This is a genomic window from Ruegeria sp. HKCCE4148 (genome assembly GCF_017872495.1).
In the GTDB taxonomy this organism is placed as follows: Bacteria; Pseudomonadota; Alphaproteobacteria; order Rhodobacterales; family Rhodobacteraceae; genus Ruegeria.
The window spans coordinates 1-57,325 of the sequence record NZ_JAEDOS010000015.1 but is presented as its reverse complement, the minus strand read 5'-3'; the positions used below and the strand labels follow the sequence as shown (position 1 = coordinate 57,325).

The 57,325-nt window shown below is 57.3% G+C and carries 52 protein-coding genes and 1 tRNA gene (1 of these 53 cut by a window edge); 29 read left to right on the top strand and 24 right to left on the bottom strand.

The window, feature by feature from the left end; genetic code table 11:
* From iolG to I9187_RS20940, 10 genes are all read left to right on the top strand, one after another.
* Positions 1–761 carry the 3' portion of an inositol 2-dehydrogenase gene (gene iolG / locus I9187_RS20985; protein WP_171179321.1) on the top strand. It extends 253 nt beyond the left edge of the window, so 761 of the gene's 1,014 nt are visible here — the last part of the coding sequence; the start codon falls outside the window, past its left edge; the stop codon is at positions 759–761.
* Between the two features lie 124 nt (positions 762–885).
* A complete protein-coding gene (locus tag I9187_RS20980) occupies positions 886–1,806 on the top strand; it encodes a sugar ABC transporter substrate-binding protein (RefSeq protein WP_171239051.1) in 921 nt (306 codons plus the stop codon).
* A gap of 68 nt (positions 1,807–1,874) precedes the next feature.
* Positions 1,875–2,981, top strand: a complete 1,107-nt coding sequence (locus tag I9187_RS20975; protein WP_171179325.1) for an ABC transporter permease — start codon at positions 1,875–1,877, stop codon at positions 2,979–2,981.
* Between the two features lies 1 nt (position 2,982).
* Positions 2,983–3,804, top strand: a complete 822-nt coding sequence (locus I9187_RS20970; RefSeq protein WP_171179327.1) for an ATP-binding cassette domain-containing protein — start codon at positions 2,983–2,985, stop codon at positions 3,802–3,804.
* A 153-nt stretch (positions 3,805–3,957) separates the two neighbouring features.
* Positions 3,958–5,790, top strand: coding sequence for a 3D-(3,5/4)-trihydroxycyclohexane-1,2-dione acylhydrolase (decyclizing) (gene iolD / locus I9187_RS20965; protein ID WP_171179329.1), 1,833 nt, complete (start codon positions 3,958–3,960; stop codon positions 5,788–5,790).
* Positions 5,787–6,686, top strand: a complete 900-nt coding sequence (iolE, locus tag I9187_RS20960) for a myo-inosose-2 dehydratase (RefSeq protein WP_171179331.1) — start codon at positions 5,787–5,789, stop codon at positions 6,684–6,686. Before iolD ends, iolE begins: the two co-directional genes overlap by 4 nt.
* Positions 6,687–6,734: 48 nt before the next feature.
* Positions 6,735–7,916 (top strand): phytanoyl-CoA dioxygenase family protein, encoded by a 1,182-nt coding sequence (locus I9187_RS20955; RefSeq protein WP_171179332.1) that lies wholly within the window; start codon positions 6,735–6,737, stop codon positions 7,914–7,916.
* Between the two features lie 48 nt (positions 7,917–7,964).
* Positions 7,965–8,771: a 5-deoxy-glucuronate isomerase gene (gene iolB / locus I9187_RS20950; RefSeq protein WP_171179334.1), complete on the top strand. Its 807-nt coding sequence runs from the start codon at positions 7,965–7,967 to the stop codon at positions 8,769–8,771.
* Positions 8,768–9,526, top strand: a complete 759-nt coding sequence (locus I9187_RS20945) for an SDR family oxidoreductase (protein WP_171179336.1) — start codon at positions 8,768–8,770, stop codon at positions 9,524–9,526. Before iolB ends, I9187_RS20945 begins: the two co-directional genes overlap by 4 nt.
* 26 nt (positions 9,527–9,552) lie before the next feature.
* Complete coding sequence (locus tag I9187_RS20940) at positions 9,553–10,332, top strand: TIM barrel protein (RefSeq protein ID WP_171179338.1); 780 nt, start codon at positions 9,553–9,555, stop codon at positions 10,330–10,332.
* A 15-nt stretch (positions 10,333–10,347) separates the two neighbouring features.
* On the opposite strand, the gene I9187_RS20935 is transcribed toward I9187_RS20940, so the two are convergent.
* The 3 genes from I9187_RS20935 to iolC are packed head-to-tail and all read right to left on the bottom strand — an operon-like array spanning position 10,348 to position 13,010.
* Complete coding sequence (locus I9187_RS20935; RefSeq protein ID WP_171179340.1) at positions 10,348–11,187, bottom strand: class II fructose-bisphosphate aldolase; 840 nt, start codon at positions 11,185–11,187, stop codon at positions 10,348–10,350.
* Entirely contained in the window at positions 11,184–12,020 is an 837-nt protein-coding gene (locus I9187_RS20930; RefSeq protein WP_171239049.1) for a 5-deoxy-glucuronate isomerase, read from the bottom strand. The genes I9187_RS20935 and I9187_RS20930 overlap by 4 nt, the downstream gene beginning before the upstream one ends.
* Positions 12,021–12,029: 9 nt before the next feature.
* On the bottom strand, positions 12,030–13,010 hold the full coding sequence (gene iolC / locus I9187_RS20925) for a 5-dehydro-2-deoxygluconokinase (RefSeq protein ID WP_171179345.1): 981 nt from the start codon (positions 13,008–13,010) through the stop codon (positions 12,030–12,032).
* Positions 13,011–13,121: 111 nt separating this feature from the next.
* On the opposite strand from iolC, the gene I9187_RS20920 reads away from it, so the two are divergent.
* The gene (locus tag I9187_RS20920; protein WP_171179347.1) at positions 13,122–14,225 is read left to right on the top strand and encodes a Gfo/Idh/MocA family oxidoreductase; all 1,104 of its coding nucleotides are present in this window, start codon (positions 13,122–13,124) and stop codon (positions 14,223–14,225) included.
* A 38-nt stretch (positions 14,226–14,263) separates the two neighbouring features.
* Complete coding sequence (locus I9187_RS20915) at positions 14,264–15,397, top strand: Gfo/Idh/MocA family oxidoreductase (RefSeq protein ID WP_209940326.1); 1,134 nt, start codon at positions 14,264–14,266, stop codon at positions 15,395–15,397.
* Here I9187_RS20915 and I9187_RS20910 read toward each other — a convergent pair whose 3' ends face one another.
* The 8 genes from I9187_RS20910 to xdhA all read right to left on the bottom strand — a co-directional run bounded on the left by I9187_RS20910 (position 15,398) and on the right by xdhA (position 26,469).
* Complete coding sequence (locus I9187_RS20910) at positions 15,398–16,396, bottom strand: LacI family DNA-binding transcriptional regulator (RefSeq protein ID WP_171179351.1); 999 nt, start codon at positions 16,394–16,396, stop codon at positions 15,398–15,400.
* Positions 16,397–17,053: 657 nt separating this feature from the next.
* On the bottom strand, positions 17,054–18,127 hold the full coding sequence (locus I9187_RS20905) for a BMP family ABC transporter substrate-binding protein (RefSeq protein WP_171179353.1): 1,074 nt from the start codon (positions 18,125–18,127) through the stop codon (positions 17,054–17,056).
* Between the two features lie 31 nt (positions 18,128–18,158).
* A complete protein-coding gene (locus I9187_RS20900) occupies positions 18,159–19,079 on the bottom strand; it encodes an ABC transporter permease (RefSeq protein ID WP_171093445.1) in 921 nt (306 codons plus the stop codon).
* Entirely contained in the window at positions 19,079–20,161 is a 1,083-nt protein-coding gene (locus I9187_RS20895) for an ABC transporter permease (RefSeq protein ID WP_171179355.1), read from the bottom strand. Before I9187_RS20895 ends, I9187_RS20900 begins: the two co-directional genes overlap by 1 nt.
* Before the next feature lie 62 nt (positions 20,162–20,223).
* Positions 20,224–21,741: an ABC transporter ATP-binding protein gene (locus tag I9187_RS20890; RefSeq protein WP_171179358.1), complete on the bottom strand. Its 1,518-nt coding sequence runs from the start codon at positions 21,739–21,741 to the stop codon at positions 20,224–20,226.
* Positions 21,738–22,673: a xanthine dehydrogenase accessory protein XdhC gene (gene xdhC, locus I9187_RS20885; protein WP_171179360.1), complete on the bottom strand. Its 936-nt coding sequence runs from the start codon at positions 22,671–22,673 to the stop codon at positions 21,738–21,740. The genes I9187_RS20890 and xdhC overlap by 4 nt, the downstream gene beginning before the upstream one ends.
* The gene (gene xdhB / locus I9187_RS20880) at positions 22,673–25,075 is read right to left on the bottom strand and encodes a xanthine dehydrogenase molybdopterin binding subunit (RefSeq protein ID WP_171179362.1); all 2,403 of its coding nucleotides are present in this window, start codon (positions 25,073–25,075) and stop codon (positions 22,673–22,675) included. Before xdhB ends, xdhC begins: the two co-directional genes overlap by 1 nt.
* Entirely contained in the window at positions 25,072–26,469 is a 1,398-nt protein-coding gene (gene xdhA / locus I9187_RS20875; protein ID WP_209940325.1) for a xanthine dehydrogenase small subunit, read from the bottom strand. Before xdhA ends, xdhB begins: the two co-directional genes overlap by 4 nt.
* Before the next feature lie 343 nt (positions 26,470–26,812).
* Here xdhA and dnaE point away from each other — a divergent pair, with 343 nt between their 5' ends.
* The 3 genes from dnaE (at position 26,813) to I9187_RS20860 (ending at position 31,029) form a co-directional block, all read left to right on the top strand.
* Positions 26,813–30,340: a DNA polymerase III subunit alpha gene (dnaE, locus tag I9187_RS20870; protein WP_171179366.1), complete on the top strand. Its 3,528-nt coding sequence runs from the start codon at positions 26,813–26,815 to the stop codon at positions 30,338–30,340.
* 85 nt (positions 30,341–30,425) lie between these two features.
* Positions 30,426–30,644, top strand: coding sequence for a hypothetical protein (locus I9187_RS20865; protein WP_171179453.1), 219 nt, complete (start codon positions 30,426–30,428; stop codon positions 30,642–30,644).
* A 16-nt stretch (positions 30,645–30,660) separates the two neighbouring features.
* The gene (locus I9187_RS20860; RefSeq protein WP_171179368.1) at positions 30,661–31,029 is read left to right on the top strand and encodes a hypothetical protein; all 369 of its coding nucleotides are present in this window, start codon (positions 30,661–30,663) and stop codon (positions 31,027–31,029) included.
* Between the two features lie 4 nt (positions 31,030–31,033).
* Here I9187_RS20860 and I9187_RS20855 read toward each other — a convergent pair whose 3' ends face one another.
* Positions 31,034–31,228 carry a SlyX family protein gene (locus I9187_RS20855; protein ID WP_170352274.1) on the bottom strand — a complete coding sequence of 65 codons (195 nt, stop codon included), beginning with the start codon at positions 31,226–31,228 and terminating at the stop codon, positions 31,034–31,036.
* 128 nt (positions 31,229–31,356) lie between these two features.
* Here I9187_RS20855 and hisS point away from each other — a divergent pair, with 128 nt between their 5' ends.
* From hisS to hisG, 3 genes are read left to right on the top strand one after another with little or no spacing between them, the layout of a single operon-like run.
* Positions 31,357–32,844, top strand: coding sequence for a histidine--tRNA ligase (hisS, locus tag I9187_RS20850; protein WP_171179370.1), 1,488 nt, complete (start codon positions 31,357–31,359; stop codon positions 32,842–32,844).
* A gap of 3 nt (positions 32,845–32,847) precedes the next feature.
* Positions 32,848–33,936, top strand: a complete 1,089-nt coding sequence (locus tag I9187_RS20845; protein WP_171179373.1) for an ATP phosphoribosyltransferase regulatory subunit — start codon at positions 32,848–32,850, stop codon at positions 33,934–33,936.
* Complete coding sequence (gene hisG, locus I9187_RS20840; protein WP_171179375.1) at positions 33,933–34,622, top strand: ATP phosphoribosyltransferase; 690 nt, start codon at positions 33,933–33,935, stop codon at positions 34,620–34,622. Before I9187_RS20845 ends, hisG begins: the two co-directional genes overlap by 4 nt.
* On the opposite strand, the gene I9187_RS20835 is transcribed toward hisG, so the two are convergent.
* Complete coding sequence (locus I9187_RS20835) at positions 34,619–35,050, bottom strand: DUF1489 domain-containing protein (protein WP_171179377.1); 432 nt, start codon at positions 35,048–35,050, stop codon at positions 34,619–34,621. The genes hisG and I9187_RS20835 overlap by 4 nt on opposite strands.
* Positions 35,051–35,179: 129 nt before the next feature.
* Between I9187_RS20835 and I9187_RS20830 the strand changes: the two genes are divergently transcribed.
* From I9187_RS20830 to I9187_RS20820, 3 genes are all read left to right on the top strand, one after another.
* Positions 35,180–37,462 carry an adenosylcobalamin-dependent ribonucleoside-diphosphate reductase gene (locus I9187_RS20830; RefSeq protein ID WP_171239043.1) on the top strand — a complete coding sequence of 761 codons (2,283 nt, stop codon included), beginning with the start codon at positions 35,180–35,182 and terminating at the stop codon, positions 37,460–37,462.
* A 323-nt stretch (positions 37,463–37,785) separates the two neighbouring features.
* Positions 37,786–38,064 carry a hypothetical protein gene (locus tag I9187_RS20825; protein WP_209509890.1) on the top strand — a complete coding sequence of 93 codons (279 nt, stop codon included), beginning with the start codon at positions 37,786–37,788 and terminating at the stop codon, positions 38,062–38,064.
* 324 nt (positions 38,065–38,388) lie between these two features.
* The gene (locus tag I9187_RS20820; RefSeq protein WP_209509889.1) at positions 38,389–39,120 is read left to right on the top strand and encodes an NAD(P)-dependent oxidoreductase; all 732 of its coding nucleotides are present in this window, start codon (positions 38,389–38,391) and stop codon (positions 39,118–39,120) included.
* A 790-nt stretch (positions 39,121–39,910) separates the two neighbouring features.
* Here I9187_RS20820 and I9187_RS20815 read toward each other — a convergent pair.
* Positions 39,911–40,870: a helix-turn-helix domain-containing protein gene (locus tag I9187_RS20815; RefSeq protein WP_170425589.1), complete on the bottom strand. Its 960-nt coding sequence runs from the start codon at positions 40,868–40,870 to the stop codon at positions 39,911–39,913.
* Between the two features lie 324 nt (positions 40,871–41,194).
* Between I9187_RS20815 and I9187_RS20810 the strand changes: the two genes are divergently transcribed.
* Together I9187_RS20810 and I9187_RS20805 are read left to right on the top strand one after the other, a co-directional pair.
* On the top strand, positions 41,195–42,919 hold the full coding sequence (locus I9187_RS20810; protein ID WP_170425592.1) for an amidohydrolase: 1,725 nt from the start codon (positions 41,195–41,197) through the stop codon (positions 42,917–42,919).
* A gap of 44 nt (positions 42,920–42,963) precedes the next feature.
* Entirely contained in the window at positions 42,964–43,470 is a 507-nt protein-coding gene (locus tag I9187_RS20805; protein ID WP_209509887.1) for a hypothetical protein, read from the top strand.
* Between the two features lie 218 nt (positions 43,471–43,688).
* Here I9187_RS20805 and I9187_RS20800 read toward each other — a convergent pair.
* Positions 43,689–43,764, bottom strand: a tRNA-Val gene (locus I9187_RS20800).
* 307 nt (positions 43,765–44,071) lie between these two features.
* On the opposite strand from I9187_RS20800, the gene modA reads away from it, so the two are divergent.
* Genes modA through modC form a run of 3 tightly spaced genes read left to right on the top strand, consistent with a single transcriptional unit; the run spans position 44,072 to position 46,646 of the window.
* Positions 44,072–44,851 (top strand): molybdate ABC transporter substrate-binding protein, encoded by a 780-nt coding sequence (gene modA / locus I9187_RS20795; protein ID WP_245223345.1) that lies wholly within the window; start codon positions 44,072–44,074, stop codon positions 44,849–44,851.
* A gap of 5 nt (positions 44,852–44,856) precedes the next feature.
* The gene (modB, locus tag I9187_RS20790; protein WP_209940324.1) at positions 44,857–45,549 is read left to right on the top strand and encodes a molybdate ABC transporter permease subunit; all 693 of its coding nucleotides are present in this window, start codon (positions 44,857–44,859) and stop codon (positions 45,547–45,549) included.
* Complete coding sequence (gene modC / locus I9187_RS20785) at positions 45,546–46,646, top strand: molybdenum ABC transporter ATP-binding protein (RefSeq protein WP_171179396.1); 1,101 nt, start codon at positions 45,546–45,548, stop codon at positions 46,644–46,646. Before modB ends, modC begins: the two co-directional genes overlap by 4 nt.
* A gap of 2 nt (positions 46,647–46,648) precedes the next feature.
* On the opposite strand, the gene I9187_RS20780 is transcribed toward modC, so the two are convergent.
* Entirely contained in the window at positions 46,649–47,575 is a 927-nt protein-coding gene (locus I9187_RS20780) for a Hint domain-containing protein (protein ID WP_348540169.1), read from the bottom strand.
* Positions 47,576–48,088 carry a toxin-activating lysine-acyltransferase gene (locus I9187_RS20775; protein ID WP_171179397.1) on the bottom strand — a complete coding sequence of 171 codons (513 nt, stop codon included), beginning with the start codon at positions 48,086–48,088 and terminating at the stop codon, positions 47,576–47,578. It abuts the gene before it with no gap.
* Positions 48,089–48,273: 185 nt separating this feature from the next.
* Between I9187_RS20775 and I9187_RS20770 the strand changes: the two genes are divergently transcribed.
* Complete coding sequence (locus tag I9187_RS20770; protein WP_171179399.1) at positions 48,274–48,681, top strand: hypothetical protein; 408 nt, start codon at positions 48,274–48,276, stop codon at positions 48,679–48,681.
* A gap of 3 nt (positions 48,682–48,684) precedes the next feature.
* Here I9187_RS20770 and hemF read toward each other — a convergent pair whose 3' ends face one another.
* From hemF to clpS, 4 genes are read right to left on the bottom strand one after another with little or no spacing between them, the layout of a single operon-like run.
* Positions 48,685–49,569: an oxygen-dependent coproporphyrinogen oxidase gene (gene hemF, locus I9187_RS20765; protein WP_171179401.1), complete on the bottom strand. Its 885-nt coding sequence runs from the start codon at positions 49,567–49,569 to the stop codon at positions 48,685–48,687.
* A gap of 5 nt (positions 49,570–49,574) precedes the next feature.
* On the bottom strand, positions 49,575–50,375 hold the full coding sequence (locus tag I9187_RS20760; protein ID WP_171234850.1) for an SDR family oxidoreductase: 801 nt from the start codon (positions 50,373–50,375) through the stop codon (positions 49,575–49,577).
* A gap of 36 nt (positions 50,376–50,411) precedes the next feature.
* Positions 50,412–51,377 carry a class I SAM-dependent methyltransferase gene (locus tag I9187_RS20755; protein WP_171239130.1) on the bottom strand — a complete coding sequence of 322 codons (966 nt, stop codon included), beginning with the start codon at positions 51,375–51,377 and terminating at the stop codon, positions 50,412–50,414.
* A 47-nt stretch (positions 51,378–51,424) separates the two neighbouring features.
* Positions 51,425–51,766, bottom strand: a complete 342-nt coding sequence (gene clpS, locus I9187_RS20750) for an ATP-dependent Clp protease adapter ClpS (protein ID WP_171179408.1) — start codon at positions 51,764–51,766, stop codon at positions 51,425–51,427.
* Between the two features lie 93 nt (positions 51,767–51,859).
* Between clpS and I9187_RS20745 the strand changes: the two genes are divergently transcribed.
* Complete coding sequence (locus tag I9187_RS20745) at positions 51,860–52,561, top strand: HAD family hydrolase (protein WP_171179410.1); 702 nt, start codon at positions 51,860–51,862, stop codon at positions 52,559–52,561.
* 299 nt (positions 52,562–52,860) lie between these two features.
* Positions 52,861–54,228 carry a D-alanyl-D-alanine carboxypeptidase family protein gene (locus I9187_RS20740; protein WP_171179459.1) on the top strand — a complete coding sequence of 456 codons (1,368 nt, stop codon included), beginning with the start codon at positions 52,861–52,863 and terminating at the stop codon, positions 54,226–54,228.
* 89 nt (positions 54,229–54,317) lie between these two features.
* Here I9187_RS20740 and I9187_RS20735 read toward each other — a convergent pair whose 3' ends face one another.
* The 3 genes from I9187_RS20735 to I9187_RS20725 are packed head-to-tail and all read right to left on the bottom strand — an operon-like array spanning position 54,318 to position 56,836.
* The gene (locus I9187_RS20735; protein WP_171179412.1) at positions 54,318–55,079 is read right to left on the bottom strand and encodes a 5-oxoprolinase subunit PxpA; all 762 of its coding nucleotides are present in this window, start codon (positions 55,077–55,079) and stop codon (positions 54,318–54,320) included.
* Between the two features lie 12 nt (positions 55,080–55,091).
* Positions 55,092–56,090, bottom strand: coding sequence for a biotin-dependent carboxyltransferase family protein (locus tag I9187_RS20730; protein ID WP_171179414.1), 999 nt, complete (start codon positions 56,088–56,090; stop codon positions 55,092–55,094).
* Positions 56,087–56,836 (bottom strand): carboxyltransferase domain-containing protein, encoded by a 750-nt coding sequence (locus I9187_RS20725; protein WP_171179416.1) that lies wholly within the window; start codon positions 56,834–56,836, stop codon positions 56,087–56,089. The genes I9187_RS20730 and I9187_RS20725 overlap by 4 nt, the downstream gene beginning before the upstream one ends.
* Between the last annotated feature and the right edge of the window lie 489 nt (positions 56,837–57,325).

Below are 57,325 nucleotides of genomic sequence, written 5' to 3'. Positions count from 1 at the left end.
GCAAGGCGGTTCTGTGTGAAAAGCCAGTTGACCTGAGCCTGGACCGTGCCGTGCAATGTTTAAAAACAGTGTCCGGGCGGGGTAAGCCTGTGATGATTGGGTTTAACCGGCGATTTGACCCGCATTTTTCGGCGCTGAAAGAAAGTTTGGAGGCGGGCGAAGTCGGCACAGCCGAGCTGCTGTCGATTACATCATTTGATCCTGCGCCTCCGCCGGTCAGTTATGTAAAAGTTTCAGGCGGGCTGTTTCGGGACATGATGATTCATGATTTCGACATGGCGAATTTTTTGATGGGGGATGTGCCGCATACCATCTCGGCCGTCGGATCGTCGCTTGTCGACGCCGAGATTGGTGCAGCCGGCGATGTGGATACCGCTGTGGTGACAATGACTTACGCAGATGGTCGTATTGCTGTCATTAAAAACTCGCGCCGCGCGGCCTATGGGTATGATCAACGGGTCGAGTTACTGGGTTCCAAGGGCTTGTTGCAGGTACATAATGCGCTTGAAAATACCGTGGTCAAATCAACGGCCGAGGGCGTTGTTGGGGCGAAGCCAACCTATTTCTTTCTGGAACGCTATATGCCCGCTTACCGGGTAGAATGGGCTGCTTTTGTCAAAGCTGTTGCGAATGGGTCGGACGTGCCGGTTTCGTTGAAGGATGGCGTTGCCGCGCTTGCCATGGCCGAGGCCGCCACCCTGTCAATGCACTCCGGGAAACCGGTTCGGATGGAAGAAGTTTTGAAACCGGTTGCAAAATGATCGAAATTCTTCAAACTTACGTCAGCTCGGTTTTGCGCCGCAGCCAATCAGATTCGGCACAGCCGGATGATCGGGGCTGGTTCCCCGACGGAAGATCAGACTGAAATCATGGGAGGAACCTGAAATGAAGAAATTTGTGAAAGGCGCGCTTGCTGCCGGGGCTCTGGCCCTGGCCACTCCTGCGTTTGCGCAGGAAATCGTGGTTGTGTCACACGGCCAGGCCAACGATGCGTTTTGGAACGTTGTGAAAAACGGGGTCGAGCAGGCCGGTAAGGACGTCGGCGTGAATGTGGAATATCGCGCGCCGGAAACCTTTGACATGGTGGCCATGTCGCAATTGATAGATGCAGCGGTGAACCAGGAGCCTGACGGCCTGATCGTCTCGATCCCGGATGCGGATGCGCTTGGCCCCTCAATTGAACGCGCGGTTGCCGCCGGTATCCCGGTGATCTCGATCAACTCGGGTTCGGATGTCTCGAAAGACCTAGGTGCGCTGCTGCATGTGGGTCAGGACGAATTTGACGCCGGCAAGGCCGCTGGTGAAGAACTGGCAGCTATGGGTGGCAAAACGGCGATCTGTGTGAACCACGAAGTGGGCAACGTTGCGCTGGACCTGCGGTGTGCAGGTTTTGCGGAAGGTTTCGGTGGTGATGTCGAAGTTCTTCCGACCTCGAATGACCCGTCGGAAATCGAGTCGAAAGTTGCCGCTGCTCTGGCTGCAAACGAAGCGGTCGACACTGTGATGGCATTGGGTGCAAGCTCGGCCGGTGAGCCGACCGTTGCAGCCGTCAAAGGCTCGGGCCGGGATGTAAATGTTGCGTCCTTCGACCTGTCGGCCAACTTCCTGCAGTCGATCGCGGACGGCGATGCAGCATTTGCCATCGATCAGCAGCAGTATCTGCAGGGGTACCTGTCGGTGAACTTTATGGGCCTGCACGCGAAATATGGCCTGATGCCCGGCGGCAACGTTCCTTCGGGTCCCAACCTGGTGACTCAGGAGAAGGCCGCTCAGGTGATCGAACTGTCTTCGCAGGGCATTCGCTGACCCATTCCGGAACCTGAACAAATCGGGGCGGCGCAGCAGCGCCGTTCCCACCCAAATGGGAGGAAACGATGAGTGACTCAGCTCAAGTCGCCGGGGACGAAAGGGTCAAAAAAGAACCTTTCATGACCAAACTCATGAAACGGCCCGAACTCGGTGCGATGGCCGGTGTTGTCCTGGTGGTTATCTTTTTTGCCATCACAGCAGACGACTCGATGTTTACCCTGGCCGGGATCATGAACTTCATGACACCTGCGGCGCAGTTGGGAATTCTGGCCATCGGTGCCGCGCTTCTGATGATCGGAGGGGAGTTTGACCTGTCCATCGGCTCGATGGTGGCGTTTGCGGGCCTGTTCTTTGGCGTCTGTGTGGTCACTTGGCAGTTGCCACTGATCGTTGCGATCCCAATGACTTTTATCTTTGCAGCTTTTGTCGGGGCAATAAACGGAAACATCGTGATCCGGTCAGGTCTGCCATCCTTCATCGTGACCCTGGCTTTCCTATTCATTCTGCGCGGTCTGTCGTTGGTTGGCCTGAAGGCCGCCACCGGAGGATCGACGCAGTTGCGTGGCGTTCGTGACGTGGTTGAGAACGACTGGCTGGCTCCGTTCTTTTCAGGCGAGGCTTTCGGCGGCCTGTTTACCTGGCTGGCCGAGAAAGGCATGATCGATACCTTCAAAAGTGGTGCGCCCAAGGTGCCTGGCATCCCGGTTGAAATCCTGTGGTTCATTGTTCTGGCGCTTGCAGCAACTTACGTGCTGCTGCGAACCCCGGCAGGGAACTGGATTTTCGCGTCGGGCGGCGACAGCACGGCGGCGTCAAACTCTGGTGTGCCGGTGAACCGGGTCAAAGTTTCGCTGTTTATGCTGACCGCCTGCTGTGCCGCACTGGTCGCCATCATTACCGTGATCGACGCAGGCTCGACCGACGCACGTCGTGGCTTCCAGAAGGAATTTGAGGCGATCATCGCCGCAGTGATTGGTGGCTGTCTGCTGACAGGCGGTTATGGTTCGGCCATTGGCGCGTTTTTTGGTGCGATCATCTTCGGTATGGTTGTCATCGGTCTGACCTATACAGACTTCGATCAGGACTGGTTCCAGGTTTTCCTTGGCGCGATGCTGTTGATTGCGGTTCTGTTCAACAACGCGATCCGTAAGCGCGTAACCGGGGAGCGCTGATATGACCGAAGATACCAAGTTCCACCACGGCGATGCGGCAGCGGATGTGGCGCCCATCGTCGAAATGAAGAACATCGAAAAGCACTTTGGCAACATCATCGCTTTGGCGGGCGTCAGCTTTGACGTCAAACCGGGAGAATGTCATTGCCTGCTGGGCGACAACGGTGCAGGTAAATCAACCTTCATCAAGACCATGTCGGGCGTGCACAAACCCACCAAGGGCGAGATCTTCTTTGAAGGCAAGCCGCTGCATTTCGACACGCCTCGGGATGCGATGGAGGCGGGCATTGCGACCGTGTTCCAGGATCTGGCCATGATCCCGCTAATGAGTGTCACGCGCAACTTCTTCATGGGTCGCGAACCGACCAAGGGCAAAGGCCTGATGAAGCGGTTCGATGTCGAACAGGCGAATGATGTTTGCATGGAAGAGATGCGCAAAATGGGCATCAACCTGCGTGGGCCGGATCAGGCCGTGGGCACTTTGTCTGGCGGTGAGCGGCAGACCGTCGCCATTGCCCGCGCCGTGTATTTCGGTGCCAAGATTCTGATCTTGGACGAACCGACCTCGGCCCTTGGGGTGCGTCAAACCTCGAATGTTCTGGCAACCATCGACAAGGTGCGCAGCCAGGGGGTTGGTGTGGTCTTCATCAGCCATAACGTGCGCCACGCTTTGGCGGTGGGTGACCGGTTTACCGTGCTGAATCGCGGCAAAACGCTGGGCACGGCGACCCGTGGTGAGATTACCCCCGAACAGTTGCAGGACCTGATGGCCGGTGGTCAGGAAATGGCCGAGCTGGAAGGGTCTTTGGGCGGTACAGTCTAAACTTTGAAAACATGGATGCCCCTCGGGGGGCATCCGACCGGGCGGTGACACCTGAGCTCACACTCAATTCAGGCTTGAGGCATTGGCCTGACATCTTCGTAAAAAAGCAACCTGTGGGCCGCTGGCAGCGGTTTCAAGTTGAAAGGGATCATGATGAGCAAGACAGTCCGACTGACCGCGGCGCAGGCTCTGGTGCGCTATCTTGGGGCGCAGATGAACGAGGCCGGAGAGCCCTTTATCGCAGGTGTCTGGGCCATTTTCGGCCATGGCAATGTTGCCGGGTTGGGTGAGGCGCTGCATGGTGTGAAAGACAGCCTGCCCACCTATCGTGGCCATAACGAACAGACCATGGCGCATTGCGCGATTGCCTATGCCAAGCAACTGGGCCGCAAACGGGCGATGGCTGTGACCTCGTCGATCGGACCGGGGGCGACCAATATGGTTACCGCTGCCGCTCTGGCCCATGTGAACCGCCTGCCTGTTTTGCTGCTGCCCGGCGACGTGTTTGCAACCCGTGGGCCCGATCCAGTGCTTCAGCAACCCGAAGTATTCTCGGATGGAACCATCAGCGCGAATGATTGTTTCCGACCGGTCAGCCGATATTTCGACCGCGTCACGCGCCCGGAACACCTACTGACGGCCCTGCCGCGTGCCTTTCGTACCATGACAGACCCGGCCGACTGCGGCCCGGCCACCTTGGCCTTTTGCCAAGATGTGCAGGCCGAGGCATATGATTATCCCGAAAGCTTCTTCGAGCCGCGCGTCTGGTATCAGCGTCGCATTCGCCCGGATGAGGGTGAGCTGGCGCGGGCTGTGGCGGCAATCAAGGCGGCCAAACGCCCTGTGATCGTCGCGGGAGGCGGCGTGCATTATTCGGACGCAACCGCCGCGCTACAAAGCTTTGCCGAGGCGCACAACATCCCGGTGGCCGAAACACAGGCGGGCAAATCCGCATTGGCATGGGATCATCCGCTGAACGTCGGACCCATTGGTGTGACCGGTGGCGAACCCGCCAACAACATCTGCGCCGAGGCTGACCTTGTGCTGGGCGTTGGTACCCGTTTTCAGGATTTCACCACCGGGTCTTGGGGCTTGTTTGCCAACCCCGAGCGGGCTCTGATCAGTTTGAACACCGCGGCCTACGACGCCGAAAAGCACGGGGCGATGCCGCTGCAATCTGACGCGCGCGTTGGTCTGAATGAACTGGCCGAAGCGCTGGGTAACCATCGTGCGCCGGACCTGCCTGCGACGTTGAAGTCCGATTGGTTTGGCAAGGTTGATGCGCTTACCGATGCACCAAAGGACAGCAACGCGCTGCCGACGGATATGCAGGTGATCGGCGCGGTACAGCGGGCGGCCGATGCAAACACCGTTGCGATGTGTGCCGCAGGCACAATGCCGGGTGAGTTGCACAAGCTTTGGAAAGCACCGGGCCCTGGGGCTTATCACATGGAATACGGTTTCAGCTGCATGGGCTATGAAATCGCGGGCGCGATGGGGATCAAAATGGCCCACCCGGACCGGGATGTGATCTGCTTTACCGGTGACGGCACCTATATGATGGCGAATTCCGAAATGGCGACGGCGGCGATGATGGGGATTTCCTTCACCGTTGTTGTTACCGACAACCGAGGTTTCGGCTGCATCAACCGCTTGCAGATGGGCACGGGCGGGGCGGAGTTTAACAACCTTCTCGACCACACAGTCCACGAAACGGCTTCTGCCATCGACTTTGCAGCCCATGCGGCAGCGATGGGGGCGACCTCGGTCAAGGTCAGCTCGATTGCCGAGCTTGAGGACGCGCTGGCCAAACGTTCAGACGTCAAAGGCCCATACGTTGTGGTGATCGACACCGACCCGTACCCCTCGACCGAATATGGCGGAACGTGGTGGGAAGTGGCTGTGCCCGAGGTCAGCATCCGACCCGAAGTGAATGAAAAACGCGCGGCTTATGAGGTCGCCATCAAGGAAAGAAACACGAAATGAGCGTGAAGATCGGTATCTCTCCGATTGCTTGGCAGAATGACGACCTGCCTGATCTGACTGCGGCCTATACGATGGAGCAGGCGCTGAAAGAAGCGCGCGAGATTGGCTATACCGGCGTCGAGCGCGGCCAGCGGATGCCCGGCGACACCGAAGGCTTGCGTGCCTATCTGGACGCCAACGACATCGCGCTTTGTGGCGGATGGTGTTCGGGCGCAACCTTAGTCAACGACTTTGATGCAGAGGTTGCGGCTGTTCGTGAGCAAGTTGAGCAGTTTGTTGCGCTGAACAGCCCGTGCATCGTTTATGCCGAATGCTCCAATACCGTTCAGGGGCAGATTGGAACGCCGGTTAATGCCCGCCCCAGATTGTCCAAAGACGAGGTTCTGGCCTATGCGGCCAAGCTGAGCGAGTTGGCCAAGTGGACGGCAGATCAGGGTATGCCGATGGCGTATCACCATCACATGGGCACGATCATCGAAAGCGAGGATGAGGTAAACTGGCTGATGGAAGGCTCGGGTCCCGAACTGAAGCTGTGTTTCGATACCGGCCATTTGCTGTTTGGCGGTGGCGACGTGATGGCTACGCTGAACCGCTGGGGTGACCGGGTGCATCACGTTCACTTCAAAGACATCCGCCCTGACGTTGTGCAGGACACGCGTGAGAACAACCGCAGCTTCCTTGATGCAGTGATCGCAGGTGCCTTTACGGTACCCGGCGATGGCTGCATCGATTTTCAGGCTGTGGCCAATGCATTGAAAGCGATGGATTACAACGGTTGGATCGTGGTCGAGGCAGAACAAGACCCCGCCAAGGCGCCGCCCTACGAGTACTCCAAAATGGGATACGATCACATCGTCGAGGTTTGCGGCAAAGCAGGTTTGGAAATCAGCGCTTAAATCATCGCCCCACGGGGCAACACCGAAGCCATGAGAGAGGAGTATGTCATGGTCCATCAAGAACTTGGGTATGTCGGCTATTTCGACCGGGAATCCTGCGATCTGGATGAATTCAAGGTGTTGACCTCACAAAACCTGACAGCCGATGCGGTCCCACACACGGCGTCGGTGGAAAAGAACGTGCCAGTCTACGATATGCACGCTCTGCGTCCTGCGTTGGAGAGGGCGGATGAAAGAAGATCTCTGCTGGCAGAATGGGCGCGCGTGCTGGACAAGTCGGCGGGCGTAGTTGTTCTTAAGGGCGCTTTTGCGGACACGTCCGTGATCGATCGGGCGACTGACGTTTTCCAACAGATTATTGAAGAAGAACGTCAGGGCGCGGGTGGGGAAGGTGACCATTTTGCGGCCTCGGGCGCAAATGACCGAATTTGGAATGCGCTGCAAAAACAGTGCTTTCGCGACCCCGAAGGCTTTGCACTTTATTTCGGGAATGTGGCCATTGCTGCGGCCTGTGAAGCATGGCTGGGGCCAAATTACCAAGTGACCGCGCAGGTCAATCAGGTGCGCCCGGGCGGTAAAGCTCAGCAGGCGCATCGGGATTACCATTTGGGCTTCCAAACGGCCGAGAGCGCTGCGCGGTATCCGGCGCATGCCCATCTGGTGACAGCGTCGCTGACCTTGCAGGGGGCAGTTGCGCATTGTGACATGCCAGTGGAAAGCGGACCAACCAAACTGTTGCCGTTCTCTCAGCTTTACCCACCGGGATACCTGGCTTTTCACGACGCAGCTCACCGCGCATATTTCGAGGAAAACTACATTCAGTTGCCGCTTGAAAAGGGTGACGCCGTTTTCTTCAACCCGGCGTTGTTTCATGCGGCGGGTGAGAACAGCAGCGCGGATATTCAGCGGATGGCGAACCTTCTGCAGATATCATCCCCTTTCGGGCGCGCGATGGAGATGATTGATCGGCATGCCATGTCGCTGGCAGTGTTCTCGTCCCTTGCCGCTCTGAAGCAACGTGGAGAGCTGGGCACGGCAGAGTTGGATGCAGCGATTGCCGCAACTGCTGAGGGCTATCCGTTTCCGACCAACCTGGACACGGACCCACCGGTTGGCGGCAACGCGCCCGACAGTCAGGCTGATATTTTGCACCAAGCTGTATCGGATGGCTGGACCAAGGCACAGCTGTCTGACGCGCTGTCCGCCTTGCAATCACGACAGGCCGCCTAAGGCCTAAACGGGCGGGCCTGAAAGCCCGCCCCAATAAGGAGAAAAAGAATGGCTGACCTGCTCAAGAAACCTTTCGGAACCCGTGGCAAGGTGCATGACATCACGCCTGCCAGCGCCGGATGGCGGTACGTGGGTTTTGGGTTGTATCACCTAAAGGCCGGGGACCGGGCAGCCGAGGTCACGGGGGACCGCGAAGTCATTCTGGTGATGGTCGAAGGCAAGGCGAAAATCACCGGGGCAGGTCAGGATTGGGGTGTGTTGGGCGAGCGGATGAACGTATTCGAAAAGACGCCACCGCATTGTCTGTACCTGCCCAACGGCACCGAATGGGAAGCTGTCGCCGAGACCGATTGCGTTTTGGCCGTCTGCTCAGCGCCGGGCAAGGGCGGTCATCAAGCGCGCCGGATCGGGCCTGATGGCATCACGCTCACCGAACGTGGCAAGGGTGTGAACACGCGATATATCAACAACATCGCGATGGAGAACGAGGACTATACCGATAGCCTGCTGGTGACAGAGGTCTTCACACCAAACGGGCACTGGTCTTCGTACCCCAGTCATCGCCATGACGAGGATGATTTCCCCAGGATCACCTATCTGGAAGAGACCTACTACCATCGGCTCAACCCTGCGAACGGGTTCGGGATACAGCGCGTTTATACCGATGACGGTCAGCTGGATGAAACGATGGCCGTATCCGATGGCGATGTTGTGACCGTCCCGCGCGGTCATCACCCTTGCGGCGCACCCTATGGGTTTGAGATGTACTATCTGAACGTCATGGCGGGACCTCTGCGGAAATGGCGATTTGTACCGGCCCCCGAGGTCGAATGGATCATGGAGCGTGACGGATGAGCAAAGATTTCGCCAATTACCCATGCCTTGCAGGAAAGACGGTTTTCATTACAGGAGGGGCCGGGGGGATTGGTGCGGAAACTGTTCGGGCCTTTGCCGAACAAGGGGCAAAGGTCGGGTTTCTGGACCTCAATGCGGATGCCGGACTTGCCTTGTTGTCGGATCTAGAGGGCGAGCACGCGTTTGCCCAATGCGATTTGCGCGACATTGAGGCGATGAACGCCGCGATGGGGCAATTGGTTGAAGAGTTGGGCGAAGCGGATGTGTTGGTCAACAATGCCGCCCATGATGACCGCCACGACTGGCGCGATGTGACGCCCGAGTATTGGGATGAGCGTATGGCGACCAATATTCGCCACATGTTTTTTGCCATTCAGTCGGTGGCTCCCAGCATGATTGCGAAGGGTGCGGGTTCGATCATAAATATCGGGTCGAATTCATGGTGGGAGGCCGGAGCGGGTTTTCCCGCTTATGCCACCGCCAAATCCGCAGTCCACGGCCTGACACGGACCATGGCGCGCGAGTTGGGGGATCACCGCATTCGCGTGAATGCGGTCGTGCCCGGCTGGATCATGACCGACCGTCAGAAAGACCTGTGGGTCACGCCCGAAGCGCTGGCCAAGCAGGTGGACCGGCAGTGCCTGCCGGACCCGATTGAACCGGTTTATGTCGCCCGAATGGTTCTGTTTTTAGCTTCAGACGACGCAGCCATGTGCAGCGCCGGGAACTTCATGGTCGAGGGCGGTTCGATCTGAACCTTTTGGGAAATTGGAGCGTTCACATGTCTCAACCCTTTCAGCTTGCGGCATGTGCCGAGATGCTGTGGCCGGACAAACCCATGGACTGGCGTGCCGCGCGCCTGACCGAGATGGGGTTTGGTGTGGGGCTTTGGAACTGGCCAGATTGGGATCTGGGCAAGCTGGAACGCGTTGGTGCGAACTATACGATCATGAACGGGTATCTTCAGGGTCGCCTTGCGGACCAAGAAGGCGCTGACATGTTGCTGCGATCCGCGCGCGAGACAGCTCAGATCGGTAAGCGCCTGGGCGTGGATCGTCTGAACCTGCACGGTACAGGCTTGGGAGATGGTGGAATTCCAATCCGGCAGTACGAGGTCGTGACCGGAGACATGTGGCTGAAGGCACGGGACACATTGCAACGCATCTGTGATCTGGCAGAGCAGGAAGATGTTGTTTTTACGTTGGAAAATCTGAACCCGCTGGACCATCCCGGCTGTCCTTTTGGGTCGACCGGGGATGTTCTGGCGCTTGTGTCCTCGGTCAATCATTCACACCTGCGCATCAATCTGGATCTATACCATACGCAGATCGGTGAAGGGGATCTTGTCCGTTGGTGCAAGAAATGCCTGCCATGGATCGGTGAAGTTCAGGTTGCTGACAATCCCGGCCGGTGTGAACCCGGAACTGGAGAGATCAATTATGCCGCCGTTGCACGGGCGTTGGATGACATGGGGTATCGCGGACCTGTCGGCCTAGAGGCTTTTGCGGCGGGCGACCCGGAAACGGCGCTTGAGGCCTTCCGGGCTGCCTTTACAATTTAAGCATGTTTGGGCGCTTTATCTTTGAGGTGGCGCGCCAAAGGCACGGATCACGGTGCGGGCAGCGGCCTCGACCGGGTCGTGGGTTTCCTTCAGTATGGTGACCCGATCAAACCTTTCAGGATCACGATTGACGGCGTCACGCATGGCGTGACCAAACGCCATGCGCAGTTCCGTTCCGATGTTGAACTTGCAAATCGAGGTCTCTCGCGCCAGTTTCATGCGCTGTTCCACCGGCACGCCTGACCCGCCGTGAATGACCAAAGGCACCTCGGTCAAGGCATCAATCTCGGCGATGCGCGCCTCATCCAAGCCCCCTTCTTTGTTCTGCTGCAAGTGAACATTGCCGACTGAAATCGCCATCGCGTCCACCCCGCTTTCACGAGCAAATATAGCGGCTTCCTCGGGGTCCGTTCCGTTCGATCCTTCGCCGCCAGAATATCCGACAAAGCCGATTTCGCCCTCGCAGGAAATCCCCGCTGCGTGGGCCATTTCGGCAATCGCGGCGGTCTCGTCGATGTTCTGTTGAAGCGGCTTGCGCGACCCATCGAACATCAGGGACGTAAACCCACTGTCCAGCGCGATCTTGCAGTCTTCATATGTGTAACCATGGTCCAGATGCGCAACGACTGGAACCGAAGCGTTTTCGGCCAGATAGCGGAACATTTTGCCCAGAATGGGCAGTGGTGTGTATTCGCGACAGCTGGGTCCGGCTTGCAGGATCACTGGCGCATTCTCGGCTTCGGCAGCGGCCACGTAAGCGCGCATGTCCTCCCAACCGAGTGTAACCAGCCCGCCAACGGCGTAACCCTGTTCATAGGCAGGTTGCAGGACGTCTTTCAGTGTGACCAGGGTCATTTGAACTTCGCGATCATGTCTTTGATGCCTGGGATTGTTTCGATCTGATAGGCATGTGTGGGTTGGAAATACTGCACCAGCGAGCGTTGGCTCAGCCCGCCGAGGATGGTGAAGTAATACATCTCATACCCCGGCAGAACGCAGCAGGGATGGTAGCCCTTGTCGATGCAGATCGTGGAGCCATCGACGATGTGATAGGCGTCGCCGGGCTCGTTGTCCTCGCGTTGCAGCATCTGTAGCCCCGAACCCCAGTTGGGTTTGAAACGGAAATTATAGGTCTCGTCGTGTCGCGTTTCGTCCGGCAGGCGGTTGGTGTCGTGCTTGTGGCTGGGAAACCCCGACCAGCCGCCCTGACCGACGGTAAACAGCTCACTCACCAACAGGCGACCGACTTTGTCGTGTTGCTTTTGGCCTAGTATGTGCTTGATCTTACGGTGTGTTTTGGTGTCGTCGCTGCCGTATTGTACAAGGTCATGATCACGCACATCGAACGGGTCCAGGACCTTGTCGTATTTGGCGCCGGCAATGAACACTTCGGTTTCATCCGACACGCAGGCCATCTGCACTTTCGCACCGACGGGCACATAAACGCCCTCGGGTTCTCCATCCCAGACATCTTCGCCCCGGTTGCCCAGCTTCGGGAAGGCAACGCCTTCGACGTCCACATCGACGCTGCCGGTGGCTGGCACGATGCAGGTCTCGTAGCCGGGAACCTGATATTCGAACGCCTCGCTCTTTTTCAGTTTGACGATGTTGAAATAGTTCAGCGGGACCGCTGGGTCATCGATGTCAACGATGGGTTTGTTCTGATTGTCAAAGGGCGCGATGTGCATGGGAGTCTCCTATGTGGTCGGGCCGGGGTGTGAGGCAAGGAACGCGTCCAGTTCAGCGGTCGTGGGCATGGCGGGCGCACAGCCCGGTTGAGACACCACAATCGATGCGCAGGCTGAGCCGCGCATGACAGCATCCTTCAGGTCATGGCCCGCGGCAATAGAGGCCAGCAGTCCCGCCATAAAACTGTCGCCTGCCCCATTGGGTTTGACAGCGGTGACCGGATAGATGCCGGTTTCAATCTCTTGCCCGTCCACCAACGTGACGGCACCTTTTTCGCCCATTTTGTAGATGACGATCCGACCGGGTTTTTCCGCCAGCTCTTTGGCCTTGGCAAAGCCCTTGTCGATACCGCCAGCCATGAACCCGAACTCTTCGTCATTGCCGACGATCAGATCGCTGGCTTCACCGGCCCGTGACAGGACCTCGGCGGCCACCTCGGGCGAAGGCCAGCTATAGGGGCGGTAGTCGATATCGAAGATGATTGGCAGGTCAACGGCTCGGGCGTTTTCGAACGCACGGAATGTGGCGCTGCGCGATGGTTCGGAGGCAAAGACTGTGCCTGCCGATATGACTGCCGAAAAGGACGAATAATCAACCTTGTCCATGTCCTCTTCAGTGACCTGAAAATCGACAGCCCCATTGCGGTAGATGACATTCTGAAAGTTCTCGATCCGGCTTTCGTAGACGGCCAAAGACATGCGGTATTCGCCGCCCAAAACGCGGATATAGGTGGTGTCTACGCCATAGTGGCGCAGACGGTTCAGGCAGAAGCGACCGACCGCATCGTCTGAGACTGACGTGATCAGAGAGGCCTGACTGCCCAGTTTAACCAATCCGGCGCAAATGTTCGCGGATGAACCACCCAGATCGGCATGGAACGTGTCGGCATCCTCGCTTTTGACGCCGATCGGATCTGCATACAGGTCCATTCCTGCGCGTCCCAGAACGGCAAAGCGGTTTCCTTTGATACCGTCTATCAGAGCGCTCAAGTCATGTCCTCCGGTAAAGTGGGTCGGCAAAGTTTGGACCTTGCGTTGAATCGATTCACACGATACTCATTTTGCAACCGGTTGCAAATAATATGTTCGGAGCCGTTGCAGATGCCTGAAATCGGAATTGGAATTGTGGGTGGCGGCTATATGGGCAAGGCTCATTCCGTTGCCATGTCGGCCGTTGGCGCGGTTTTTAACACCGCATTGAGGCCCCGGCTTGAGGTCATTTGTGCATCCAGCCCCGAAAGCGCCGAACGTTACCGGACGGCCTATTGTTTTGCGCGCGCGACCGACGATTGGCGCGTTTTGGTGGAAGACCCGAGGGTCGAGGCCATTGTGATCGCTTCACCGCAATCCACGCATCGTCAGATCGCCGAAGCAGCCTTTAGTCTGGGCAAGCCCGTGTTGTGTGAAAAGCCTTTGGGTGCATCACTTGAAGACAGTCAGGCCATGGTAGCAGCGGCCGATGCTGCAGGCGCTGTGAACATGGTAGGGTTCAACTATATTCGCACACCCGCCAGCCAGTATGCCCGCCAGCTTATAGTCGATGGAGAGATCGGCGACATCACGTGGTTCCGGGGTGAGCACACCGAAGACTTTTACGCCGATCCTCAGGCACCAGCCACGTGGCGGACAACGGGCATGGCCAATGGCACAATAGGAGATCTTGCGCCGCATATGGTGAACGGAGCGATGGCCCTGGTTGGTCCGATTGCGCAGGTGATGGCCGATGTGGAAACCGTGCATAAAACTCGGCCAGGTGGTGAGGTCACAAATGACGACCATGCCCAGATGATGTGCCGGTTCGAAAACGGCGTTATGGGCAACCTGTATTTCAGCCGCGTCGCGACGGGCCGTAAAATGGGCTATGCTTATGAAATATCAGGCACAAAAGGCGCAATCCGGTTCGATCAGGAAGACCAGAACGCGCTTTGGCTGTATAAGCGAGAGGGGCCCGAAGCTGCGCGCGGGTTCACTAAGATCCTGACAGGTCCTGCGCACCCGGACTACGAACCTTTCTGTCAGGGCCCTGGTCATGGCACCGGCTATCAGGACCAGATCATCATCGAGGCTAAGGACTTCCTTCAGGCTATCCATACCGGAGAAGCGATTTGGCCAACCTTCCGTGATGGGCATGAGGTAAACCGCGTTCTGGCCGCCGCCTTGGCGTCGTCAGACCAGCGGCAATGGAAAGACATCAGCGATTTCTGATCGCTCAATCTATGAAATTCTAAAGAGAGACGATGACCATGGCTAAGTTGAGATGGGGCATGATCGGGGGCGGTGAAGGCAGCCAGATTGGGCCTGCCCATCGCTTGGGTGCTCAGGCTGACGGACTGTTTGAATTTGCTGCTGGCGCGCTGGATCACCGGCCCGAAGCGGGCCGCGAGTATGCGCAACGACTGGGCGTTGCTGCCGATCGCGCCTATGGCAACTGGCAAGAGATGCTGGCGAGCGAGAAAGACCGGGATGATCGAATTGATCTGGTGACCATCGCCACGCCAAACTCGACCCATTTCGAGATCGCCAAGGCGTATCTCGAGGCGGGCTTCAACGTGTTGTGCGAAAAGCCGATGACCATGACGGTAGAAGAGGGCGAAGAGATCGTCCGCGTCGCTGAAGCTTCGGGCAAGATCTGCGCGGTGAACTACTGCTATTCCGCGTACCCAATGGTACGTCAGGCCCGCGCGATGGTGCGTGCAGGCGACATCGGTAAGGTGCGTCTGGTCGTTACCAATTTCAGCCATGGTCATCATGGCGATGCGACCGACGCAGACAACCCGCGTGTTCGCTGGCGCTATGATCCTGCGATGGCAGGTGTCTCGGGGCAGTTTGCCGATTGCGGTATCCATGCACTGCACATGGCCAGCTTTATCTGCGATGACGAGGTGAAGACCCTTTCCGCCGATCTGACCTCGACCATCGCCAGTCGTGAACTGGAAGACGATGCAATGATCAACTTCCGGATGGAAGGCGGCACAGTCGGGCGTCTCTGGACGTCATCGGTGGCAATCGGGCGGCAACATGGCTTTGATATTCAGGTTTTTGGGGAAACCGGCGGGCTGCGCTGGGCATCCGAGCAACCTAATCAGTTGATCTATACCCCGGTGGGTGGGCGTACCCAGATCATCGAAAAGGGCGAGGGCGGTCTTCACGACGAGGTTCAGCGATTGTCTCGGGTCGCAATCGCGCACCCAGAAGGGTTCCCTTTGGCCGTAGCCAACATCTATTTCGATCTGGCCGATGCAATTCGCGGTGAAAGCCGGGATGGCTTGCCCGGAGCCGCAGATGGTGTCAGGTCCATCGCAGCTGTCCATGCGGCTGTTGCTTCGGGCAAAGCGGATGGTGCGTGGCAGGATGCCCGTCCACCAATGTTTCGCTGATCAGGGGCGGGGCCGCAACGTGCCCCGCTCAATCACCCGGCAAGGGAAAATACGGGCCTCGGGATAGCGCTGGGGCTCTTTCAACATCTCGACAACCAGATCGACGGATGAGGTAATGATCTGCTTGATCGGCTGGTGAATCGTCGTCAGATCGATGCTTTCCCAGCGCGACATTTCCATGTCGTTCAGGCCGATGATTCCGACATCTTTGCCCGGCCGCAAACTGTGATCTTTCAACGCTGACAGTGCGCCAATCGACAGGATGTCGTCGCCACAGAAATAAGCTTGGGCCGGATTATTGGCCAACAGCCCCAGCATCTCGGTCCGCCCTGCCTCGAAAGAGTAAGCCCCTGCGAAGCAATAGCTTACTTCAATCTCCGGGTGGTCTGCCAGTTCCTCCATGAAACCGCGATGCCGATCCAGGGCCGATGTTGCATCCTCAGGTCCGCCCAGATAACCGACACGCGTGTACCCACGCGCCACAAATTCGCGGGCGGCCATACGTCCGCATTCCACGTTGTCGATGCCCACGACATGCACTTCGGGCGAAGTGGCCGAGCGTCCAAATGTATGCACCACCGGCACGCCGGCATCATGAAACGCCTTGGCAAAGCTAGGTGGCAGCGTCGACGACGCCACGATGGCCGCATCCACCGAATATTGCCGCAGCATTCGGACCGAATTGGCGGGCTCGGTCTCGTCCGTCAGGTTCACGATCAACGGACGCAGGCCGCGTTCCTGCAAGGCACGCGTGAACTGATCGAAGACTTCAAGAAAAATGGGGTTGTGAAAGTTGTTCGAAATCAACCCGATCAGTTTAGTGCGCCCGGTGGTCAGCGACGAGGCAAGTGCATTCGGGCTGTAGCCAAGTTCGCGGGCTGCTTTTTCGACCTTGCTGCGTGTTTTTGCCGAGACCGAAGCGCCTTCGGTGAACGTGCGCGAGACAGCAGATCGCGATACGCCTGCAAGGGCAGCGACGTCTTTTAAGGTCACGCTCACGGGTGGCGTCTCCAACGGCAAAAGGAAAGGGATTTTGAGGTGGTTTTCATTGCCAGATCATTATGCAGTTTCGGTCAACTCCCGCAACCGGTTGCAAAGCAGCGCAGAGCGGACCCGAAATGAGTAAATCTTTTGATGGAACTTGAACACCTTGATCTGAACCAGTGCAGACAATCATATCCCATTGTCTGTTCGTTTGCGTCGGCTCAATTTGCCATCAACGCCTTCACATTTGCGGTGGCCTACCCGATTGGCGGAGAATCCGCATGCCAGAGCTTAGCCATTGGTTCTAAGGGTTCATATGAAGAAACAACCGCAAAACAGGGCCGATAAGTTACAGCATAACTCTTTCAGCTGGCTAATGTTAAAACTGTAGTGCAACAAGACCGCTCTGCATGCGGCAGGCCTTGTCGTTCCAACAACGTTGATTGAGGTGGAAGAGGCGGCACGTGCGCTAAAAGCCAGCGATATTGAAAAGCCGTTTCCTTCGGCTGGCTGTTGGGTGATACCCGCGGCGATTGCGTATCCCATTCTGGAGATCTGGGCCGATGCCCTTCATCAGATTTCAGAACGGTACACCTGACCTGCGTTTTCTAGACACTGCGATGAAAAAAGGCCCGCGTTCGTCGGGCCTTTTCTTTTAGTTATGCCCGCAGCTTACTGCGGAATTTCGCCTTCCAGCCCTTCGACATAGAAGTTCATGCCGGCCAGCGTGCCATCATCAGCCACTTCACCTTCAGCCAGCCAGTCGCTGCCGTCCTGCCTTTTCAGCGGACCGGTAAAGGGGTGGTACTCGCCCGCCGCCATGGCGGCTTTCAGTGCCAGGGCTTCTTCCTTCACATCAGCCGGTACGGCGTCTGAAATCTCGCCGATTGCAACCATGCCTTCGCGGATGCCATCCCAAGTGTTGGCGCTTTCCCATGTGCCATCCATGACGGCTTGGGTCCGGGCAATGTAGTAGGGGGCCCAATCATCGATGATCGACGAGACGCGCGGGAACGGGGCGTATTCGCTCATGTCCGACGCCTGACCAAAGGTGACAACATTGCCAGCCTCTTGTGCAGCCGCCTGCGGCGCGGTCGAGTCGGTGTGTTGCAGGATCACGTCTGCACCCTGTTCGATCAGAACAGTGGCGGCGTCAGCTTCTTTCGCAGGATCAAACCAAGTGTAGGCCCAAACGATCTTGAACTCGACATCCGGGTTCACCTTCTTGGCGTGGATATAGGCCGAGTTGATGCCGCGGATCACTTCGGGGATCGGATACGAACCGATATAGCCGATGATGTTCGACTTGGTCATATTGCCCGCGATGTGGCCCTGAACAGCGCGGCCCTCGTAGAAACGTGCTGAATAGACCGAGACGTTGTCGGCTGTTTTATAGCCGGTCGCGTGCTCGAATTTTACGTTCGGGAACTTCTTAGCCACGTTGATGGTCGGATCCATATAGCCGAACGACGTGGTAAAGATCAGATCAGCGCCTTCCAGCGCCATCTGGGTCATTACACGCTCAGCATCGGGACCTTCGGGAACCGATTCAACAAAGACGGTTTCAACCTTGTCGCCAAAGTGATCCTCGACGGCCAGACGGCCCTTGTTGTGCTCATAGGTCCAGCCGCCGTCGCCCACCGGACCGACATAGACGAAGCCGACCTTGGTTTTGTCTTCGGCCATAGCGCCTGTGGCTAGGCCCAGTGCCATGGCGGCACTTGCCAGAAGTGTAGTGAATTTCATGTGTTACTCCCCAAGTTGGTTCAGTTGGCCCCTAGTGCGAGGCATGGAAGGTCCGGCCCAGTGAGGCAGGTGCGCTGCTCTTGTCGGCCGAAAGGATCACAAGCACAAGGATCGTGATGATATAAGGCGACATTGCCAGATACTCGACAGGAATGGCAACGCCCGCTGCCTGCAAATTAAGCTGCAACACAGTGATGCCGCCAAACAAGTAAGCCCCCAGCAAGGCGCGCCATGGTTTCCAGCTGGCAAACACCACAAGCGCCAGAGCGATCCAGCCCACACCCGCGGTCATTCCTTCGGTCCACTGAGGCACGCGGATCAAGCTGATATAGGCGCCACCCAGACCCGCACAGGCCCCGCCGAAAAGGATCGCCATGATGCGGATCTTGATGACCTTATAGCCAAGTGCGTGTGCGGCATCGTGATTTTCGCCGACCGCGCGCAGAATCAGACCGACGCGGGTGTATTTCAGCGTCGCCCAGACCGCTGCGGTCAAAGCGATACCGACATAAAGGATCGGGTCATGCTGGAACAGGATTGGGCCGATGACCGGGATATCGCTGATCACCGGGATATGAATGTCGCCCATACTCGGGGGTTTGACGCCTACATAGCTCTGCCCCATCAGTGCGCTGAATCCCAGCCCGAACAGGGTCAGTGCAAGGCCACTTGCCACCTGATTGGCCAAGGCCACCTGTGTCAACAAAACAAACAGCAAAGACAGAACCGCGCCGCCAATGGCCGCCGCGACAAAGCCCAGCCAGGGCGACCCGGTCTCGACCGAGATCGCAAAGCCACTGATCGCGCCTACGATCATCATGCCCTCGACGCCAAGGTTCAGAACACCTGCTTTCTCAACGACCAGTTCTCCGATCGCGGCCAGCAGCAGGGGAGTTGCGGCCACCATCAGCGAAGCGACCAGAAGGACGGGGTTGATTTCACCAAGGTCCATTATGCTACCTCGCTACGCGCCGCACGGATGCGGTAGTTGGTCAGAAGATCGAAAGCCAGAAGGAAGAACAGCAGCATCCCCTGGAACACCTGAATGGCAGCGGCTGGCAGGCCCAGCTGCGATTGCGCGATTTCCCCGCCGATATAAGTCAGCGCCATCAGGCCACCGGCCAGCAGGATACCCACCGGATGCAGGCGGCCCAGAAAAGCAACGATAATCGCGGTGAAGCCATAGCCAACGTTGAAATCGATGCTGACCACGCCCGAAGGCCCTGAGACCTCGAACATCCCTGCCAGCCCGGCCAGTGCCCCGGAGAGGCCCAGACAGAACAGAATCAGCCGCGCCGGATTCACACCCGCGAATTTCGCCGCACGAGGTGCCTCACCAGTCAAACGGATGTGAAAACCCAGCATGTGCCGGTTCAGCAGGATATAGGCAAAGATCACGGCAATCAGTGCAGTGACGACGCCCCAATGCATACCTGACCCGGCGATCAACTCGGCGTTGTGCGCACTGTCATATTGCTGCAGGTTGCGCGAACCGGGAAAGCCAAAGCCCTCTGGGTTCTTCAGCAGACCCAGTGAGACCGAGGCAAGCATCTGCTCGGCCACATAGACCAGCATAAGCGACACCAGGATTTCATTGGTGCCAAAGCGCACTTTCAAAAAGGCCGGGATCATCGCCCAAAGCCAGCCGCCGAACGCGCCTGCGATTACCATGATCGGGAAGATGAAAAACGCATCCATAGGAAAAAAGGCCAGCCCAGCACCAGCGCCGAAAATGGCACCCATGATGTACTGACCTTCGGCCCCAATGTTCCAGATGCCAGCCCGAAAGCCCAGCGAAAGACCAATGGCGATCAAAACCAACGGCGCGCCTTTCACCAACAATTGGGGACGGTAGTAGAAGGCGAACTCGCCAAACAGTGGTTCCCAGAAAATGGTGCCAATGGCTTCAATTGGGTTCTTGCCCAGAATGGCGAACAAGATGCCGCCAAACACCATCGTCGCCAACACCGCAACCAAAGGGGTGGCATAAGACCACGCCTTGGACGGCTGTGGCCGTTTCTCCAACACAATCATCTGCTCACACCCCCAACTCTTCTTCTTGTTGCAAATACGGCCGCCGGAGGCGGTTCAACGCGTCACACATGCGCCACCTCCATGCCGTGGGCTCCACCCATCATCAGCCCGATCTCGTCCACCGTCAGACCCGTTGTTGGGCGCGGTGCGCTTAGCCGTCCTTCATTCAACGCCGCAAAGCTGTCCGAGATTTCCATCAGCTCATCCAGATCCTGGCTGATGCAGACCACGGCAGTCCCTTTGGCGGCCAGATCCAGAATGGCCTGCCGGATAGATGCCGCAGCAGCAGCATCCACGCCCCAGGTGGGCTGGTTTACAACCAGAACATCGGGGTTTTGCAGCACTTCACGACCGATCACGAATTTCTGCAGGTTCCCGCCAGACAAAGACCGGGCGGCATTTTCAGGACCCGGCGTGCGGACGTCAAAAGCGCTGATGATCTTTTCGGCAAAGCTCTTGGTTTCGGCCCACTTGAGGAAACCGTTGCTTTCCAGCCCTTCCCGCACCGATCCGGTCAGCAAGGCGTTTTCCGTCAGGCTCATATCCGGGGCTGCCGCATGACCCAGCCGCTCTTCGGGGGCCGTCAGCACACCCAGCTTGCGCCGCGCGGTGGGGCCGAGCTTGCCGATCCGCTGGCCGTTGAACTTGATCGCATCCGCGGCGGTCAGGATTTCACCGGACAACACGCCCAGCAATTCATCCTGCCCATTCCCGGCAACGCCACCGATGCCCAAAACCTCACCCTTGCGGACGGTCATGTGAATGTTCTTCAACGCAGTGCCGAATTCCGAGGGCGACGGGACGGACAGTCCACTGACATCCAGCGCAACTTCACCAAATTCACGCCCCGACCGTTCAGGCGTTTGCAGGGTTGATCCCACCATCATCTCGGCCATGTCCCGCGCGGAAGTTTCAGCAGGCACGCATTCGCCCACATTCTTGCCCAGCCGCAGGATCGTCGCGTGATCACACAGCGTGCGGATTTCTTCCAGCTTGTGCGAGATGTACAGGATCGACGTCCCTTCGGATCGCAGTTTGTTCAGCGTTTCAAACAGAATATCAACCTCTTGCGGGGTCAGCACGCTCGTCGGTTCGTCCATGATCAGCAGTTTAGGGTCCTGCAACAGGCAACGGATGATCTCGACGCGCTGCCGCTCACCCGCCGACAGATCGCCAACCGTGCGGTATGGGTCCAAAGGCAATCCGTAGGTCTCGGACACTTCGCGGATTCGCGAGGCCAGATCGCCCATCGGCGGCGGGTTCTCCATCCCCAACGCAATATTCTCGGCCACGTTCAAAGCGTCGAACAACGAGAAGTGCTGGAACACCATCGCGATCCCGTCCGCCCGCGCGGAGCGCGGCTCGGGCGGCGCAAAAGGCTGACCGCGCAGCAGCATCGTGCCGCTGTCGGGCTTCACCAACCCATAGATAATCTTGACCAGCGTGGATTTGCCCGCGCCGTTTTCCCCCAGCAGGGCGTGAACTTCGCCCTCGCCGATGTCAAAAGACACCTGATCATTGGCCACGACACCGGGATAGGCTTTGGTCAGCCCTTGCAGGCTCAGAAGTGGAGTGGTCACGCGCTCAGGTCCTTCTTCAACTCGTTCTGCCGGGCCGGGCGCAACAGCTGCGCGGCGACGCCGACGGCGATCATCTGCGGGTGTTTGCCCAGGTTCGGATCACCAATTGGACAGGTGATCCGGCTGATCCGCTCGGGCGAGTGCCCAAGGGCCGCCAGCCGCGACCGGAATCGCGCCCATTTCGTAGCCGAGCCGATCAGTCCCGCAAAGCGGAAATCATGTAAAAGCAGCCTGTTGCACAGCTCCAGGTCCAAATTGTGTGAATAGGTCAGCACAAGATGCTCGGCATCGGTCGGTGCGTGTCGAACCAGTTCGGCCGGTTTGGTAGCTGGAACCGAGGTAACTCCGGCGGCAATCGTGTCGGGAAACCGATCCAAGCCGGTGTCGATCCAGGTGATCGCAAGGTCGGGCAGCGGTGAGAGAACATCCACCAAAGCCCGTCCGACATGACCGGCACCCCAAATCCAAAGGTTCCGGTTTGGTTTGTGCACTGGCTCAATCATCCAGCCGTCAACCATCTGGGGTTCAGGTGTGATCCCCTGACCACGCGCGGTTGCCAGCACTCGTTTGACCGACAGCGGCATCTCTTCGCCAGATGTGGCACGTGCGATGAGTGTTTCATCCAGCGTTTCCAGCGCCGCGCGGTCATAGACCTCGCTGAGCAGCGAAACCGCGCCACCGCAACATTGTCCCATCCCAGGCCCAAGCGCGTGATGGGTTAGACGCGAAGACCGGGTTTGCGCCCGCGCCGCTTCGGCCGCCTGATATTCCAGCGTCCCTCCGCCGATGGTGCCGGACTGTCCGTCCTTCCAGACAAGCATGGCTGCGCCAACCTCGCGCGGGGACGATCCTTTGATGCCGGCAATAACCACCCGGACCACTCGTCCATGGGTTTCGACCGCCTCCCTCAAAGCCTCCAGGTCAAATCCCATCAGATGCCTCCCTTCATCCTTTGGACACCGCGCCAGACTTCTTCAGCCGTGGCAGGTGCGTCGAGCGCGGGGTAGGTATCGCCACATGCCGCAACCGCGTTGGACAGGGCCAACCATGCTGAGATGCCCAACATGAAGGGCGGTTCGCCAACCGCTTTCGAGCGATAGATCGTGTCTTCGCGGTTCTCGCCATCCCAAAGCGCGACATTGAAAATGTCAGGCCGGTCAGAGCAGGCAGGAATCTTGTAGGTCGAAGGCGCATGTGTGCGCAGGTTGCCCTTGTCATCCCAGACCAGTTCCTCGGTCGTCAGCCAACCCGCGCCTTGCACGTAACCGCCTTCGACCTGCCCGATATCCAGCGCCGGGTTCAGCGATGCGCCCGCGTCATGCAGGATATCCGTGCGTAGAATGCGGTTTTCACCGGTCAGAGTATCGACGGCTACCTCGGTGACCGACGCGCCATAGGCGAAGTAGAAAAACGGGCGTCCGCGCCCTGCGATTCGGTCCCATTCGATCTTGGGCGTTTTGTAAAAACCGGTTGCCGACAAGCTTATCCGGCCCTGATAGGCCAGCGCTGCGGCTTCGGCAAAAGTGTACTTTTCTTCCCCAACCATTACGTGACCATCGGAGAAACTGACCGTCGACGGATCAGCCTGATGCCGTTCCGCCAGATAGTCTGCCATCCGGTCGCGGATCGTATCACAAGCGGCTTTCACTGCCATGCCGTTCAGATCACTGCCCGAGGACGCCGCCGTGGCCGAGGTATTGGGCACCTTGGCTGTATCCGTGGCGGTGATTTTCACCATCTCCAATGGGATGCCAAAGCGCGAGGCTGCGACTTGCGCCACTTTCTGGAACAGTCCCTGACCCATTTCGGTGCCGCCATGGTTTAGGTGGACCGAGCCGTCCTGATATACATGCACCAGCGCACCCGCCTGATTGAGGTGAGTCAGAGTGAAGGAAATCCCGAACTTGACCGGAGAGAAGGCGATGCCTTTTTTGATAACGCTGTTTTTGGCGTTCCACTCTCCAATAGCCGCCTTGCGCGCGGAGTAGTCGCTGGATTTCAGCAGTGCATCGGTCATTTCGTGCAGTTCGAAATCGCTGACCTCCATGCCGTAGGGCGTCGTGTTGCCACCAGCAGGAAGGGGACGCACCGGCGCGTTCCCGGTTTCAACCGCGCCGCGGCTGGTCAGGTCCTCATGCGGGTCGGGATGGCCCAGAAGCTTCTCTGTTGGTGCGACCTCAGCAACCGCATGCGCGGGTTCATAGTAGTTCCGGCGGCGCAGCTCGACCGGGTCCAGCCCCAGTTTATGCGCGGCGTGGTCCATCACCCGCTCTATCCCGACCATCCCCTGCGGGCCGCCAAAGCCGCGATAGGCGGTGGCGGATTGGGTGTTGGTTTTCAACCGGTGGCTTTCGATCCTTGCGTTGGGCAGCAGATAGGCATTGTCCGAATGCAGCATGGCGCGGTCGGCGACGGGCAGAGACAGGTCCTGCGCCCATCCGCAGATGGCGTAATGAAGGAACGATACGCCCTGAATATGCCCATGCTCATCGAACCCGGCCTTATAGGAAATGCGGAAGGCATGGCGCTTGCCGGTGATGATCATGTCATCGTCGCGGTCATAGCGCATCTTGCAGGCTTTGCCTGTGGCGCGCGCGGCTATGGCGCAAGCGACAGCCAGCGCGTTGCCTTGGCTTTCCTTGCCGCCAAAGCCGCCGCCCATCCGGCGGGTTTCAACCCGGACAGCGTGCATGGGGACACCCAAAGCGTCCGCTACTTTGTGCTGAATTTCGGTCGGGTGTTGTGTGGAACTGTGCACCAACATATCCGCGCCTTCATTTGGCACGGCCAGTGCAGCCTGGCCTTCGAGGTAGAAGTGCTCCTGCCCGCCAAGTTCGAACGTGCCTTCGATCACATGTGCTGCACCTGCGATGGCGGCATCCGCATCGCCTTTGGCGTAAACACGTGGGCCATCCTCGAACCGGCTATCCGCGGCCAGCGCCTCTTCAACCGTCAGGATCGGTGTGTCCTCGGCATAGTCGATCTTGCCCAGGCGCGCGGCCTTGCGCGCGGCCAGATGGCTGGTGGCGACGACCAGAAATACGGGCTGGCCGATATAGTGAACCGTGCCGTCCGACAGCAGTGGTTCATCATGGATCGAGGGCGAGACGTCGTTGGCGAAAGGCAGGTCCTCGGCCGTCATCACCATCACAACACCTTCGGCGGCCTTTACTCCCGACAGATCCATTGCGGTGATATTACCCTTGGCAATCGGGCTGATACCAAATGCCAGATGCAGCGTGCCTTTGGGTGTCGGGATGTCATCCACATATCGCGCCGAGCCGGACACATGCAGCGGCGCCGCGTCGTGGGGGAGGGGTTTGGTCACGCTCATGCCGACACCTCCAGCACGTTGGTGATCTCGCCCTGGTCTTCGAGGAAATAGCGTTCCAGCATCGCTTTGGCCGTTTCCAGACGATAGATGGCCGAGGCGCGCATGTCCGTGAGTGGTGAATAGTCCTCGGCAAAATATGGCAGCGCGGCCGCAACGGTCTCGCGTGTCCAGGGTTTGCCGATCAGTGCGGCCTCGACATGGGTTGCCCGTTTCGGAATACCGGCCATGCCGCCAAACGCGATACGCGCCTGTGTGACGGTGCCGTCCGAAACAGTGATATTGAAACAGCCGCAAACGGCCGAGATATCCTGATCGAACCGTTTGCTGAGCTTGTATGCCTTCAGCCTGTCAGGCTGACGTGGGAAGCTGACGGATTCGACGAATTCACCCGGGGCACGATCCTGCTTGCCATAGTCAATGAAGAACTCTTCCAAGGGGATCGAGCGCCGCTCATCGCCTTTGCGCAGGTGTAGGTTTGCACCCAGCGCAATAAGCGCAGGTGGATTGTCCCCTATGGGCGAACCATTTGCGATGTTGCCGCCGACGGTCGCTGCATGGCGCACCTGAACGCTGGCGTAGCGTCGGATCATTTCGGCATAGGACGGGTGAAGGTCGGCCAGGGCCTCTCCCATGCGGTTCATGTCGACCATTGCACCGAAGCGGGCTTCGGTATCGGTGATCGTGATTTCTTTCAAGTCATCACAACGGTTGAGGAATATGACCGGGTCCAGATCACGCAGCTGCTTGGTGACCCAAAGACCTACATCGGTTGCGCCGGCAACCAGGGTGGCGCTAGGGTGCTCGGCAAACAGAGACGCCAGTTCGTCAGCGCTGTTGGGGAGGAAGGGGGGCTCTGCCCCCTGGCCTGCGGCCTCCCCCCGAGGTATTTGTGAACAAGAGAAGGACCGGTCGTCAGTGATCCATTTTGGGGTTGGTTCAGCCTCGGCGGTTTTGGCAGCGCGGATGATTGGGGCGTAACCGGTGCAGCGGCACAGGTTCCCTGCAAGCTGGGTGTCGTGATCTGTTGCGCCATTTGCATGACTGGCGACCATCGACATTACAAAGCCGGGGGTGCAGAACCCGCATTGAGATCCGTGCAGGTCCACCATCGCCTGTTGTACCGGGTGGGCTTCGCCATTCGGGCCCCTGGCACCTTCGACGGTGCGGACGGCTTTGCCGTGCAATTGCGGAAGAAACAGAATGCAGGAATTCAGGGCCTTATGGCCGTCTACATCCGTGACCATGACGTTGCAGGCCCCGCAATCGCCTTCGTTGCAGCCTTCCTTGGTGCCGGTCAGGCCGCGATCCTCGCGTAGCCAATCCAGCAGGGTCGCCGTTGGATCGATATCCGCCAGCTCCACTGTCTCTCCGTTCAGAAGAAACGTGATATTCATTCGAGAAACCCGTCGCGTTACCCTGTTGCGCCCATTGGACCCTCCTTCGATGCGACGTAGAAAGAGCGGCGGGCGAAGTGCTTGCCGTAAGATGTTAGAAACTGCGCGGCTTATCTGGCAAGAAAAACTGCCTATATGATGTACCATTTGGAACGCGCAGCATGCTTTTCCTGCTTTTGTGTAAAAGGCAGGCGCTTGTAAATAAAGTGCTTTTTGAATGCGACGGGCACTCAATCCCGAAGCACCTTCTGAAAAAGCCGAATAATCAGCGCCGATTTTTTATGCATTCCAAAGCCACGGTTCCCGCTTTTGCAGCGCGCCTGGCTGAGATAGCGTAGGCGGCATGAGCAGCAATCCTCGATTCATTCACCTCCGCGTTCACACCGAATACTCCCTTTTGGAGGGCGCCGTGCGGCTGAAAAAGCTACCTGCCCTTTGCGAGAAGATGGAGATGCCCGCCGTCGCTGTGACAGACACCAATTCGATGTTCTCGGCCTTGGAGTTCTCGGTCACGGCAAGCGGAGCGGGTGTTCAGCCGATCATGGGTTGTCAGGTTGACTTGACTTACGTGCAGGCTCAGCCCGGCGAAAAGCCCAAAGTACCCGCGCCTTTGGTTTTGCTGGCGCAGTCCGAGGCTGGGTATGAAAACCTGATGAAGCTGAGTTCCTGCCTTTACGTGGACAAAGGTGGACAGCTGCCGCAGGTCACTTTGGACGAGCTTGCGGATCGGTCGGACGGTTTGATTTGCTTGACCGGCGGTCCAGACGGACCGGTTGGGATGCTGCTGCAACAGGGTCAACGTCCGGCGGCTGAGGCGCTGGTGGATCGGTTGGCGGGCATGTTCCCGGATCGCCTTTATATCGAACTTCAGCGTCATCCGGGTGAAGATGGCCAGCCGGAAGCAGAACGGCTGACCGAGCGTGGCCATGTTGAGATGGCTTATACCAAAAACCTGCCGTTGGTTGCTACCAATGACGTCTATTTCCCAACCTCGGATATGTATGAAGCGCATGATGCGCTGATCTGTATCGCCGAAGGGGCTTATGTCGATCAGCAAGAAGGCCGCCGCCGACTGACCGCGCAGCACTATTTCAAGTCGCAGCAAGAGATGGTGACTCTGTTCGCAGACTTGCCGGAAGCGATCGAGAACACGGTTGAGATCGCCAAACGCTGCGCCTTTATGGCCTATCGCCGGGATCCGATCCTGCCAAAATTTGCAGATGACGAGGTGGCCGAACTGCGCCGTATCGCCAACGAGGGGTTGCAGAAACGTCTGGCTGTGATCCCGCACGCTGTGACGCCAGAGGAATATCAGGAACGTTTGGAATTCGAACTTGGCATTATCGAAGGAATGGGCTTTCCCGGCTACTTCCTGATCGTTGCGGACTTTATTCAATGGGCAAAGGATCACGACATTCCGGTTGGTCCGGGGCGGGGCTCGGGTGCGGGCTCATTGGTGGCCTATGCGCTCACAATCACCGACCTTGACCCGTTGCGCTATTCGCTGCTGTTCGAACGCTTCCTGAACCCCGAGCGGGTGTCGATGCCGGATTTCGATATCGACTTCTGCATGGACCGCCGAGAAGAGGTGATCCGTTACGTGCAGCAGAAATACGGGCGCGACAAGGTGGGGCAGATCATCACCTTTGGTGCGCTATTGTCGAAGGCCGCCGTGCGCGATATCGGGCGGGTTTTGCAGATGCCTTACGGGCAGGTGGACCGTTTGTCCAAGATGATCCCAGTTGAGGGCGTCAAACCTGTTTCCATTGAAAAAGCGCTGAAAGACGAGCCACGCCTGCGGGAAGAGGCGCGGAACGAAGAGGTGGTAGATCGCCTTCTGACCTACGGCCAACAGGTCGAAGGATTGCTACGCAACGCGTCGACCCACGCAGCGGGCGTTGTAATCGGGGATCGGCCTTTGGACGCGCTGGTGCCTTTGTATCAGGACCCGCGCTCGGACATGCCGGCGACCCAGTTCAACATGAAATGGGTGGAACAGGCCGGTTTGGTGAAGTTCGACTTTCTGGGTCTGAAAACGCTGACCGTGATCCAGAACGCCATGGACCTGATCTTCAAGTCCGGTCGCCCACTGCACATTGCTGCTGATGGCACCGAGCTTTACGAACCCGCTGAAGGGGCTGAGAACCAGATCAACGCTATCCCGCTGGACGATGAGGCGACGTATAAGCTCTACTCGGCAGCCAAGACGGTGGCAGTGTTCCAGGTGGAATCCTCGGGCATGATGGACGCGCTCAAGCGTATGAAGCCCACATGTATCGAGGATATCGTGGCCCTTGTGGCGCTGTACCGTCCGGGTCCGATGGAAAACATCCCGACCTATTGCGAAGTTAAGAACGGTCTTCGCAAAATCACTTCGGTTCACCCACTGATCGACCATATCCTTGAGGAAACGCAGGGCATCATCGTTTATCAGGAACAGGTGATGCAGATCGCACAGGTCATGGCGGGATACAGCCTAGGCGGTGCTGATCTGTTGCGTCGTGCGATGGGTAAGAAGATCAAGGAGGCGATGGACGCTGAGCGCCCCAAGTTTGAAAAAGGCGCGGGCGAGAATGGCGTGGATGCCAAGAAGGCCAGCGAGGTTTTCGACCTGCTGGAGAAATTCGCCAACTACGGCTTCAACAAGTCCCACGCGGCCGCGTATGCGGTGGTCAGTTATCAGACCGGCTGGCTGAAGGCGAACCACCCGGTCGAGTTCATGGCGGGTGTCATGAACTGCGATATCCATCTGACCGACAAGCTGGCGGTTTACTTCGAAGAAGTTCGCAAGGGGCTGGAACTGCCCTACGTGCCGCCATGTGTGAATCGTTCCATCGCGACGTTCGATGTAGTGAACGGTGAATTGGTTTATGCGCTGGGCGCGCTGAAAAACGTGGGCGTCGAGGCGATGAACCTTGTGGTCGAGGGGCGTCGCGCCGGAGGCGCGCAGGATGAAAAGAGCGAAAAACCGTTCGTCAACCTGTTCGACTTTGCGCGGCGTGTGGATCTGAAGAAAGTCGGCAAACGCCCGTTGGAAATGTTGGCGCGGGCCGGGGCGTTTGACGAGCTCGACAAAAACCGCCGCCGTGTGTTCGAAAGCCTTGATCGTCTGGTGCAGTATTCGGCGGCGATTCATGAACAAAAGAACTCGAACCAGGTGTCTCTGTTTGGTGAAGCCGGTGATGACCTGCCTGAACCTCGCCTTTCGCCGACGCCGGACTGGCTGCCTGCTGAACGGTTGAGCGAGGAATTTAAGGCGATTGGATTCTACCTATCGGGACACCCGTTGGACGATTATATGCCCGCGCTGAAGCGAAAACAGGTCCTGACGTTGGATGAGGTGATGGAAAAGGCCCGCTCTGGCCCACTGATCGCCAAGATGGCCGGTGTTGTCGCCGGACGGCAGGAACGGAAATCGGCCAAGGGCAACCGCTTTGCTTTTGCGCAGCTCTCGGACCCAACTGGCGCTTATGAGGTCACGCTGTTTTCAGACACCTTGGAGAAATGTCGCGAGTTTCTGGAAACCGGCGCTCAAGTGGTGCTGACCGCCGAGGCAACGATGGAAGCTGATCAGCTTAAGCTGCTGGGGCGTTCGGTGGGACCTGCGGATTCTCTTGTGGCCGAGGCTGGGGCAACCGGGTTGCGTATCTTTGTCGACGAAGCGCAGGCTGTACCAACCGTCGCCAAGGTGTTGGAAGACGCAGCCGCCGCTACCAAAGGTGCTGCGCGGGGCCCAATCCAGTTGCTTTTGATGGATCCAAGCCTGCCGGGTGAAGTTGAAATGGATCTGGGGCGCGCGTTCCCGATCAACCCACAGATCAAGGGCGCGATCAAATCCCTGGAAGGCGTTATGACCGTCGAAGAGATCTGACGCCGTTTTGTTGCCAGATAGTTGGCGTCTGGGTAGGCTGAACTGACAGAGATGTCTTTAAGTCATGCTACGGGAGGGCGTTGATATGGCGATTGCAGGTCTCACGTTAAGAAAAGTTGTATTTGGTGCCGCTGCGTCGCTGGCTTTGGTTTCAGCCTCAGCCAGCTTGGCGGATGACAAGAAAAAAGAAAACACGATCAAGGGCGCTGTAATCGGCGCGGGTGTCGGTGCCTTGATTGGTGACGGCAAGGGCGCCGCCGCAGGCGCGGTGGCTGGTGCGCTGATTGGCGCAAATTCCAAGTGAGTGGAGGAGCAAAAAGATGCGTTTTAACTCGCTTAAAGTGATTGTCGCCGCCGGAATCTTCACAATCCCCGGGATGGCTTTCGCCGACGAAGAGGCTGAACAGATGATGCAAGAAGCGCTGCCGCTTATGTATCACACTTGTACCTCGGTCATTGAAGAAGCCGACGGGAACGAAGAATACATTCTGGAGGTTGTTGGTAAAATGACGGCCCTGTCGCTGTACAACCGTCAGGTCGATATCGAGGCACATGCCGCGTCGGATGAGGATAAGGCCGCGCTGCGCGAAACTTTTTTGGCAGCTTTGAAAGACGGCTGCGCCGGTGATGAAAACGCGCTTTTGGGTGGTGTCGTGGACAACGCCGTCAAGACGACGCTGGGACTGTAGGATTTTAGTAGTGCGGCGGTCGTTCGTCACCAAAGACAACGCCGCCTGAACCTTCTTGCGCGCGCTCTGCTTCGCGTTGCAACAGCATTTCGACCCGACGCGTCAGGCGATCGATCTCGGACTGTTGCGTGGTCACAACCGTGTTCAGTTCTTCCACGGTACGGGTCAGATGGGCGATCTGCTCTTCCAGATGCTGCATGGGGCTCTCCTTGATGCGCCGGTCATAGCGACCCTGTGCCGCCATGGCCAGAGAAAGCGCGCCTTGCCCCGATGCGGGCCATGGGATAGACCGCGCGCGGAACAAGGACACTCCCGAGGACGCCCCACATGGCCAAGCCCAAGAAACAGCCCCGCCCCAAGGCCGTAACGCCAAAAGGGTTCCGCGACTATTTCGGCGAGGAAGTCACGCAGCGCACCGAGATGCTGCGGACAATTGCGGGTGTCTATCATCGTTACGGGTTTGACGCCTTGGAAAGCAGCGCGGTTGAGACAGTCGAGGCGCTGGGCAAGTTCCTGCCCGACGTGGATCGCCCAAACGAAGGCGTCTTTGCCTGGCAGGAGTTTGACGAGGGCGGCAATGGCGATTGGATGGCCCTGCGCTACGACCTGACCGCTCCGTTGGCCCGCGTCTACGCACAACACCGCAACGATCTGCCGACGCCCTATCGCCGTTATGCGATGGGTCCGGTCTGGCGCAACGAAAAGCCGGGGCCGGGGCGCTATCGTCAGTTTTATCAGTGCGACGCGGATACGGTCGGCACGGCCTCGATGGCTGCAGACGCTGAAATCTGTGCGATGCTGTCGGACACGCTCGAGACTGTAGGTATTCCGCGTGGCGACTATCTGGTCCGGGTCAACAACCGCAAGGTTCTGAACGGCGTGTTGGAGGCGATGGGTCTGGGCGAGGACGCCGCCGCGCGCGACAACGTTCTGCGCACCATCGACAAGTTCGATAAGGTGGGTCAGGCTGGTGTGCGTGAGTTGCTGACCAAGGGCCGGTTGGATGCCTCAGGTGCGTTTATCGACGGCGTGGGTCTGAGCGACGATCAGGCCGAGCCCGTGATTGCGTTTTTGACCTCAAAGGCTGCGGATACTGCTGGGACGCTGGCCAACCTGCGCGCCGCTGTGGGCAACAGCAAGATCGGCGCGGATGGCATCGCCGAGTTGGAACAGATTGGCGCGCTGCTGGATGCAGGTGGCTATGGTTCGGACCGGATCGAGATTGACCCTTCGGTCGTGCGTGGTCTGGGTTATTACACTGGGCCGGTCTATGAGGCTGAACTCACCTTTGAGATTTTCGACGAGAAAGGCCGCAAGCGACAATTCGGGTCTGTCTCTGGCGGTGGTCGCTATGACGATCTGGTCAAACGCTTCACCGGGCAGGAAGTACCTGCGACCGGTATCTCGATAGGCGTTGACCGTCTGCTGGCCGCGTTGCGCGAAAAAGGCCGGATCGGCGCGCAGGCTCAGGGGCCTGTGGTTGTCACCGTGATGGATCGCGACCGTATGGCCGACTATCAGGCCATGGTGGCGGAACTGCGCAATGCTGGCATTCGCGCCGAGGTCTACCTGGGCAATCCCAAGAACTTCGGCAATCAGCTGAAATACGCGGACAAGCGGAACTCTCCGATTGCGGTGATCGAAGGCGGTGACGAAAAAGCCAATGGCATCGTGCAGATCAAGGACTTGATCCTTGGTGCCAAAATCGCCGAAAGCGCGACGCTGGAGGAATGGAAAGAACGCCCCAGTCAGTTCGAAGTGCCGCGCGGTGATCTTGTCGCGAAGGTGCGCGAAATTCTGGACAGTCAGGACTGACCCATGCCCAACCGTTCCCAGATACAGGCCCGCGCCGCAATGATGCGTGTCCGGTTTGAGGCGGCTGGCGCTCAGGTCGTGGACACGCCCCTGTTGCAGCCGGCAGAAACACTGCTGGATCTGTACGGCGAAGACATTCGCGCGCGCGCCTATGTGACGTCGGACGCCCTGCGTGGTGAACAGATGCTGCGCCCGGATTTCACTTTGCCAGTGGTGCAGATGCACATGAGCGATGGGGCCGAGCCCGCGCGCTATACCTATTCGGGTGAGGTTTTCAGGCGGCAGGAACACGACCCGGACCGGGCCAATGAATACATTCAGGTTGGCTATGAGGTGTTCGACCGGAACGATCCTGCCGGGGCTGATGCCGAGGTCTTCTCGCTTTTTGCGCTGCAACTGCGCGGCTTGCCGTTGCGTGCGGCCACCGGGGATATTGGTATCCTGACGGCCGCTGTGGCCGGGTTGCGCACGACCGAACGTCGCAAGGCCGCGCTGATGCGCCATCTGTGGCGGCCACGCCGGTTCCGTGTTTTGCTGGACCGCTATGCGGGCCGAACGCCAGAGCCCGAGTTGCGGTCTGATCTGCTGAACGCCACCGAACCGATGGTGTTTGACGCACCTATGATCGGAAAACGTCGGGCCTCGGAAATCGAGGCGCGTATCGAAGCTTTGCGCGAGGATCGTGAGACCCCGCCGATTTCTGATAGTGAGCTTGTCGGCCTGGAAACGCTGCTGAATGTACGCGAGACCATGCCCTTTGCGTTGGAACAACTGCGCGACGTGGCTGTGGATTTGCCGCAGATCACGCCGGCGCTGGACCGGCTGGAGGCCCGCGTGGCTGCGTTGCAGGCGCGTGGTGTCGACGTCGCGCGCTTGGATTTCGAGGCCGCCTATGGCCGGACCTCGATGGAATATTACGACGGGTTCGTTTTCGGTTTTTACGCCGAAGGCCGACCCGATCTGCCTCCGATCGCGACCGGCGGGCGTTATGATGCGCTGACCCGGCAACTGGGCAACGGGGCCGAAATCCCGGCCGTTGGGGGCGTGCTGCGGCCCGACTTGATGCTGGAGATCGAGGAGGGCGCGCAATGAGCCTTAAACTGGGCGTGCCCTCGAAGGGGCGGTTGATGGAAAAGACCTTCTCGTGGTTCGAAAAGCGCGGCATTGCTTTGTCCCGCAGCGGATCAGACCGGGAATATGCAGGCAAGGTCGAAGGGATCGATGGGGTCTCGCTGGTTCTGCTGTCTGCCGGAGAAATCCCGCGCGAACTGGCGGCGGGGCGGATTCATCTGGGTGTCACCGGTATTGATCTGGTGCACGAGAAACTGCCGCGTTGGGAACAGCAGTTGGAAGAGATCTCGCAGCTGGGCTTCGGCAAGGCGGATCTGATCATTGCAACGCCGGCCTGCTGGGTGGACGTTGATACGCTTGATGATCTTGATGCTGCGGCGGCGGCGTTTCGCAAAACCCATGGCCACCGCCTTCGGATTGCGACCAAGTATCACCGGCTGGTGCGCGAGTTCCTGACCGATTCAGGCGTCGCGGATTACACGCTGGTCGATAGCCAGGGCGCGACAGAAGGCACGGTGATGAACGAAACCGCAGAGGCGATCGCCGATATCACCTCGACCGGCGAAACGCTGCGGGCCAACCACCTGAAGATCCTGTCTGACGGTCTGATCCTGCAATCGCAGGCCACGCTGTGGCGTAGCCGGGTTGCGAAGTACGACGCTGCAGAGAAGGCGGTTCTGTCTGACCTGCTGGATCGGCTGCGTTAAAGCACGCCTATCTCTGCCAGCGCGCGGTTCAAATCATCGGGCAGGGCATCGTCCTGCTCGCGGTTTTTGGGCAAATCAGCTGGTGTGTCCTCAGGCTTGAGATAACGCCATCCCTGAAACGGGCGCTTCAGGGCGTTCTGAGTCCGATGGACCTCGGGGTCTAGCACAATGGCACACCGGCGGATGCCGTCCTCTCCGATCACCTCATCCAATCGCAGGATGCGCTGACGACACTGGATCACGCCTTTGATCACCCAATAGATCGAGCCGCCATTTAGAATCTCTGCCTCACGCTTGGGCCACATGCGGGTCACATGACGCGGACAGCCGTCCTGATACAGGGGCTTTCTGCTGTCTTGCCAGGCCATCAGTGTGTCGACGTTTTCCGATCCGACCGACAGTTTTATGAGGTTTACGTACTTATCCACAGTTTTCCCACAGAGTCGTCCCAAGGCCGATCTTTATATTGTAGCTCGTCGTACGCAGTCATCAAGGTGTTGTGGTCTGGGTGTGATTTAGGGTACTCTGGATACCTCTTTCAGAACAGGGAATCACCAATGAGCCGCTTTGCCGCCCCCATCGCCGAGCAGATCTGGGACATGAAATACCGCTTTAAACAAGCGGACGGCACACCCATCGATCAGACGGTCGAAGACAGTTGGCGGCGTGTTGCCCGCGATCTGGCGCGGGTCGAAAAGGACCCTGCTCATTGGGAAGAAGAGTTCTATCAGGCGCTAGAGGACTTCAAATACCTGCCTGCGGGGCGGATCACGGCGGGCGCGGGTACCGCGCGGCAGGTGACTCTGTTCAACTGCTTCGTCATGGGCACAGTGCCCGACAGCATGGGCGGTATTTTCGACATGTTGAAAGAGGCCGCGCTGACCATGCAGCAGGGCGGTGGGATCGGGTATGATTTCTCGACCATCCGACCACGTGGTGCCGACGTCAAAGGCGTTGCAGCGGATGCCTCGGGCCCGCTGAGTTTCATGGATGTGTGGGATGCGATGTGCCGCACGATCATGTCCGCAGGATCACGCCGCGGGGCGATGATGGCGACCATGCGCTGCGACCATCCCGATATCGAACAGTTCATCACCGCAAAGTCCGATCCGGCCCGTCTGCGCATGTTCAACATGTCTGTCTTGGTGACGGACCCGTTTATGGAGGCCGTCAAGGCCGATGGCCCGTGGGAGCTGGTGTTTGACGACAAGGTCTATCACACCGTTCAGGCGCGTGATCTGTGGAACAAGATCATGCAGGCGACCTATGACTATGCCGAGCCGGGCGTGATTTTCATCGACCGCATCAATCAGGCCAACAACCTCAGCTACGTTGAGACCATCGCCGCCACCAACCCGTGTGGCGAGCAACCTCTGCCACCTTATGGCGCGTGTCTGTTGGGCTCGATCAACTTGGCGCGGCTGGTCGCGGACCCGTTTGAGGACGCAGCCCATCTGGACGAGGAGGCTTTGCAAAAGCTTGTCGCCACCGCTGTTCGGATGATGGACAACGTGGTGGATGCCTCGAAATTTCCGCTGGTCGAGCAAGAGGCCGAGGCCCAGGACAAGCGTCGCATCGGTCTTGGCGTAACCGGTCTGGCGGATGCACTGCTGATGCTGGGCTTGCGCTATGGCTCGGACGAGGCGGCGCGTCAGACCGAGCGCTGGTTGCACGCAATCGCCCGCGCCGCGTATCTGGCGTCGGTCGACTTGGCGAAGGAAAAAGGGGCGTTCCCCCTGTTCAACGCCGAGAAATATCTGGCCAGCGGCACGATGCTTCAGATGGACGAGGATGTGCGTGATGCGATCCGCGAACACGGCATCCGCAACGCGCTTCTGACCTCGATTGCGCCGACTGGGACGATCTCTTTGTACGCGGGCAATGTGTCGTCGGGAATCGAACCGGTCTTTGCCTATGCCTACACGCGCAAGGTGTTGCAGAAAGACGGTTCGCGGACCGAAGAAGAGGTCGTGGATTACGCGGTGCAGATGTGGCGCGACAAGTTCGGTGACACAGAACTGCCGGACTATTTCGTCAACGCGCAAACTTTGTCTCCGTCCGATCACGTCAAGATGCAGGCGGCGGCGCAGAAATGGATCGACAGTTCGATTTCCAAGACGATCAACTGCCCCGAGGATATCAGCTTTGATGCCTTTAAAGACGTCTACATGCAGGCTTGGGATCAGGGCTGTAAAGGCTGCACAACCTATCGCCCGAATGATGTGACCGGCTCGGTCCTGACCGTTTCGGAAAGCGACGACAAAGCGCCCGGAGAAAGCGCAGATGCACCGCATGAGGTTGATGGCGGAGACGTGATTTACATGTCTGAACCGCTGGACCGTCCGCAGGCGTTGGAAGGGTCCACATACAAACTGAAATGGCCCGACAGCGAGCACGCGATTTATCTGACCATCAACGATATCGTCATCGGAGGTCGCCGCCGCCCCTTCGAGGTGTTCATCAACTCGAAGAACATGGAGCATTATGCCTGGACGCTTGCACTGACGCGGATGATCTCGGCCGTGTTCCGTCGCGGTGGGGATGTGTCCTTTGTGGTTGAAGAGCTGAAAGCCGTGTTCGACCCGCGTGGCGGGGCCTGGGTGCAAGGGAAATACATCCCGTCCATTTTGGCGGCGATTGGCGGTGTGATCGAGCAGCACATGATCAATATTGGCTTCCTCGAAGGTGAGGGCATGGGATTGAAATCAGACCCTCAGGCGCAGGTCGTCAACATGGATGCACCACGCGGCAAGGCCTGCCCGTCCTGTGGCCAGTATGACATGGTGATGATCGAGGGTTGCATGACCTGCCGCAGTTGCGGGCATTCCAAGTGCGGATAGCCCAAGCCGTTCGTGGTTTTTTGTTTGGGTGGGCATAAATAGCCCATAAGGTTGATTTTTGCGCCCATTTGAACGGTCTTTAATGCCCACAGGTTCTTAAGGCTTTGAAATAAAATAAGAAAGAATCCTGTAGAGTTTCGAGATTGTTCTGCTTTGGGCGACCATCGATAGCATTCGTGCTATTGACCAAGACCAGAAAATCTCAAGACTGTGGCCATGGAACCAAACCGTCTCATACGCGTCGCACGCAAAAGCTGACCAGAGTGTTGTACTTGCCCAGCAAACCCGTTCGGGCAGTTCCATGGCTATCGGATACCGAATTGATGAAAAACAAATCGCCTATCGAGGAGTCCCCTCAATACTCCGAATTGAACGCTCGATTTTCCCGTTTTCTGCTGGACTTCCGAAAGGAAAAACTCGCGCAGCAACTTGCCGGAAACGACAAAAACCGTGACGAGATCACTCGTGGAGACTTTCAATCATTCAAAGCCCGGATGACTGAGGGTTTAGAACTAACCGATTACGATCTAGATCGTATTCACCGCCGAGTATTGTCTGTGCTGCTCCGCCCCGAAGCGGGCTCGGTGCTACAAGACGAATGAGGCCGGAAGGCGTGAAAATGGCGCGTAGACCGATCCGCTTTGACGATGAGTCAGTCCTGAAACTCACTTGAACATCTACGGTCACTCCACCGCGCACTCTCCAGTGACACAACAAAAACGTTGTTCTAAGCTATTCCCGCTTTTCTCTTCAAAGCGCAGCATCGGCGAGTCGCAGCCCGAAGCAGACAATCATCGTCGGGCTTTGCAAACCCCGAAATGCGGACTTTGCTGCCGAAGGACACAGTCAACTGAAGGTCCGCTTTCCTTTGGCTCGTGATCTCTTTAGAACTTTCCGCCGAGGCATAGCATTTGCGGGGAAACAATTTGCGGAAGATTTTGGTAACAGGCTCCTCCGGTCGGATCGGTCAGGCATTTTTTACGGCTTATCAGGAGCGCTATGAGTTTGCGCTGACTGATATGAGGAAACCCACGCAACCTGTTTCGGGTCTGCATCGCTTTGTACAATCTGATCTTTCTGATGCAAATGCCGCAGAAGGTTTGTGCCAAGGCGTGGATGCCGTCGTGCATCTCGCAGGCATACCTGACCCAAACGCAGAGTTTGACGATGTGCTGCCCGCCAACATATTGGTGACGACTTATTTGATTGAAGCAGCTCGTAAAGCGAACGTCAGTCGCTTCGTCTTCGCCAGCAGTGCGCAAACAATAGAAGGATACCCTGTAGACCGGCAAATCGTGCCGGGGATGGCGGTTGCTCCGGCCAATCTCTACGGTGTCTCCAAGTGTTATGGAGAAGCATTGTGTTCACTCTACGCTACGCGACACGGCATGTCCTGCGTATCATTGCGAATTGGAGCGTTCGAGCCTGCTGATGGCCCGCCGCTTGAAACCAAGCGCGATCTCAGCGCGTGGCTTAGTCATCGTGATGCAACTCACCTGATTGATCGAGCCATCCAAGCTGAGATCAACGGGAGTTTCATCGCAAATGGCATCTCCAACAATCGATTTAAGCGACTTGATTTGACTGAAACCTGCAAGGTTCTGGGATACGCGCCGCAGGATGATGCGTTCTCAACCTTCCCGATACCCTCCGACTAAAGCCAACACCCGTCGGCGGCGCGGAAACGGTCGAAAAGGGCTCAGAGCGGTCGTTTGCTGCGTTCCGTCGCAATAACCGCTCTGCGGACGGAGCAGACATTCAAAGCAAGGCCGATGCCTCCGACGGCTCATCGGTTTTGAAGAGCTTGCAAGGCGCAACAGCAGCGATGCACAATGGACGCATGTCAACCTTGCAACGGATCATTCTAACTGCAACCACTCTGACGCTTGTTAGTACGGCGGCAGTGTCTTTGGAGATGTCCTGCACTCACCCTGACAGCCCAAATCACACTTACAGCATTACCGGTGATCAGGGTATATTTACCTGGGATGACCACGACATCAAGCGCACATGGTTGCTCAAGTGCAATGACCAACGAAACGGTTTGTCTGCGTGCCACAGGTCAGAGAGCTTCGGCGAGCGCGGCGCTAGCGTGATAACTTTCGTGATGCTTCCAAACGGAATCTTAGTCGAAAGCGGTTATTGGGCTCTGCTTGATACTAGCCGCGTCAGCGTAACAGCAGACTTCGTTTGTGAGACAGAAGGCGAGTGACCGCTTTGCGGACTTTGCAGCCATCCGCATTTTTACTCCAAAGGACCGCAGTCAGCCCAAAGCGGACATCAAAACAAGCTATGCAGATTCCGAGTTGCGGACAATCCAAACGTCCCGGCAAACCTACACGCCAATCAAAATGGTTTCAAAAGAAATGCCATCGCCGGCTTGAATAGTCGCCTCGCTGATTTTCACTGCCTAACGCGAATAGACAAGCAAAACCGAGGTCAATCTAATCAAAGTTGAGATTTTTCGGTCAGTGTCTTTTTTAATGTCTCAGACGGTAGCTCTCCGAACATTGATTGGTATTCTTTCGCAAAGTGGCCACCAGAAAAGAAGCTATGCATGAGTGCTGTGTCCTTGACCGACCTTGGTGTTGATACAACGTCTAGGAGATGCTCTCGGACAGAAGTCAAACGTCGCTTCAATATGTATTGCCAAGGCGATTCACCAAAAATCTCGACAAAGTTCTCGTGAAGTTGGCTTCGCCCCACACCAGCAACTCGACACAGAGTTGAGATCGTTAGTTGGTCCGCAGGGGTACGTGTGATAGCGCCCCGCGCCAACCTAACATTCTTGAAAGCTGCCTTGTCTAGAACATGTGTACAATTGGAATGCAGGTTCAACGACAATATCCATTGCGCGATCTGAGCAAAAAATTCGCTTTCTACTCCGCGGCTCATTCCAAATCGCCGCCCCCCTTGATCAAGAGGTGAAGCATTTTGGAAAGCTCGGCCAGCGATCTTTGATAGATTCTCAGCCGCCGCTAGACCAATTTGAAACTTGTTGTGCCCTCGGGGTAGCTCATCGTAGGTGCGCCTGCTTAAGGAAGCGACTTCTCTCGTCATTCGGCGGCGCTCGAAAGCAATGAACAGCACTTTCCGATCCTGACCCACGTTGCAGTATTCGTCCTCCCCGTCGAGCAGATAGACATCACCTGGATCGGAGTACCAACCATTTACGCGGTAATCCCCGTCCCAAGAAAGTGGCAACATTAGTGCCATCAAATCCTGCCTTCCGAGCACTGTCCAAGAAGACCGGGCTTTACTGGACGCGGTATTTACAAAGCTGTTTTCTCCGTAGATCCAACAGTCCTTTAAATTGATGTCGCCTGGACCCAGCTGTACAAGTTCTGTCTCTCGAACCGGCGCATTCGCGAAGTGTTGTGCAAAACTCTTTAACGGTCGCAACTGCATAAGAACTCTCCAAGATGCGTGAAACCCATAGGGCCAAACTTAGTGCGCGGTCTTAAAAAATTAGTACACCGGATAAATTGAATACTATTTCATCGCGAGAATTTCGCCCAACCAAATAAGCTGTTCCCGATTATTGTCGAAAGCGAAGCGGATTGAGGCTGCCGAACAAAGGATTTCGGAGCCAGATTTTTTGCAATCCGTTAGGTGAAAAAATGCCGCGATCTCGCGGATTAGAGGTGTCTTCATCACTTCACACTCCAAGCAGAATGGGTCGATTGCGCACCAAGAACATCGAAAAATTATAGAAATATAAGGAGAAATAGTATGAAAGCCCCATTGCTTCCTTACAAATCAGCTTTCCGGCCAGACAGGCGTTATGTATTGAAAACCGGGTCGCTTGCCGTTGCGGGGGCTCTTATGCTTCCCTATCGAACAGCTATTGCCCAATCTGATGCAGCGGACGTGATTTTCAGTGGTGGTAATATCCTTACGATGGACACCTCCAACCCAAAGGCTGAAGCGCTGGCAGTCCGCGATGGGCGGATCATCGCTGTTGGCAGCCAAGATGAAATCGACGCGCTGACTTCCAGCACGACACGCATCATTGATCTTGACGGCAGAACTCTAATGCCTGGCATGATCGACAGCCACGCGCATTCATATTCGGTGGTCAAGGACGACTTCATTATTATCAGTCCGACTGAAGTAGCCAGTTTCGACGAGGTAATGCAAAAACTGAACGAAGGTGCCGCCAAGTTGAAAGAAGGCGACTGGCTTCTGGCCGCTGATTATGACGGCGTCGTGACCCCCGGCGGGCGACAGTTCACTCTTGAAGATATGGACCGCATCGCCCCCAACAACCCGTTCTTGTTGCTGGAAGGAAGTGGTCATGCAGCTTATGCTAATTCACTTGCCTTCAAAATCGTTGGAATCGACGAGAACACTCCGGACCCAGTCGCGGCTCGCTACGTAAAAAACGACAAAGGGGAACTCACTGGTCGCTTGGAAGAGCTCCCGACTTTTGGCCCGTTTCTAAACGCTGCCCAACAACTGACCGATGAGGATATGGAGGCGCGAACACTCCGTTTTTTCAACTCGGGTGCCAAGGTCGGAATTACCACCTTTGGTGATCCAAGCGTCGGTCAAAACAAAGGGATCGAAGACCTCAGATTATTTGAGCGCATCAAGGATCGCGCGCCGGTGCGGACGCGCGCCTTTCTTGTTTCAACCCTGATGGACGACTGGGCCGAAAACGGAATCGGAATGGGCTACGGCGACGACAAGATGCGCGTTGCCAAGATGAAGGCGTGGTCAGATGGCGCAACGCAGGCCTATAGCTCTTACTTGCGCGAGCCCTATCTTGGCACGGATAGCCGTGGAGCACTGAACTACACGGAAGATCAACTTTACGAGGTGGTCAAACGGGCACATGGGGATGGTTTTTCTCTTGCCGTTCATGGCAACGGGGATGCGGCTATAGATCTCGTGCTACGCGTGTACGAACAGGTATTGGCGGAGAACCCGCGCGACGATCATCGGCACCGGATTGAGCATTGCAGCGTCGGCCATCCTGAGCAGTACGACAAGATGAAGGAACTTGGTGTTTCGCCAACTTACCTGTCCGGCCATATTCGATGGTGGGGCAAGGCGTTCCGAGATAATCTACTTGGTCCAGAAAGGGTCGAGTACTACGATGCCGCCGCCACGGCCGTTGAAAAAGACATCCCGTTCTCAATGCACAGCGATTACTCGGTATCGCCGTTAGGTCCTCTGCGTTGCGTCCAAGACATGGTGACCAGAGTCATGGCAGACGGTGGGGAAGTCTTCGCGCCCGACCAGCGTATTCCAGTAGAAGAAGCACTTAAAGGTGTAACGACGCATGCGGCCTGGCAACTGCATATGGATGACATTGCGGGGAGTTTGGAAGTTGGGAAATACGCTGATCTCACGGTTCTTGAAGACGACCCGACTTCTGTTGACCCAATGCAAATAGAAAACATCGAAGTAAGTGGAACCTGGCTGGAAGGCAAAGAGACCAACGCGGCGTGATTGGATCGCCTCATGACAAACAAAATCATTCTTGGGAGGTCAAGATGATAAAACGTCTGTTTATTGCAGCCCTATCAGGTGCAGCGTTGTCCGTCGTCATGGCTGCTACGACTGTGTACGCCTGTGCATTTCATAATTACATCCCGCAAGACACGGTGGTGGACAAGTTACTACGCAGTCAGGAAATTGCACTGGCAGTTCCTGTTATCGAAGATCCAAATGATCCGTTGCGGTATGATCCGATTGCAGCAATTGGCGCAACGCCCGAAGATATTGATATCCCTCACCGCGTGGACGCAACCGCAATTCAGAGGCTTGGAAAAAATCCGAACGCTTACGCAATTTTCGGGCGAGAGAAGTACGGTGCTTGGACAAGACTTGCACTTGTCGACGGAGAATTGATCGCAGTCTTTGATCAAATCATCGCACGAATTGAGGACTGGCGTGGAGGGGATGAGAATGACCGGTTAGTTTTTTTTGGCGCATTGTTGGGCCACACCGAGATTCGTATTCACCAGTTGGCGCTTCGTGAACTTGACCGTGTGGAATAGGTCCTGAGTTCCTAATCCTCGGACGATCTCTCGTTTGCCAACAATGTCTTGGTACTCAGTCGGTACAGCTACCCTGAGAGCGTACCCTTTTCCTCTAAGGAACAATCCTCTGGGCAGTCCAACACGGTTTTGAGGTTTCGATTCCCGTACATTCATCCTCAAATGGTCTCCAAGTTCTCGTTACAAGACCCTGAGTAAACCATTGAAAATTAAGGGAATGGTGGGTGATGAGAGACTCGAACTCCCGACATCTTCGGTGTAAACGAAGCGCTCTACCAACTGAGCTAATCACCCGTGACGCTGCATGTAGCCAAGCCTGCGGGCGGGTGCAAGAGGGTCTGAGTGATTTTCTTGAATTCTATTCTTTGGCCAACCCGTGTTGCCTTGCCCGTCTGGATATCTGAACACGGTTTAATCCCGTTCCGTCGCATATCCGGATATGTGCGGCGTGATGATGGTCATGTCCAATGGACGCCTTGACCCTTTTGGACTTTCTGCAACGCAGCGGCATCGATCTCGGTAATTTCTCAAATGCGCTTGCGCGGGGCCTGCGCCCTCCGATATTCCCGAAGGGACTGCAATTTTCCGGTCGGGAGTGTACATGACCTTAACCTTCACCCGCCGTTTCTGGATGGTGGCACTGGTCTTAGGTGTTTTGGCGTTGGCACCGGTCCGAGCCGGGGCCGAGGGTGTTTTGGTTTTTGCAGCGGCGAGTCTGAAGACAGCGCTAGATGAGATTGCTGCAAGCTATGAAACGGAAACGGGGCACCGTGTCACGGTCTCTTACGCGGCCTCGTCGGTGCTAGCGCGCCAAATTCAGCAGGGCGCGCCTGCCGACGTGTTCATCTCGGCGAATCCTGATTGGATGGACATATTGGAGCAGGACGATTTGATCCGGGCAAATTCGCGGGTGGATTTGCTGGGCAATGGGCTGGTTGTGATTGGTGCGACAGGCCGAGCAAGTTGGGGAGAGATCCAACCTGGTCACGACCTAAAGGCCGAATTGAACGGCGGATTTTTGGCGATGGCCTTGGTTGATGCCGTGCCAGCAGGTATCTACGGCAAAGCCGCGTTGCAAGGCCTGAACCAATGGGACGCATTACAGGACCATGTTGCGCAGACCGACAACGTGCGCGCTGCTTTGGCACTTGTGGCGGCAGGGGCTGCACCCTTGGGTATTGTGTATCGATCAGACGCACAGGTGGAAACGCGGGTCAGTGTTTTGGCGACCATTCCCGACGACCTGCATCCTGAGATAATATATCCTGCGGCCGTCACATCATCTGCACAGGGTGGAGCACAAGCCTTTTTGGACCATCTGCGCAGCGCTGCGGCGTTGTCCGTTTTTCAGGAGCAGGGGTTTTCCCTGCCGGGTGGGTGATCCACGTGGACTGGTTGGGCCCTGCCGAAATTGAAGCGTTAAAGCTGTCTTTGCGCGTGTCGTTCTGGGCGACGCTGGCGACGTTGCCGTTTGGGATTTTCGTAGCCTACGCGCTGGCCCGCTGGAGGTTTCCCGGCCGGCAGGTCCTAAATGGTCTGGTGCATTTGCCGTTAATCCTGCCACCTGTTGTTACGGGCTATCTGTTGTTGCTGACCTTTGGAGTTCAGGGACCTCTTGGGCGTGTTCTGGCAGAGTTCGGGATAGTTGTCGCGTTTCGCTTGACCGGGGCGGCGCTGGCTGCAGGGATCATGGCATTCCCCTTAATGGTCCGGGCCATACGGTTGTCGATCGAGGCTGTGGATCCAAAACTAGAGCAAGCCGGGGCCACGCTGGGGGCGTCGCGCCCGATGGTTTTTGTGACCGTGACTTTGCCGATGATCCTTCCTGGGGTCATAGCCGGGGCCATTCTAGCTTTTGCCAAGGCAATGGGCGAATTTGGTGCAACCATCACGTTTGTGTCTAACATTCCGGGCCAGACCCAAACGCTTCCGTCAGCAGTCTATGCATTCTTGCAGGTTCCGGGCGGCGAGTCGGCTGCAACGCGGTTGGTCCTTATCTCAATCGTTATCGCGATGAGCGCCCTTCTTTTGTCAGAATACGTAGGACGGCGCGCTGCCGCACGGGTGGCCGGATCATGAGTCTTTCCGTTCGGGTGCATCATCATTTGTCGGATCTGGATCTGGATGTCAGCTTTGACGCACCGCCCGGAGTGACTGTCTTGTTCGGGCGGTCCGGGTCGGGCAAGACGACCATCGTCAATGCGGTGGCCGGGCTGCTGCGACCTCAGGCGGGTCGCGTTGCGGTCGAGGATTGGGTTCTTTTCGACACGGGTCACGGGCAATGGCTGCCGCCACACCGGCGGCGGTTAGGGTATATCTTTCAGGAAGGGCGGCTATTCCCTCATCTGACCGTACGCCAAAATCTGGCCTACGGTCGCTGGTTTGCCCCCAAAAGGGCGCAGCGGGAAGACCCCGAAAAGGTCATCGAAATGCTGGGCATTGGCCACCTGCTGGATCGCCGACCAGCCGGGTTGTCAGGGGGCGAAAAACAACGCGTGGCCATTGGGCGTGCGCTGCTGGCGAGCCCGCGTCTGATCCTTGCAGATGAACCTCTGGCCGCGTTGGACGAGGCGCGGAAAGCAGAGATTCTGCCGTATTTCGAACGTCTCAGGGATGAGGTATCTGTTCCTATTCTCTATGTAACCCACTCGGCGGCCGAGGTCGCGCGTCTGGCGACCTCGGTTGTTGCACTTCAAGACGGAAAAGCCGTGCGCCATGGGCCCGCTTCCGAGGTTTTAGCCGATCCTTCGGTTGCCCCGGCCGGGGTTCGCGCAGTTGGGGCCGTTTTGGAAGTTCAGGTCGTGCAGCATCACACTGACGGGCTGACAGAGTTGAATGCCAACGGCGCAAGATTGTTCCTGCCACGCATTGCGCATGACGTAGGGGCGCAATTGCGCATCCGCATCCCGGCGCAAGAGGTGATCTTGTCAAACCAAAAGCCCGAGGGATTGTCTGCACTGAACGTGCTCAGCGGTACGGTGGCCTCGATCCGATCGGGCGAGGGGCCTGGCGCAATTGTGTCCGTCACGACCCCTGCAGGTAGTGTTCTGGCGCGCGTCACACGTCGATCAGTGGCGGCATTAAACTTGCAGGTGGGCAGCCCATGTCACGCGATTATTAAGACGGTTGCCCTGGCTCCTCAGGATGTCGGCGGGCGTATCGCGCCGGGCCAGTAATCTCAGGTAAGCGCGCGCGCCTCATGTTCGCGCAGTATCAAACGCGCGGCGCGGCCAAACCCGGTGTGACCCGAAGCTGGCCGGTCTGGAAAGATTGCAGCCAGTTCCCGAAGCGCGTCGGAAGACAGCGTGTAAAGCGCTTCTTCCCCCAGAAACAGGCTTTCAGCTTGCAGCCCTTCTGCATTCAGAATTTCATGACGATCCAACAATATATGCAGGTACTCAATCGCCTCTACCGAGGTATCCACATAAATACCCGGCCAGTCGCATAGATGCTTTGCAGCCACCAGCGCCTCGGCGGCACCGAACAGCAGTTCCACTTTCGGGCCCTTCACCAGAATGCGGTGCTGTTGCGAAACCAGAAGATCCCGACGGGGTGAGTTCGACCCCAGACTTCCTGCTGAAATGCGCACAGGCCGCATCGCAGGCTCGGCGCATAATCGTTCGCGAGGTATCACACTGCTTTCGATCCAGCGAATGGGTTGCAGCCCGTGATCCGCGGTAGCAACCTTGTGACCTACGTCCAGCGTTTCGATGACCTTTGGACCGTCTTCGGTCTCGATCAAAGTCCCGGCTGCAAAGCACACACCTTCGATCCTGATCGTGACTGCAACCGGGTCCGGGTTGTTGGAAAACGGCAGGGTAAAGGGCCCCACTTGTGTGGTGCCAGTAACGCTGATGAAGAAGGTATCGAAAACGACTTCGCCGTTGTCCAAGCTGTCAAAAAAGGTCGGGTCGACCGCATAGGTCCACTCGCCAGTGTTTGGATCAATCGAGGCAGTACCGTTGGCGGGGGGTGTTGCAATCGTCCAGGTCTGGGTCGTTGGTGTGAATGTGCCATTGTCCAGCGTCGGCTGTCCCATCGCCACATTCGGCGGGGATCCGGTCACGTTTCCGGTCAATTCGCCTGTGATTGTTACCGAGACCACTTAACCTTCGCCTTGCTGCAACACCTGTTCAAATTCTCGTTTCCGATACAGGCGCATATGGACCTCGCCCGCCTGATCCCGCGTCCATTCGACGATCCGGTTGCGTGTCATGTCGCTGTCCATCCGGTTTGTTCGCACACGTGGATGTGGGATCTCTTGTTTAAGGATATCAACAATCTGGCTTGTTTGTCCAAACGGGGCCACCAGATCGACGATCCAGAAGGAAGGACCACTGGTAAAATCGGTATCCTTCAGTGGTTTTTCCTGTACCGCATAGCGGTACTCGGCCTCGGGGCTGAGCCCGGCAAAGGTAACAAAGCCACGGGGAAAACCGTCTTGCCGGAAGATATGGTACTGGCCCAGGCGAAATGGAGTTTCGAATGCATAGAGAACCTGTGCCAGATTGCGTTTTTGATGAGTCTTCGTCAGCCCGGCAAGATAGAACATCGCGCCCAGATCGGCATATTTCTCGGGCGGAAAATCAAACCAGTCTTTGGGGAAGCTCTTGCTCAACGGGACAGGCCAACTTTGCAATGTGAACCAAAACCTTAATCACAGTGTACCCTTTTCCAGCGATATGGGTAGAAGAATTTCTTAACCGCGCCCACGCCGTCCTCATCTCGAGGGTGCAGCGCTTTACTCGGGCGCTGACCTGGCTATGTTAATGAGAAGGGAGCATTTTTACGGGATGCTGGATTATGCGTTTTCTTAAGGTTTTTGCCTCAACTGCTCTGGTGTTGGCACCTGCAATTGCCGAGGCTGTCGGTTTTGGCCTGTATGTCCGCCCTCAATTTCGCACAGAGATCACGGCGCTGCCGGATGGGGTTTATGAGGTCAAGGCTGTAGGCTCGTCAGCGCCCGTGAATTACTGGTGCGGTATTGGCGACTATGCGATCCGAACTTTGGGCGTGCCGAACAATCAACGGATCTATATTTATCGTGCTTATGAACCCGGTGTCCGGACAGTTCAGTTTTCTCTGACACCGCCACCCGGCGCGGATACCAAGCCGGGATACTCAATAACGGTTCGAAAGGTCGGTGCCAACATGTCGGCATCGTCGGCACAGAACTACTGTTACGACAACTTCATCATGGACACGTTCTGAGCGTCAGACCCATTTCGCCATCGGCGGCAGGCTCATCAGAACCGCATCCGGGTCATGCCCGGTTTCCAGCCCAAATTTTGTGCCGCGGTCGTAGACCAGGTTGTATTCCGCATACAGACCGCGATGCACGAGTTGGGTGTTCTTGTCCGCGTCTGTGAAACCCTGCAAGCGACGCTTTTCAACCAATGGCAAGAAGGCGGGCAGGAATGCACGACCGATATCCTGGGTCAGGGCAAAATCGGCCTGCCATTCCCCGGTGCAGTAGTCATCCATGAAAATCCCACCCACGCCTCGTGCACGCTTGCGATGAGGAATATAGAAATACTCGTCCGCCCAGTCTTTCAGGCGCGGATAGTGTGCGACGCCGTGCGGGTCCAGATGAGCTTTTTGGGTGGAGTGGAAATGGCGTGTGTCTTCGTCATATTCGATACAGGGGTTCAGGTCCGAGCCCCCACCAAACCACCAGGCGTGCGGCGTCCAGAACATGCGTGTGTTCATGTGCACCGCAGGGACATGGGGATTTTGCATATGGGCCACGAGACTGATCCCCGAAGCCCAGAAGCGGGGATCCTCGGTCATGCCGGGGATACCTTTGCGCGCCGCCATCGCGTGCTGTGCGCGTTCACCCAATGTGCCGAAGACGGTCGAGACATTGACGCCAACTTTCTCGAACACGCGACCGCCATGCATCACAGACATCAGCCCGCCACCTGCATCCGAACCATCCTCAGATTGGCGCTCGGTTTCTTTGACCTCGAACCGACCGGGTTTTGCATCGGAAAACGGTCCAGTGTCGTGGCTGTCTTCAAGGGCTTCGAACGCAGAGACAATATCGTCGCGCAGTTGTCGGAACCAGGCGGAGGCAGTGGATTTTTCTGTATCGAACATGTGTCTTAGTGGGCTGGGGCAGCTACGGGGTCAAGCAATGTACGCCCGCCGTCGATTGTCAGGATCTGACCTGTGATGAAACCGGCTGCGTCGGACGCCAGAAACTGCGCGGTTTCGGTCAGCTCTGTCGCCGAAGCGATACGGGCCAGCGGCGTGTGCTTTTCAATATCGTCCCGGAAGTCCCGGTTTTCCTTGAGTGTCGATTGTAACGAAGCGCTCATGACCGAGCCCAGTGCGATCGAATTGACCCGAATACGGTTCGGAGCAAGCGCGACTGCAAGGGATCGGGTCATCTGATCCAGCGCCGCGGTCGACACGGAATAGGCCATCAGGTCGGGATGCGTCCGGCGGGCTGCGATAGAAGACAAGTTGATGATCGACCCGGCGGGGTTTTCTTCATCCCCGTCCGCCTGTTTGATCATGCGCTTGGAAACCAATTGGCTTAGCCGCAGGGCGGGCATCAGGTTCTGGTTCAGCAGAGTACGCACCGAGTCGTCATCTGGGTCCAGAGGATCAGATGGGATCACCTGCCGCGCGCCGTTGATCAGAATATCCACCTGATCAAAAGCGTCCAGTGTGGCAGAAAGCAGGTTTGCTATGGTCAGCTTTTCGCGCAAATCGCCCGCGAAATAGCGGATATTGCCGTCCTCGGCCTGACCGCCTAACTCATCGATCAGACGCTTTTCGTCCATGTCGGCGAACATGACATTTGCCCCTGCATCAGCGAAATGGCGTCCAATAGCCAGACCGATGCCGTTGGCACCGCCCGTTACGATTGCTGTCTTGCCAGCGATGGAAAAGGACATCCGAATCCTCCTGAATTGGGGGCAGGTTAGCGAGCCTTAGCGCCGAGGGCGAGAGGCCTGAAGCACCTTGAACCGGTTGTCTCCGGCAATTTCAGTGACCTGAGCGAAATGTTCGTTCAGCGTGGTTTCGTAGGGAAGGTGGCGATTGGCGACCATCCACAGAGTTCCGTTGCGGGTCAGATTGCGTGCGGCAGCGACGATAAATCCCTGACCCAGCGCGGGGTCCGCGCTGCGCGAGGTGTGAAACGGGGGGTTCATGACGACGGTGTCGATGGGCTCGGGTGCGGTCCATTTGACTGCATCTGCCCAATAGAACTGTGCTCTTGAATCCAAGATGTTTCTGCGCGCGCAGGTCAGAGCGGCATGATCTGCCTCGACCAGGTGCAATGACTTGACGTCGTCACGTTTGAGGATCTCTGCTGACAAATATCCCCAACCTGCACCAAGGTCGGCGACGCGTGCGCCAAGTTTGGCAGGCAAGACATTTGACAACATGGCCGAAGCCGGATCGACTCCATCTGCCGAAAACACGCCTGGCGCGGTTTGAAAATCACCGACCTTCTGTGTGGCGGGCGCGGCCCAATCCTCAAAAGCAGCTGCGTTGGCCTGAAACCAGAAAATTTTGCCGTGTGCTTTGGACAGGGGGCCTTCGACAGCAATCCGCTTGCGCACATCTTTCAATATGCTGTCCACCCCATCGGTCTTGGCCCCATCGACCACGACAACCCCAGCAGCCCGTGAACACGCCCGCTGGATCATCGCGCGCGCCAGCGCCTTGGCACGTGGCAAAAACACGATGGCATCCTGACAGGGGTTTTTTGCTTCGGGCACTGTGTCAAAACCTTGCGCGGCAAAACAGTCGTGAAAGGGTTTGAACGGTTGCACCACCTGCGCACCGGGGGGAAGCGTCGAAAGGTCATGCTCTGGCACCGGGCAAATCACCGTCAAAGGCTGCGACAGCGACAGACCGTTTTGCAAAGCAAGTTCCAGACGTGGGGACATGGGCAATTCCGGCAAAAAAAAGAGAAGGGTGCGTCAGGCGAGATGCCTTATTCTTCGCGTTCCATGGTGCATTGCAGCGGGTGTTGGTGCCTGCGGGCAAAGTCCATCACCTGGCCAACTTTGGTCTCAGCAATCTCGTGGCTGAAGACGCCGACAACGGCCACGCCCTTTTTGTGAACGGTCAGCATGATTTCAAACGCCTGAGCGTGGGTCATACCAAAGAAACGCTCTAGCACGTGCACGACAAACTCCATTGGCGTGTAATCGTCGTTCAGCAACAGCACCTTATACAAGGGCGGACGCTTGGTTTTTGGGCGCGTCTGAAGCAGGACAGACGCGTCACCGTCGTCGTCCGGGGTCTCAGACATCATCCAGGTCTTTTCCAGCATCGTGTGCAACTGTCCGATTCAGGCTTGGGGTTTATCTTGGCGCTTATATAACGTGGGGATAGCCGGTGAAAAGAGCAAGCGAACGTAAATCAGATGACGAAGAAACTGACCACAATCGGGTTTGATGCGGATGATACCCTTTGGCACAACGAACGGTTTTTTCAGCTGACACAGGCCCATTTTGCCGAATTGCTGGCTGATCACACCGACCGCGATCACCTGATGGAGCGTCTTCTGGCCGCCGAAAAACGCAACATCAGGCATTATGGATATGGGATAAAGGGGTTTGTTCTGTCGATGATCGAAACCGCCATCGAGGTGACAGAAGACCGTGTTCCGGCCTCGGTCATTCGGCAATTGATCGAAGCCGGGCAAGAGATGCTGGCGCATCCGATCGAGCTGCTGCCTCATGCGCGCGAAGCGGTCGAGAACGTGACTGACGCTTATCGCGTCATTCTCATCACCAAGGGCGATCTAATCGATCAGGAACGGAAATTGGCCCAGTCAGGGCTGGGCGATTTGTTCGACGGGGTCGAGATCGTCTCGGAAAAGACTTCGGATACCTATCGGACGATTTTTGAATCCCACGGGGATGGTCCGGCGTCTGCAATGATGGTTGGCAATTCCATGCGCTCGGATGTGGTGGCTCCGATTCAGGCCGGATGCTGGGGCGTTTACGTGCCCCACGGTCTGGTGTGGGAGGTTGAGTACGCCGAAGCCCCGGTTGAAAGCCCCCGATTCCGCGAGCTGCGCGATTTGGGTGATCTGGCTGATCTGGTGAGCAGCCTGAGGTAATGTTGCCTATTGGCCGCAGTTCTGCAAATTTCGAGCCGCGCGGCGGCAAAGCATTGCCACAATCGCGCATCTGGTGGGCCAGGGCTGGAACGTCATCAACATATAGCCTTGTGCGGGCGCATGACGAAACCGCGAAATGCGCAGCTTTCAGTTTATTTCATGGCCCCTCTGTGTTAGCTTAGTCGGTATCAAAACAATTTTGCTGACCGGGAAAACCCGGCGGCGCGAGGCAGACAGAGGCAAAGATCGTGCAGATTCGGCGGACAGTTCCGGCCCGAACGGGCTTATTCCTTATAGCGATGCTATGTGTGCTGGCGTTTGCGCCACTCAAATCCATCGCGGCACCTTATGCGGCAATGGTAATTGACGCTCGTACCGGAGAGGTTTTGCATTCGCGCAATGCTGACACGCGGTTGCATCCGGCATCGCTGACCAAGATGATGACGCTGTACATCGCGTTTGAAGCGGTGCGAAATGGCGAGATTACACTGGATACGCCTGTACGGATCACCAAGAAGGCTGCGGCCGAGCCGCCTTCCAAGTTGGGTCTACGAACGGGGCAGACGATTGCTTTCCGGTATCTGATCCGCGCGGCAGCGGTGAAATCAGCCAATGACGCGGCAACCGCTATCGGCATCGCCATCAGCGGGTCCGAAGCCGCGTTTGCGCGCCGTATGACACGCACTGCCAAGGCCATGGGCATGAGCCGTACGACTTTCAAGAACGCGCATGGTCTGACCGAGTCGGGGCATTTGTCCACCGCGCGCGACATGACCACGCTGGGACGGCATCTGCTGTACGATTATCCGCAGTATTATAACCTGTTCTCGCGTCAATCGACACATGCAGGGATCAAGACTGTACCGAATACCAACCGTCGCCTGTTGGCCGCGTACAAAGGGGCAGATGGAATCAAAACCGGGTATACACGCGCTGCGGGGTTCAACCTGGTGGCGTCGGCCAAGCGCAAAAATGAACGGATCATCGCAACCGTCTTTGGCGGAAAGTCGGGCGCATCGCGCAATGCCAAAGTTGCCGAGCTGTTGGATTTGGGTTTCCGCCGCGCCCCATCGCGAGCGCCTATCCGCAAGCCGGCGCGCCCGGCTTATGCTGGAAATGCCGGACTGGGCGTACAGGTCGCGGGTGTAAGCGGACCGCCCAAAACAAGTCTGCGCCCAGTTGTACGTCCAAGCGCGACAACGCAGGTTGCAAGTGCCGTTGCGGCGACTGCGGATCAGAACCGCGACCGGATCACAAATGGCATTGCGGCTGCCATCGCCCAAGCGGATATCGCACCGACCAATACGTCTGAACAAACACCGGGCACCCGCCCGACACAGCGCCCGACCGGTCTGGTACTGGCGTCGACCGAAACGGCCAAACAGCCCGAGCCCGAGCAGGAGGTGGTCACCCGACTTTCTTCGTCTGGCGGGCATCTGTGGGGCGTCAATGTGGGGCGTTACACCACACGATATGAGGCCGAGAAGGTGCTGCTGAAAACCGCTTTGTCAGAAATGACGACGCTAGAGGGCACGCTGCGCAAGGTGAACCAAAGCTCGCGCGGCTTCGATGCAACTTTTCAAGGCATGACCCGCGAGCAGGCCGATCTGGCGTGCCGCCGGTTACAGGCCCGCAATGTGACCTGTTTCATGATCGGACCATCATAAGGTTCGGCAAAATACTCTCCTGTTGGGTCTGGGCTGTGGTTTTCCACAGCCCTTTTTTCATGACAGCGCAGTATTAAAGGCGTGTAGGGTTATCGGACGAACTTCGTCACCTCGACGCCGCCGCCGATCAGGCTTTCCCTCACGGAACGGGCGATCTGAACCGCAGTTGGTCCGTCCCCATGCAGACAAATCGTGTCGATGGAGGTCTCTAGCCTCTTACCGCTTTCAGTGATGATAGCGCCTTCGCGGACCATGTTCAGAATGCGTGGACCAGCCACATCAGCGTCGTGGATCACGGCACCGGGCAGGCTGCGGTCCACCAAGGTGCCATCGTCGTTGTAGGCGCGGTCGGCAAAGATCTCGCCCACCCATTTACACCCAAGCTCGCGCACGGCATCTTCCTGTTTTGTCACAGCAAGCACCATGACAATAATGTCGGGGTCCACATCCAAAGCGCCCTGATAGCAGGCCCGCGCCATATCAATATCGACCGAGCACATATTGGCCAGCGCGCCGTGCAGCTTGAGGTGCCGAACTTTGGTGCCGACCGCCTTGGCCATGCCCATTGCTGCGCCCAACTGATACCGCACCAAATTGCGCAACGCATTATGGGGCACTTTCATGTTCCTACGGCCAAAGCCCTGCAGATCGGGAAAGCCGGGATGCGCACCTATGCCCACATTGTTGTCGGTCGCAAGTTGCATTGTCGCCGCCATCACATCCGGGTCGCCTGCATGAAAACCACAGGCGATGTTGGCGGAGGTGATGATTTTCAACAGGCTTTCGTCATCGCCCATCTTCCAGGGGCCAAAACTCTCCCCCATATCGGCATTCAGATCGACGCTGGGCATCGGCAATTCTCCTTAGTCGGTGGCAGAGATCACTCCGCCGATCAATTGGTAGGACAACAGGTCCTGAATGTCGTGCGGGTCACGGATCAGAGGTTCGACCCGTGAGGGCAGGCGCGCAAGTTCTGACAGGAAGGCAGTGTGCAACGCGCTTGCCTCGTCCATGCTGACAAATCTGAAAAGGATTTTACCACCGGCAGGCGTTTGTGCAGCGCGCGGCATATCGCAGGGCAAAACGGTTGCAATACGAGGATAACCCCCGGTGGTCTGGCACTCCGGCAACAGGATGAACGGATCCCCTGTGCCGGTCATTTGAATATCGCCGGGGGTGATCACCTCGGACAAAATGTTCAGCTGACCGGATGCCGCAAACCCGTCTCCGTCGCTATCCACTTGCATCCCCATCCGGTTGGCGCGCGTTCCGCGCCGGAAAGTGGTCGCGGCAAAGCGATCCAATGTCGAGCGATCAAACAGTGTGGTCTGAAAGCTTGCCACCACACGCAGTTCTCCGCCCGCGAACCGTTCATCAGGCGTTAGTTTCAACCCGGTCTGGCCTGCATCTGGTCCGCATGTCAGCCTGTCGCCTTGTTCTAACGCACGACCGATCCGCGCCGTCAAATGTGCCGAGCGCGAACCCAGAAAAACATCGGACTCTATTCCGCCGCCCAGATGAAGATAGCCATAGTTACCCTGTACAGCTGCCCCAATGTTCATTCGTTGCCCGGCAGTCAATTGATGTGACGCATTCCAGGTTACTGGGCTGCCGTCGATGCTGGTTTGCATCCGCGCACCGGTTAGTGCAATGCGCACGTCTTGCGTGACCTCAAACTCACCGCCCATTCCGGCCATTTCGAGCGCTGCGAGGTTCGGGCTCTGCCCCAGTAAAGCAGCCCCTTCATGCAAGGCCAATATATCGGCGGCACCAGAACGCGACAAACCCTGGTCCAGATACCCGGTACGCCCCTGATCCTGGATTGTACATGAAGGGCCGATCCGATGGACGATCAGACTCATGGTGCGATCTCCTCACAGATGGCACCACCGGTACCGTCTGTATTGGTGGCGCGGATATGCTCCAACTTTTCACGGGATACTGGCGTGAACAGCAATTCGTCACCGGGGCTCAACGGGAATGTATCGGACCTCTCCGGGCGAAAGCATCTAAAGGCGGTTTGTCCGACATGCCGCCATCCGGTTGGTGTTGGGCCGGAAAACAAGACGAATTGCGAGATCGCCAGAACCAACGCGCCCTCTGGCACCATCGGGGTCAGGTTTTGCAGTCGGGGAATATTGAACTCGGGCCCCAGTGGCCCAAGGTAGGGCTGTCCGGGCGCAAACCCTATGGTCAAAACCCTCACCCGCGACTGTCCAAGGCGTCGTATTGCCTCTTCCGGCGTTAAGCCAGCGGCAGCGGCAGCGTCGTCCAGCTGTGGCGCCAGATCGGTTCCGTAGACTGTTGGAACGCGCCACAGCTTGCGACCTGTTGGAAGGGGTGTGTTGTACCAGTCCTTTTGGTCCAGAAGATACTGGAGTCTTTCAAGCATTTGCTGATGAGAAATGAGCTGTGTGTCGAAACGCACAAAGGTCGAGCCCAAAGACGCCGAAGACTCTGTGACTTCATCCCATTGCAGACCGTCTACTTCGGACCGGAATGCCAGCGCTGCACAATTTGCCTTCTCTGACATGATATCCGCAAATGTGACGAGCGCTCCGTCAAACCCAACGGTTCTGACCAAAGGAAACTGAACGTGACGGGCCATACTGATCCTGCGTGTGACAACAAAGTACGGGAACCAGACCCCATCCAAAGGAGATGTGCAAGACAGGTCTTGAGGGGTTTGGCGGTAGACGAACGAGGTTTGGGTAAGGTCAAAAGATCAGGGTTAGTTTGGCTGTTCTTCGATTCTCACTCGTCAGTTGGCTCGGGATTTGGTGAAATCCTCGAGTCGGATCGTGGGCTCGAGTCGCTCCGACTTGTGCCTGCGCTCTGTTGGCGCTCTAGATGTAGTGGCGGTGTGGTTTGGCCGAGACTTTCGAAGAAAGGGTTTGTTAACGTGTATAGCTTTTCAGCTCTGATTTAGCGGTATGTTGATTGCTTTAAGTATTTGAATTTAAATAATTTTAAGGCGTGACTCAAAAAACTTTTGATTTTTTGTTTTTTTGGGTTGCGGGTTTTGGGAGTAAACCTTAGAACCCCCTTCACCGGCGCTGCTGAGGCGCTGGGACGCTGCGGAAGCGGCGGTGACACA

Bases quoted from the DNA above. Each gene is read 5' to 3' on its own strand.
- I9187_RS20980 (WP_171239051.1), top strand. From the start codon at position 886: ATGAAGAAATTTGTGAAAGGCGCGCTTGCTGCCGGGGCTCTGGCCCTG.
- I9187_RS20975 (WP_171179325.1), top strand. From the start codon at position 1,875: ATGAGTGACTCAGCTCAAGTCGCCGGGGACGAAAGGGTCAAAAAAGAA.
- I9187_RS20970 (WP_171179327.1), top strand. From the start codon at position 2,983: ATGACCGAAGATACCAAGTTCCACCACGGCGATGCGGCAGCGGATGTG.
- iolD (WP_171179329.1), top strand. From the start codon at position 3,958: ATGAGCAAGACAGTCCGACTGACCGCGGCGCAGGCTCTGGTGCGCTAT.
- iolE (WP_171179331.1), top strand. From the start codon at position 5,787: ATGAGCGTGAAGATCGGTATCTCTCCGATTGCTTGGCAGAATGACGAC.
- I9187_RS20955 (WP_171179332.1), top strand. From the start codon at position 6,735: ATGGTCCATCAAGAACTTGGGTATGTCGGCTATTTCGACCGGGAATCC.
- iolB (WP_171179334.1), top strand. From the start codon at position 7,965: ATGGCTGACCTGCTCAAGAAACCTTTCGGAACCCGTGGCAAGGTGCAT.
- I9187_RS20945 (WP_171179336.1), top strand. From the start codon at position 8,768: ATGAGCAAAGATTTCGCCAATTACCCATGCCTTGCAGGAAAGACGGTT.
- I9187_RS20940 (WP_171179338.1), top strand. From the start codon at position 9,553: ATGTCTCAACCCTTTCAGCTTGCGGCATGTGCCGAGATGCTGTGGCCG.
- I9187_RS20935 (WP_171179340.1), bottom strand. From the start codon at position 11,187: ATGACCCTGGTCACACTGAAAGACGTCCTGCAACCTGCCTATGAACAG.
- I9187_RS20930 (WP_171239049.1), bottom strand. From the start codon at position 12,020: ATGCACATCGCGCCCTTTGACAATCAGAACAAACCCATCGTTGACATC.
- I9187_RS20920 (WP_171179347.1), top strand. From the start codon at position 13,122: ATGCCTGAAATCGGAATTGGAATTGTGGGTGGCGGCTATATGGGCAAG.
- I9187_RS20915 (WP_209940326.1), top strand. From the start codon at position 14,264: ATGGCTAAGTTGAGATGGGGCATGATCGGGGGCGGTGAAGGCAGCCAG.
- I9187_RS20905 (WP_171179353.1), bottom strand. From the start codon at position 18,127: ATGAAATTCACTACACTTCTGGCAAGTGCCGCCATGGCACTGGGCCTA.
- I9187_RS20900 (WP_171093445.1), bottom strand. From the start codon at position 19,079: ATGGACCTTGGTGAAATCAACCCCGTCCTTCTGGTCGCTTCGCTGATG.
- I9187_RS20895 (WP_171179355.1), bottom strand. From the start codon at position 20,161: ATGATTGTGTTGGAGAAACGGCCACAGCCGTCCAAGGCGTGGTCTTAT.
- xdhC (WP_171179360.1), bottom strand. From the start codon at position 22,673: ATGGGATTTGACCTGGAGGCTTTGAGGGAGGCGGTCGAAACCCATGGA.
- xdhB (WP_171179362.1), bottom strand. From the start codon at position 25,075: ATGAGCGTGACCAAACCCCTCCCCCACGACGCGGCGCCGCTGCATGTG.
- xdhA (WP_209940325.1), bottom strand. From the start codon at position 26,469: ATGAATATCACGTTTCTTCTGAACGGAGAGACAGTGGAGCTGGCGGAT.
- dnaE (WP_171179366.1), top strand. From the start codon at position 26,813: ATGAGCAGCAATCCTCGATTCATTCACCTCCGCGTTCACACCGAATAC.
- I9187_RS20865 (WP_171179453.1), top strand. From the start codon at position 30,426: ATGGCGATTGCAGGTCTCACGTTAAGAAAAGTTGTATTTGGTGCCGCT.
- I9187_RS20860 (WP_171179368.1), top strand. From the start codon at position 30,661: ATGCGTTTTAACTCGCTTAAAGTGATTGTCGCCGCCGGAATCTTCACA.
- I9187_RS20855 (WP_170352274.1), bottom strand. From the start codon at position 31,228: ATGCAGCATCTGGAAGAGCAGATCGCCCATCTGACCCGTACCGTGGAA.
- hisS (WP_171179370.1), top strand. From the start codon at position 31,357: ATGGCCAAGCCCAAGAAACAGCCCCGCCCCAAGGCCGTAACGCCAAAA.
- I9187_RS20845 (WP_171179373.1), top strand. From the start codon at position 32,848: ATGCCCAACCGTTCCCAGATACAGGCCCGCGCCGCAATGATGCGTGTC.
- hisG (WP_171179375.1), top strand. From the start codon at position 33,933: ATGAGCCTTAAACTGGGCGTGCCCTCGAAGGGGCGGTTGATGGAAAAG.
- I9187_RS20830 (WP_171239043.1), top strand. From the start codon at position 35,180: ATGAGCCGCTTTGCCGCCCCCATCGCCGAGCAGATCTGGGACATGAAA.
- I9187_RS20825 (WP_209509890.1), top strand. From the start codon at position 37,786: ATGAAAAACAAATCGCCTATCGAGGAGTCCCCTCAATACTCCGAATTG.
- I9187_RS20815 (WP_170425589.1), bottom strand. From the start codon at position 40,870: ATGCAGTTGCGACCGTTAAAGAGTTTTGCACAACACTTCGCGAATGCG.
- I9187_RS20810 (WP_170425592.1), top strand. From the start codon at position 41,195: ATGAAAGCCCCATTGCTTCCTTACAAATCAGCTTTCCGGCCAGACAGG.
- I9187_RS20805 (WP_209509887.1), top strand. From the start codon at position 42,964: ATGATAAAACGTCTGTTTATTGCAGCCCTATCAGGTGCAGCGTTGTCC.
- modA (WP_245223345.1), top strand. From the start codon at position 44,072: ATGACCTTAACCTTCACCCGCCGTTTCTGGATGGTGGCACTGGTCTTA.
- modC (WP_171179396.1), top strand. From the start codon at position 45,546: ATGAGTCTTTCCGTTCGGGTGCATCATCATTTGTCGGATCTGGATCTG.
- I9187_RS20770 (WP_171179399.1), top strand. From the start codon at position 48,274: ATGCGTTTTCTTAAGGTTTTTGCCTCAACTGCTCTGGTGTTGGCACCT.
- hemF (WP_171179401.1), bottom strand. From the start codon at position 49,569: ATGTTCGATACAGAAAAATCCACTGCCTCCGCCTGGTTCCGACAACTG.
- I9187_RS20760 (WP_171234850.1), bottom strand. From the start codon at position 50,375: ATGTCCTTTTCCATCGCTGGCAAGACAGCAATCGTAACGGGCGGTGCC.
- I9187_RS20755 (WP_171239130.1), bottom strand. From the start codon at position 51,377: ATGTCCCCACGTCTGGAACTTGCTTTGCAAAACGGTCTGTCGCTGTCG.
- clpS (WP_171179408.1), bottom strand. From the start codon at position 51,766: ATGCTGGAAAAGACCTGGATGATGTCTGAGACCCCGGACGACGACGGT.
- I9187_RS20745 (WP_171179410.1), top strand. From the start codon at position 51,860: ATGACGAAGAAACTGACCACAATCGGGTTTGATGCGGATGATACCCTT.
- I9187_RS20740 (WP_171179459.1), top strand. From the start codon at position 52,861: ATGCTATGTGTGCTGGCGTTTGCGCCACTCAAATCCATCGCGGCACCT.
- I9187_RS20735 (WP_171179412.1), bottom strand. From the start codon at position 55,079: ATGCCCAGCGTCGATCTGAATGCCGATATGGGGGAGAGTTTTGGCCCC.
- I9187_RS20730 (WP_171179414.1), bottom strand. From the start codon at position 56,090: ATGAGTCTGATCGTCCATCGGATCGGCCCTTCATGTACAATCCAGGAT.
- I9187_RS20725 (WP_171179416.1), bottom strand. From the start codon at position 56,836: ATGGCCCGTCACGTTCAGTTTCCTTTGGTCAGAACCGTTGGGTTTGAC.